The sequence below is a fragment of the Myxococcus sp. AM010 genome, from assembly GCF_013372585.1.
Classification (GTDB): Bacteria; Myxococcota; Myxococcia; order Myxococcales; family Myxococcaceae; genus Myxococcus; species Myxococcus vastator.
Genome location: NZ_JABXEO010000035.1, coordinates 1 through 57073 on the forward strand (window position 1 = coordinate 1; position 57073 = coordinate 57073).

Sequence of the window (57073 nt, forward strand, 5' to 3'; positions counted from 1 at the left end):
GACTCGTTCTCCATTTCCTCCCGCCGTACTGCCCCCAGGGCAATCGCATCGAGCGGGTGTGGCTCGACCTGCATGCCAACGTCACCCGCAATCACCGCTGCCGCACCATGGACCAGCTCATGGTCCGGGTGCATGCCTACCTCTCCGCTCGAAATGTCCAGCGCTCCGCCAGTCCATCCCTGCGACGAGTCGACCTCAGGCGCACATCCTGAGGCCGTTCGAGAATCACGAACCTCGGTTTAGAAAGCTGGAAATCGCATCTGAGCCCCGCCCACAAGTTCTCCACAGTGAAGCGCCGCGCCGCTCAGTGCACCGCGTTCTCATGGTGCCCGTGCCCCGGTCCTCCGAAAGTGCCAGGCCAGGGCGCGTTCGCGGGCAGCAACCCCGGCATGGGGAAGCGCATGAAGCGCGGCTGGCTGGTGGCGAAGGGCGGGTCGCACTCGCCACAACCGAGGGCCCCGTCCATCAAGTAGAGGGCGCCCGGCCCCAGCTCCATCAACTGCGGCACCGTGCGCGGCGCGTAGTCGAGCGGGCACTGGAAGGCCTCCGCCCCATCCCGCGCGCGCACGCCCACCAGCAACCGCTGGTGGTCAGCCGCCACCGCGTGCGTCAGCACCAGCGTCTCGGGCGGAAGACCCGAGCCCCTGGGCCAGGTGGCCAGCCGGAGCTCCTTGGTCGTCAGGCGCTGGCCTTCCTTCAGCGAGTACAGCCACGCCAGCCCCAGGTCCGGAAGCTGGAAGCCCTTGAGCTGCGTCGCGGCCGGCGTGGCGCTCAGGCTGTCCGCGCCCGCGTTCACCGTGGTGCCCGGCGCGCTGGGCACCACCACCTCCCGAGTGGCCACCGCGCGGCCGAGCTGCTGCTCAAGGGACGACCCCGCCGGTGTCCCATCCCGGGTGCTCAACGCCTGGACGCCCCATTCAGGCAGCAGCAGCCCGTCCACCACCGCGAGCTCACCCGCGCGCAGGGGCTCCGTCCTCCGCCAGCGCGGCACCCCCTCCGAGGAGAAGGCCATCAACAACGTGGGCGTCCCCGACGCCAGCGGCGCCCCCCTGTTCAGCGTGGGCGCGAAGGCGACGTAGAGGTCACCCACCGCGTCCGAGGCGAGGCCATACGGGTGCGGGTGGTCGCACTCGGCGAGCAGCGGGTCCGTCAGCTCGCGCGCGGAGACCATGTGGCCGAAGGCATCCAGCACCACCAGGAAGTACAGGCGGCACGCGGTGTCGCGCCGCTGGTCCGTGGGGTAGGCCTCGAAGAGGGCCGCCAGCCGGTCCGGCGCCATCACCGCCAGCCGCGCCAGGAAGAGCGTCTGCGTCCTCTCCCGGAAGTCCGGCCGTGCGTCGGCCAGGGTGAAGGTCCACCGCGGCGCCCCCGTGTCGCGCTCCAGCAGCGACACCGTCCCGTCCATCGGCATGTCCATGCACAGGAGCCGGTCATTCCACAGCATGCAGCGCCGCGCCGGGTGGGAGGCTCGCACCGGAGCCTCGCCCGCCGCGTCCAGCACGGGCGTGCCGTAGAAGCCCGACAACGTCACGTCCCCTTCCGGCCCCACCAGCAGGTCCTGCAGCTGCGCTCCTCCCGCCCGGGCGTCGTGCTCCCAATCCACCTTCAGGGGTCGCGCCGCGGGCCGAGCGCACACGCCGCCGCGGCAGTGCCCCGACGCCTGACACGGACTGGCCGCTTCACACAGGAAGCCCTCCGGCAAATCGCGCTTCACGCAGGCCCCGTCCAGGCACACGTCCGCGTCCTCGCAGGTGCCCTGGGCCGCGCCGCACAGTGTGCCGTCCGGCACGGGGGCCGTGGCGCATCCCATCCGCGGGTCGCACGTCCCCACCTGACACGGCCCCGTCGCTGGACACGGCGGCGCCGGCACGGACTGGCACCCGTCCAGCACGTGGCACACGTCCGTGGTGCAGGCGTCGCCGTCGTCACAGGGGCGCTCCTCGCCCCGGCAGCGGCCCGCCTGACAGGTGGCGCCGGTGATGCAGGCATTGCCCGGCGCACACGCGGTGCCGTCCGGCAACACCGACTCCACACACCGCTCCGTCACCAGGTCGAAGGTGGCCGCCGCGCACGTCACGGGCGTGAAGCACTCCGGCACCGGCTTCGCCTCGCCCGCCAGCACCAGCCGCACCTGGCCACCGTCCGACGTGGTGCCGGTGAGGATGACCTCGTAGCGCCCCTCGGCTTCGGGCGCGAAGCGCAGGCGCACCGGCACCTCTCCCGCCAGCACCCGGACCGGCAGCGCCTCCCCCAACGAGAAGGGCGCCGACACGTCCGTCCACGTGACGTCCAACGGAGCCCGACCGCCATTCACCACGCGGACCTCGGCCTCCCGCCGGGTGCCCGGGTAGGCGGGCGGGAAGTCCACGCGCCGCGCCGACAACCGCAACCGCCCCACCGCCCCCGACAGGGACGGTGTGTCCCGACAAGCCACCGCCCCCAGCCCCAGCATCAGCGCCAATACAACGCCGCTGTACCGGGACGCCCGCGTTGCGTGCGCCATGGCGTCCTCCCCCCGTGCCGTCTGGCTATACCCGCACCGGAGGGCCCCGCGGACGCCCCACCCCTGTCGGCGTCCCACCTCCCAACACTTCAGGGTCGGCGGGGAGAGGGGCAGTGTTTTTTACAGGTCGCTCCACTGCTACAGGCTGCAACCGCGCGAAATGGTTGGGTGCCGGAAGGGTATGGTTCTCGCACGCGGGGTACGTCATGACCTCTGTCGCATCCTCCTCATGCGCCCCTTCGTCATCGCCGGCCTTCACCGTGCTCATCCCACGCGGCCTGCAGGCGACCGTGGAGGGGCTCGCGGCGGAGACCCGCCAGGAGCTGCTCGCCGAACTGTTCCGCCTGGCCGCGCTGGCCCGGCAGGAGGAAAGTCACCTGCCCCCTGAGTTCCCGTACACGCTGAGGCTGGACGTCGCCGGCTGCCAGGTCAGCGTGGAGCTGGACCCGTCCCGCGCGCGCCTCACCCTGGTGGGCCTGCTGCGGCCCCAGCCGCTCGAGTGAGCCCGCCCGGGCCAGGGGTGAGATGTCGCGCCGTGCCGGATATGCAGAATCCTGGGACCTCACGTACCTGGTGGAGCAGCTCCGGGAGCTGATCGGGCACGACCTGCGCCTGGGCGAGGCCCTCAGCGATGAGCTGGAGGACGTCCTGGGCAGCCTGGTGCAGCGCAATCAGCGCCTGAGGGTCCTGCAGCGCATGGTGAACGCGGAACGCGCCCAGGAGGACCTGGCGGCCCTCCGCGGGGCCCTGGAGGACATGGACCGGGAGCTGATGGTGCGGCTGCCCGCGTTGCTCGACCAGCTGCGCCTGGCGCTGCCTTGAGTTTCCACAGGCACTTCGTCCCCAGCGCCGCCTGCTTCTTCTAAAAGTTCATAGAGGTATTGATCTATTGGTAGTAGCGGTAGGGAGCCGGGACTTGGGGACAAGTCAGCAAGCTCATGGGAATACTCACGAATTTCGGAAGTGCTACATGTGGGTAAGATGACGGTTATCCCCGGGAACCCACAGGTGTTGATCCACGCCGGGGTTTCTCCACAGCCGCTCCCCCGCTGTCCACAGGCCATCCACAGCTTCCCAGTGGATGCGGGAGGCACCCCAGGTGGTGGCGCGTTCTCACCCCACGTCCGCCCCGCACAAGGCTGTTATCGTCTGGTGCGGGATGTGCCCCGACAGTGGGGTGCCGGCGGAGGGTTTCCCCATCGACTTCTATCGGGGCGAGCGCATCGGGAAGTACGAGGTCGTCACGCAGCTCTCCGTGGGCGGCATGGCGGAGCTGTTCCTGGGCTTCACTTCGGGTCCGGGCGGCTTCCGCAAGTACGTGGTCATCAAGCGGGTGCTGCCGGACGCGCGGGACAACGCGCAGTTCGAACGCATGTTCCTGGACGAGGCGCGCATCACCGCGGCCTTCAACCACCCGAACATCGCGCAGGTGTTCGACCTGGGGCGCGAGGATGACGGGCTCTACCTGGCCATGGAGTTCATCGCCGGGCAGAACCTGAACCAGATTACCGGCGCGTGCCTGCGCCGCCAGGAGCAGCTCCCGCTGGGCTTCACGCTGTCGGTGGCGCGCGACGTCTGCATGGCGCTGCACTACGCGCACGTCTATACGGCGCCCTCTGGCGCGCCCAGCCCCGTCATCCACCGCGACGTCGCCCAGAAGAACATCATGGTGACGTACGACGGCGTGGTGAAGCTGCTCGACTTCGGCATCGCCAAGGCGAAGGACAGCCTGGAGCGCACCAACGTCGGCACGGTGAAGGGCACCACCGGGTACATGTCCCCGGAGCAGGTGCGGGGCGAGGCGCTGGATGGGCGCAGTGACTTGTTCGCCGTCGGGGTGATGCTGCACGAGCTCATCACCGGCGCGCGCCTGTTCGCGGGCAAGAACGAGCGCGACGAGATGATGAAGATTCTGGAGGAGCCCGTCCCCTGGCCCTCGCACGTCGCGCCGCACGTGCCCGAAGCGGTGTCCAAGGTGGTGATGCGGGCGCTGGAGCGCAGCCGTGAGAAGCGCTTCGCCACCGGCCGGGACATGGCCCGGGCCATTGAGGCGGCGGCGGGCAAGCTGCTGCTGGACGCGCATGACCGGGCCGCGCTGATGCAGGACCTGTTCGCCGAGCGCATGTCCGCCACGCGCGTCATGCTGGAGTCCGCGGACGGCACCACCAACGGCGTCATGCTGGACTCCGCGAAGCGGGCCCTGCGCGGTGATGACGGGCCCTACCTCCCCGAGCGCAAGGACCTCCCGACGCCGTCGAACGGCGTGGCGGGCATGCCGCGCAAGCCCTCGCGCAAGGTGCAAGCGGCGGCGGCGCCCCGGAGGCCCGCGGCGGCGAGCCAGCAGCAGCCACCGGAGAGCAAGACCTCCAATGTGCTGTGGGGACTGGTGCTGCTGGGCATCCTGGTGGGCGGCGGGTATGCCGCCTGGCACCTGTCGAAGGTGCTGAACGAGACGGTGGAGGAAGAGGACGCGAGCGCGCTGCGCACCCTCCCCAGCCATGACCCGAACCTGCCCATCTACCCGGTGCCGGGCTATGACGCCCCCACCCCGGATGCCGGCAACCCGGAGGCCCCTGCCAAGGCGTTGGGCGCCGCGGTGGGCGGCGAGGACGTGGAAGAGCACCGTCCCAAGGAGGCGGCGAGCCCTCGCCCGGCGAAGGGCCGGGGCAAGCTGACCTTGCTGGTGCTGCCGGAGGCGGAGGTCTTCCGAGGCAAGAAGCGGGTGGGCCGCACGCCGATGTTCAACGTGGCCCTGCCCGTGGGGGAGCACGACCTGACCCTCGTGGGCCCGGACGGCAAGAAGCGCATGCTGTCGGTGCCGATTACCGCCGGGGAGACGACCCAGTTCCGGCTGAAGCTGGCGGAAATCCCCGAGCGCTGAAACACAGCACCGGGATTGAGGGGCACGTTCCGGGGCACTTGGTTATCTTCGCGCCCCTCTTCCTCTGATTCCGGATTGTATGGCCTCTCTGAACATTGGCTTCCTGATGGACCCGCTCGAGACGGTGCGGGTGGACCACGACTCCACGTTCGCGCTGATGCTCGAAGCGCAGCAGCGCGGCCACCAGGTGCGCTACTTCGAGCAGGGCTGGTTGCGCTTCAACGGCACGTGCGCGGAGGCGCGCATGCGCCACGTCACCGTGCGCCGCGAGCCGGGACGGCACTTCGACCTCCTCGATGAGGCCTCGCGCCCGGTGTCCTCGCTGGACGTGCTCTTCATGCGCAAGGACCCGCCGGTGGACGCGGAGTTCCTGCACGCCACCCAGCTGGTGGAGCTGTGCGGCACGCAGCGCCCCCCTGTCTTCATCAACGAGCCGGCGGGCATCCGCGACGCGAACGAGAAGCTCTACTCCCTGCGCTACCCGGACCTGATGCCGGACACGCGCGTCACCAGCGAGCTGCCGGTGCTGCTGGACTTCATCGCGCGCAACGCGGCGGGCACCATCCTCAAGCCGGTGGATGGCTTCGCGGGCAAGGGCATCCTCTTCCTGACCGCCACGGACCGGAACGCGCGCTCCGCGGTGGACATGCTCACCCGGGGTGGCCGGGAGGCCGTCGTCGCGCAGGCGTACATCCCGGAGAGCCGCCAGGGCGACAAGCGCATCCTCCTGGTGGACGGCGAGCCGGTGGGCGGCGTGCTGCGCGTCCCGTCCGAGGACGACCACCGCGGCAACATGGCGGCGGGCGGCGTGGCTCGCAAGGCCGTGCTCACCCCGAGGGATTTGGAGATTTGCGAGCGCCTGAAGCCGGAGCTGCGCCGGCGCGGGCTGCGGCTGGTGGGCATCGACGTGCTGGGCAGCTACCTCACCGAGGTCAACGTGACGAGCCCCACCGGCCTGGTGGAGGCGAACCACCTGGACGACGTGTGCGTGGAGGCCCGGGTGCTGGACGTGGCGGAGCGGCTCGTCGCCGAGCGCTGAGCCCCGCCGGTGGACGCCGGGCGACAAACGCTGGCTGCCCGGCGCCCTTCCGTGAGCTGAAGGCTGACTCATGTTTCAGCGCACCACACGACGCGGTGCGTGATTTGAATCCTGGTTCATGTTTCAGCGCGACGCGACGCGACGCGCCTTGAATCAGGGGCTGTCTGGGGAGTCAGGTCTGTCCCCGTGGCCGCCCATTCCCCCCTGGTGGCGGCCTGGGAGACACCATGCACAAGCAGCGTCGCAGCCGTTCCTGGCCGTGGTCGTGGTCCGCCGGAGTGCCTCTTGCCGCGTGCCTGTTCACGGGACTGGCGGGCTGTGGTGGGCCGGCGGAGGACGCGCCGGAGGCCGAGGTGGCGGAGCAGCAGCAGCCGCTGCTCACGCAGGTGACGAACTTCGGCAGCAACCCCGGCAACCTGCAGATGTTCCGCCACGTGCCGTCCGGCATGCCGGCCAACGCGCCGCTGGTGGTGGTGCTGCACGGCTGTACGCAGCGGGCCGCGGCGATGGAGGGCAGCGGCTGGTCCGCGGCGGCGGACGTCTACAAGTTCTACGCCGTGTATCCGCAGCAGCAGAGCGGCAACAACATGAGCAGTTGTTTCAACTGGTTCGAGCCCGGCGACATCGCGCGAGACCGGGGCGAGGCGCTGTCCATCAAGCAGATGGTGGACACGATGAAGGCGACGTACTCCATCGACCCGGCGCGGGTGTACGTGGCGGGGTTCTCGGCGGGTGGATACATGGCGCCCGCGCTGCTGGCGGCCTATCCGGACGTCTTCTCCGCTGGCGCCATCCAGTCCGGAGGCCCGTACCGGTGCGCGGAGTCGATGAATGCGGGCTTCACCTGCATGAGCCCGGGGGTGAACCGCACGCCCGCCGCGTGGGGCGATGTGGTCCGCAACGCGTACCCGGGGTACTCGGGCCCGCGTCCGCGCGTCAGCATCTGGCACGGCACCAGCGACTACACGGTGAACGTGATGAACCTCACCGAGGCGATGGAGCAGTGGACGAACGTGCACGGCATCGACCAGACGCCGGACACGGTGGAGACGGTGTCCGGCTTCCCGCACAAGGTGCACCGGAGCGGCGCGGGCACCGCGCTGGTGGAGACGTGGGAGCTCACCGGCATGGGCCACGCGGTGGCCATGGATGCGCAGTTCCAGTTCCCGGGCGGCACGGGCAGCGCGGCCTGTGGCGCGGTGGGGGCGTACCTGAGCGACGTGAATCTCTGCGCCGTCTACCACCAGGCGCGGTTCTTCGGGATTGTGGGAGGCGGAGGCGAGCCCACCGGTGACACCACGCCGCCCACCGTCAACGTGACGGCGCCGGCGAGCGGGGCCACGGTGAGCGGCACGGTGAATGTCACCGCGAGCGCGGCGGACGCGGTGGGCGTCACCCGGGTGGAGTTCCTGGTGGATGGCGCGGTGGTGTCCACGGACACGCAGGCGCCGTATGCCTTCGCCTGGAACAGCGCGGCCGTGGGCAACGGGCAGCACCGGCTGGGCGCGCGGGCGTTCGACGCGGCGGGGAACCAGGAGACGGACGACGACACGGTGGTGACGGTGAGCAACTCCGGCTCCCCGGCGCCGGTGACGGTGCAGTTCACGAGCCTGTCGGCGGATGACGGCTACCTGAAGGCGAACGCGGATGGCAGCGCGGCGGCGCTGGGGTTCATGACGAACCTGGCGCTCGGCCGGGGGACGGATGGGAAGTACAACCGGTCCTTCCTCTCCTTCGACACGTCGAGCCTCCCGGATGGGGCCACCGTGACGCGGGCGTACCTGACGGTGAGCTACTCGTCGGGCTCGGGAGACCCGTGGTCGACGCCAGCGGGGAACACGCTGGTGGTGGATGTGAAGTCGGGGACGTTCAACGCGGCGAACACGGAGCCGGCGGACTGGGCGGCGGCGGCCACGGCGAGCAGCGTCGCGGGCATCGACCGGTTCAGCGCGGGCGCGAAGAGCTCCGGGGACTTCAGCGGCGCGGGCCTTGGCGCCATCAGCAAGACGGGGAAGACGCAGCTGCGGCTGCGCTTCACCCAGGCGCAGACGGCCACGCAGTACCTGTTCGTCCGGGATGGGGCGAACGCGGTGCTGACGGTCGTCTATACGCCGTAGGGAGACGAGGCGGACGCCGGCTCAGACCGGCGTCCGCTGCATCAGCGCCGCGAGTGCGTCCCGGTTTCGTGCGCAGTGGGCTCGGAGCGCGTCGCTGAGCTCGGAGGTCTGCTCCAGCCGGGTCCAGTACGCCAGCGCGTGACGGGCGGCATCGGACCAGACGTCGAGCGTCTCCGCGGTGGGCGGCCGGGGCTCGAAGGTGCGCTCGACGATGCTGGTGCCCACGGGGGCGAACATCATCGGGAGCATGTCGTAAGCCGGTGCGAGCCGGAACCGCTGGGGTCCGTCCTTGAAGAAGGAGAGGTTGCCGAAGTGCCGGTCGGTGTTGCCGGTGAGCTGCCCGAAGGTGTCGAGCCAGCGAATGCGCCGGGCGTCCTCGTCGCTGATGGACTGGCGCTCCAGGAGATACCGGGCCGCGCTGGTCCAGGTGCTCCCCTTCCCTTCGTGGCCGAGGTACTCGTTGTCGATGGCCATGAGTGAGAGCAGCGCCTTGCGGCCTCGCTCGCCGATTCGGTCGAAGCGCTCGACCTCGAGGAACTGGTAGCCCTCGACGCGGAGGGAGCGTGAGGTCGCGGCCGGAATCCCGGCGGCCTGGACGGCTTCGAGCGCGAGGCCTTCGCAGATGAGCAACTCTCTCCAGCGCTGAGCGGCGGCGCCGTCGTCGTTGGCCGCGAACTTCACCAGGACGTGGCGCCCTGCTGTGTACGCCGTGAACTTGGGCTGCTCGCCACCGGCGGAGGAGCCTGCCTCGCTCGACAGGGATGAGCGGGCGAGCTCCGGGTACTGGGCTTCGGTGACGGGTCGAAGCGGGCTGGCCAGGAAACGGTCCAGGGAGGCCGCGCCGATGATGTGGGCTCCGACGCAGTCCTCGCCTCGGAGCGCGAGCGCGATGAGCTGGTGGTCTTCCGTCCAGTCCGTGATGCGTGGGGGAAGTCCCAACTCGGGGTGGCGACTCGCGAAGCCCTGGCCCAGGTAGCCCTGAGGGCTCATGTCGGCGGCGAAGGGCGGGAGGCCGGCGAACCGTTCCCCTCCCCCATCCTGTCGCGCAAGCCAGCAGCCTCCGTTCCAGAGTGGGTGCAGGATGCCTGCTTCGTGGGGACGGCCTGCCTCGTCGACGCGGTACAGCGGTATCTGTTCCCCCAGGGCGGCGATGAAACGGGTCCGCGCATAGCGCCTGGAGGGCCCCTGCCCCATCCGGCAGACGCTCGGACCCGCCGAGGCGAGCAGCCGCGACACCGTCGGGCGTGAGACGCGGAGCTGGGTGGCCAGCTCGCTCCCCTTCACCTCGACCTGACGTCCGAGGACGGTCAGCAGTTGTTCCAGGGTGGCCATGAACGGATTCCTGAGAGGATCCATGAACAGATATCGCTGACCGATATCTCCGCGCAACCTGCTGAAATAACATCTGAAATTTACGATGTGATCCTGGCTGGTGAGCAGATTTTCCAGCGGGGATGCCGAGACGCAGTGCTGGGTTCTTGGGCCCGAAGCGGACGTTGGGTAGGAAGCCCCGCAGCCCATGCCTGAACCCACCCTGCCCGAGCCCGGCCCGGACGAAACGCTCGACTCCATCGGCACGGCGGGGGTGCGGGTGCTCCAGCGGCGGACGGGTTACCGCTTCACGCTGGACGCGGTGCTGCTGGCCCACTTCGCGGCCACCGAAGGCACTGGCGCGTCCGGGCGGATGCTGGAGCTGGGCGCGGGCAGCGGCGTGGTGTCCTTCCTGCTGGTGAAGCAGTTCGGCCTGGGGCCCGTGGATGCCCTGGAAATCCAGCCCGCCGTACATGCCCGGCTGACACGTTCCGTGGCGCTCAATGCGTGCGAGACGCAGGTCACCCCGCTGCTTGGAGACCTGAGGCGGATCCGCGAACACGTCTCCGGAGGCGAGTACGCCCACGTCGTGTCCAACCCGCCCTTCCGTCTGGCCGACGCGGGGGTCCGCAGCCCGGATGACGAGCGGGCCGTGTCCAAGTCCGAGGTCGCGTGTGACGCGCCAGCCATCATCGCCGCGGCACGGTACGCGTTGATGCCCGGCGGCGGCGTGAGCCTGGTGTACCCCGCGGCGCGAGCGGCCGAGGTGCTGGGCCTGCTGTCCCAGGCGAAGCTCCACCCCACCGTGCTGCGCTTCGTCCACGCGCGCGTGGACGCTCTGGCCACGCGCTTCCTGGTGCATGCCCTGCGAGACAGGGACCGGGGCCTCGCCGTGCGCCCGCCCCTCATCGTTCATGGCGAGGCGCCCGGGGGCTACTCCGCGGAGGTGGCGGCGTTGATGGATCCGCCGCTCGCGCAGAGGCCCTGAGCCCCGCGCCGCCTCTCTACGGCGTGCCCGTGAGCGGCTTCGTGTTCATCACCTGGACGCCGTGCTCCTCGGACGCGGTGACGAACAGCTCGTGCCTCGCGGGCACCTCCAGCGTCAAACGCCGCAGCTTCCCGCCCACCGTGAAGTCCACCTCCAGCGCATGCGTCCCCGGCGGCACGTCGCGCAGGCTCAGGTTCGTCGCGTTGCTCGTGCCCCGGCGCCGTCCGTCCATCGTCACGGTGCACGGCTTCGCGCAGCGCACATGAACCAGAGAGGTCATCGCGGCGCTCGCCTCAGGCTGCTCCGCCGCCTCCAGGTCCTTCTGCTCCGTGAGCGTCACGCGGCCCTTGGAGTCCCCTTGGAGGGTGACCTCCGAGCCACCCGGTATCTCCACGTAACCCACGAACTGCCGCTGGTTGAAGACGCCACCGGTGGCCTCCACGCGCCGCTGGCCGGGCGCCACGTCGCGGAACTCCCAGGTCCGGTTGTCCCGGCGGACGCCTCGCTTCCCGTCGAGCAGCACCGTGCAGTCGTCCTGGCACTTCACCGTGGCCACGCTCGGCGCCTTCGACGTGGAGACCGGCGTGGGAGGTTTCGGCTCGGCCCAGTCCGGTGTGCCGGGCATGGTGGAGCTGCCAGGCTCGATGAGGATGCGCTTGTTGCTGGCCAGGAACACGTCCGCCGTCGCCACGTCCGGGATGACCACGAAGCTGCCGGCGAGCGGACGGTTCAGCACCCCCGTGGCGTCGATGCGCCGGCTGCCCGGCGCGATGCCCTTGAACTCCCAGGTGGAGTCATTCACCCGGAACCCGTGCTTTCCATCCAGCACCACCGTGCACTTCTCCGTGCAGCGGACCTGGACGGCGACGCCATCGGCCGCGAGCGCCGGAGCAGACACCCACAACGACAAGGACAGGAGCGGCCAGCGGAGGGACATGACGGGGTGACTGCCTCGTACCAGTGGGTATTCACGCGGGGCCCGCCCGGGGATGCGAGTCCACTCCCGCCTCATCAGGCAGGCCCCTTGGAGCCGGCAGTATGCCCACCGGGCAAGGGAGGCGGAACCGCCGCGGCGTGCCATGCGCCCACGCCGGACCCAACCTACCCAGGGTTCCGGCAACGGCCCCAGCCCCATCCAAGGAGCGGAAGGTATGAACATGGCGACGCTGACCGAGCAACCGAGCATCCTGAAGGCAGCCGCCCTGCTGCCCCCGCGCCTGTCGCTCGGGTCGACGATGGTGGTGCATGGCGTGTCCAAGCTCCGCCCCGGGGGCACCGCGCAACATGCGGGCTTCTTCGAGCAACTGGGCTTCAAGCCCGGCAAGCCCTGGGTCATCGCCACGGGGGTGGCGGAGCTGCTCGCGGGCGTGAGCTCCATCCTGGGCATCGCCACGCGTCCCGCGGCGCTGGCGGTCCTCGTCACGCAAGCCATCGCCGTGGCCAAGGTCCATGGCTCCAAGGGCTTCGACAACACGAAGGGCGGCTTCGAGTTCAACCTGGCGCTGGGCGCCATCGCGCTCGGCCTGCTGCTGCGGGGGCCGGGGCCGCTCTCCGTCCACAGCGCCATCGAGCACCGGGTGAAGCGCAAGGAGTCTCGGCGGCTGCGGCTCTTGCCGCGCCAGCGCCGTCGCTCGGTGCTGCTCGACGTGCTGGGTTGAACGCGGGCCGCGACGCACATCCCATCACCCTGACCGATGAGGTGTGTGTCGCCTGTCCGGCTGCAAGGCAGACTGAGGTCATCTCCCCTGACACAGAATCCCGAGATGGCCTCTAGAATGGCGGGACATGCCCTCGTCCGTCTTTCTCTTGATGGCGCTCGCCACCACGCCGGGTGCTGCCTCGGCGCGTGAGCCCGCCCCCGCCCAGCACGTCTCTCCTTCGCGAGCGCCCAGCTCCGAGGTGCCCTCCACCGCGCCCGCGCCCGAGACTGTCATCACCGACCTCAACGCGTACCCCCGTGCCGGTGACTCCGGCGCGGTGCTGGACCTGGGCCGCGCCGCCGCGGAGGCCGGCGCCGCCGCCCTGCGCGCCGCGGCCCTGGCCATGGGCAAGAGCGCCACCCCGCTGGCCGACCCGGACACGAGCTACGCCCAAGGAATGGAGGCCCTCCAGGCCAAGGACGCACCCACGGCCATCACCCAGCTGTCCGCCTGCGTGGAGGCCGCGCCCTCGCGCGTGGACTGCCGCTGGGAGCTGGGCTGGGCGCACTCACTGGAGAACCAGTGGACGGAGGCCTACACGCAGTGGACCGAGGTGCAGAAGCTCCAGCCGGACCACCCGGACCTCGAGGGCGCGCTGTCCCAGGCCCGCGGTCAGGCCATGCTCCAGGCGAAGCTGTCGCAGGGGCCACAGCCCGGCAACCGCCCTCCCCCGCCAGCCGACGCGAAGGTGCGCATCCGCGCGGTGGGTGACGTCATGCTGGGCACCACCGTGCCCGAAGGCCACCTGCCTCCCGATGGCGCGGGCAGCGTGATCGCCGGCGTGCGCTCCCTGCTGGAGGACGCGGACCTCACCTTCATCAACCTGGAGGGGCCGCTGTGCGACACGGGCGAGACGAAGAAGTGCCGCTCGTCGAAGAACTGCTACGCGTTCCGCTCGCCCACCGAATACGGCCAGTACCTGAAGGAGGCCGGGGTGGACCTGGCGTCCACGGCCAACAACCACTCGGGTGACTTCGGCGAGGAGTGCCGCCGCGCGACGGAGTCCACCCTGGACGCCCTGGGCATCGCGTGGAGCGGCGCGCCGGGCACGGTGGCCACGGTGGAGCGCAATGGCCTGCGCATCGGCATGGTGGCGTTCCACACGTCGCCGGCCTGCAACCACCTCAACAACCTGACCACGGCGACGGGGCTGGTGCGCGTGGCCGCGGCCGAGCACGACATCGTCATCGTGTCGTTCCACGGCGGCGCGGAGGGCAGCAAGGCGCTGCACGTTCCCCGCGGCCGGGAGAAGTTCTACGGCGAGGACCGAGGCGACCTGCGGGCCTTCTCGCGCGCGGTGGTGGACGCGGGCGCGCACCTGGTCATTGGCCATGGTCCGCACGTGGTGCGCGGCATGGAGTTCTACAAGGGCCGGCTCATCGCCTACTCGCTGGGCAACTTCGCCACCTACGGCCGGTTCAACCTGCGCGGTCCGCAGGGCCTGGGCCTGGTGCTGGAGGTCGAGCTGAACCGCGACGGCGACTTCACGGCGGGCCGCATCCTCCCCACGAAGCAGGTGGACCGGGGCATCGCCGTGCCGGACCCGAGGGGCGCTGTCATCAAGGCCATCCGGGACCTCACCACGGAGGACTTCCCGGAGACGGGCGCGCGCATCTCCGACGACGGCACCGTGAAGGTCCGCGGCAAGGGCCCTGTCTCCATGCTGGACCGCGCGCGGCGCTGACACGCCGGCGCGTGTGCGCGGCGGCGTGTGGGTGCTTCACGGACCTCGAGCCCGGGAAGTCCCGTCATGTCCGCCGTGTTCATGACGTCGCTGTCTCCCTCACCTCCCCGGGCTGAAGCGCGGCTGCTGGATGTGTCCCAGCTTTCGTCATAGCGGCTCAAAGCAACGGACGGCCCGTACAGGCATGTCGCACGGCTCCGGGATACAAAGGTCCCTGCCGTGCGCGCCCTCCGACTGCCACGCCTCTCCTCGCTTCGCGCCTTCGACCACCCCGGCTACTTCGCGGTCTGGGTGGGAGCCCTGGTCTCCACCATCGGCACCTGGATGGAGACGGTGGCCATGGGGGTGTACGTCACCGAGGCCACGGGCCGCGCCGAGTGGACGGGTGGCATCGTCGCCCTGACCTTCCTCCCCGCGGTGGTGCTGTCGCCGGTGGGCGGCGCGCTCGCGGACCGGTTCGACCGGCGCGCCTATGTCGCGCTGGGCACGGTGGTGCAGCTGGTGCTCGCGGGCGTGTTGACGCTGCTGGCCTTCACGCACCAGCTCAGCGTCCCCGTCGTGGCCGTCATCTCCTTCGTCCACGGCTGCGCCAGCACGCTCATCAACCCCGCCTTCGCGGCGATGCTCGCGGAGCTCGTGCCGCCCCGGGACTTGCACAGCGCCATGAGCCTCAACTCGGCGCAGTTCAACCTGGGGCGCATCATCGGTCCGGCGCTGGCCGCGCTGGTGCTGAGCATGGGCGGGACGTCCTGGGCGCTGCTCATCAACACGCTGTCCTTCGTCGCGGTGCTGGTGGCGCTGTCGCAGGTGAAGACGCTGACGCGGATGACGGCGAAGGCCACGCAGGGCCTGTGGCGGCAGATTGCCCACGGCTTCTCCGTGGCGCGCGGGGATTCGGAAATCTCGTTGATGTTGTGGGGCACGCTGCTGGTCGCCGCCCTGGTGGCGCCCTTCATCGGCCTGGTGCCGGTCTTCGCCATCCGCGTGTTCGGCCAGGGCGCGGCGGCCACGTCGCTGCTCGTCACCTGTCAGGGCGCGGGCGCGGTGACGGCCGCGCTGCTGGTGGGCACGCTGGTGGACAAGCTGGGCCAGCGCAAGCTGCTGGGGCTGGCGGCGACGTCCATCGGCGGGGTGTCCACGCTGTACTGGCTGTCACCCACCCTGGAGGTGGCCGCCGCCGTCATCTGCGTGCTCGGCGCCAACTACATGATGCTGATGAGCGGGATGCACGCGTACTGCCAGTCACGCGTGCCCCGCGAGCTGCAGGCGCGCATGAGCAGCCTGTTCAGCATGGTGCTCGGCGGCGCGTATGCGGCGGGCGTGTGGGGCCTGGGCGCGCTGGCCGACCGGATGGGCATCCGCTTCGTCACCGTGAGCGCCAGTGTGCTGTTCCTCGCGCTGGTGCTCACGCTGCGGCTGCTGCGCCCGCGGCGCTTCGACGGCGTGGGCGCGTAGGCGCGCGTCAGGGGATGACCGTCCAGATTGCTCGGGTCCTCGAATTCGCACGTTTGGAGGAGACTTCACTCCCCTGGTCAGGAGTGGCCACGGCGGGTGCGCAGCGCCTGCTCCAGGAACTCCGAGAAGGAACGGGCGACCTGCTTGCAGTACGCCGGGTCCGGCCACGCTTCGTGGTCGCCGTCGAAGAGGGGGTAACGGTCATTCTCCAGTCGGGCCACGTCCACCAGCACGTAGTTGCCATCCTGCACATCGCAGAGCGCGTACACCGAGGCGGGTCCCCACTTGTCGTCATCCTCGCCGTAGATGGCCACCCTCGCCCGGACGATTTTGTGCAGCGGGAGGACGCGGTAGGGGGTCTCCGGTAGCCGCGCAATCAGCTCCGCTCCATTGCAGTGCAAGTAGAAGGCGCGCAGGTCCGGGTCCAACTTCCAGCCTACCCGGCGCTCGAACGCAGCCACCTCTTCGGATGCGGTGGGCGGATACGGGAAGTGCTCGCGAGAAACCTCTTCGAGCAGGCTGCTCATGGGCGTGGCCATCGTCAGTGGTCCGAGTAGGGCAGATTAGGGGGCGAGTCCCGTTCAGGGGAGCTGCGGAACGGACTTGTAGTTGGGTGGCATTGCGCAGGGATATGTCGAGGTAGCGGCGGTCGCTCCAGACGCTGGAGACCTCCCACGCGACGCTGGTGGAGCTGCCCGGCGTGGGCCACATCCCCCACTTCGAGGCGCCGGAGAAGTTCCACGCGGCGTTGCTCGACTTCCTCGGGAAGTGACGCGGCGGCGGGTCGCCCACCTGTGGGCAACTTGGGGATGTCTCCGGGCGGCCGGGCGTGCCCCCGGACCTCCGCGGGGACCTTGGTGCGCAAGGAGCCCGCTCCGACATTCAACTTCGGAGCAGCACCCACTTCGACGAGGAGCGCACCATGCCGAACAGGAAATATGACCCGTACACGGGAGGCAAGGAGGCCGCGACCAAGCCTCCCTATGCGCCAGACCGCGTGGAGCGGGGACTGGAAGCCGACGACACCCTGCCGCTGTACGCTGCGGACTCCATCCGCGACACGCGCGAGCAGAAGTTCGCCCTGGACAGTGACTCCGAGGTGGGCGGCTACGTCCCCGACATCCGCAGCCCCATCGACGAGGCGGACGAGCTGGAGCGCGAGCGCAAGGGCCGCGAGCGAGCCGAGGAGCGCCAGGTCTCCGACGCGGAAGACGAGGCGCGCAACGGCTGAGCCTCGGGGGAGGCCCGGACCGCGTACCCCGTGAAGCACCGGGCCGAGGCCCGCGAGCAATGACTCGCAGACCACGGCCCGGAAGACACCTGCCTGCGTGCTACTTCGCCGCGCGCGGCATCGGCGCTTCATCCGGCTCAATGGGCACCAGCTTGCCCAGGCCGAGCGGCGTCACCTGCTCCTGGATGGTCGCCGGATCCCCCACGAGGACCATCTGCATCGCGGCCGGGTCCAGGTACCGCTCGGCCATGCGCTGCACGTCCGCGGCGCTGGCGTCGCGCAGGCCCTCCACGGTGCGGTTGAACTCGTCCAGCGGGCGGCGGGTGATGAAGAGCGCCGCGGCGCTGGCGCCCAGGCCCTCCACCGACTCGAAGGCGCCCGGGAAGGCGCGGATGAGGCCCTCCCGCGCGGCCTCCAGCTCCTCGGCGGTGATGGGCCGGTTCTTCAGGCCCGTCAGCTCGCTCATCACCTCGCTCAGGGCCGGGCCCGTCACGTCCTGGCGCACGGAGCTGTACGCGGTGAGCGGCCCCACGCCCAGGCGCGGAGAGACGCTGGCGCCCGCGCCGTAGCTGTAGCCCTTGTCCTCCCGCAGGTTCATGTTGAGCCGGCTGCCGAAGAAGCCACCGAACACGGTGGTGGCCAACTCCAGCGGGTACTCGTCCGGGTTCCCCGCGGCGATGCCCGCGCGGCCCACCAGCAGCAGCGTCTGGTCCAGGCCCGGCTTGGGCACCACGTACACCTGTTGCCGCGGCGGCGCCTTCGTGGCCGGCGGCGGCGCGGGCGGCGTGGCCTTGCCCTTCCACCCGCCGAAGTGCTTCTTCGCCAGGGCCACCCCTTCTTCCAGGCTGATGTCCCCGGTGAGGATGACCGCCTGGGCCCTGGGGCCGGTGTGCTTCTGGTAGAAGCCCGTCACGTCCGCCAGGGTGAGCGTCTGCACGGACGCGGGCGTGCCGTCGGGGAGGTGCCCGTAGGGGTGCTCCAGCCCGAACACGGCCTCCAGGTACGCCAGCTGCGCCAGCACGCCGGGCTGCCCCATCGCGCGCACCAGGTCCGCCAGCTGCTGCTTCTTGCGCCGCTCGAAGGCCTTGGGGTTGAAGCTGGGCCGCAGCACCACGTCCGACAGCAGGGCCATGGCCGCGTCCAGGTTGCGCGTCAGCACGCGCACGCCCACCTGCGCGCCGTCCGCCTGCACGTCCATGCCGGGAGACACCCCCAGGTCGGCGAAGGCGTTGTCCAGCAGCACCGTGTCCCGCTTGCCCGCGCCTTCCAGCAGCATGCGGTACGTCAGCTCGGCGAGCCCTTCCTTGCCCTGGGGGTCCTGCGCGCTGCCCGCGGCGAAGGCCACGCCCGCGAACACCAGCGGCAGCTCCCGCCGCGTGCTCACCAGCACGGTGAGGCCGTTGTCCAGCTTCGCGCTCTGGAAGGTGGGCAGCACCAGGTCCGGCGCCTTGCCGGGCTGGGGTGGCGTGGCGCGGAAGGACTCGGCGTTGGCCGTGGCTTCAGCCGGGGCCGCCTTCTCTCCCATCGCGGGCGAGTCCGGACTGGCCGGCGCGGGCTTCGGGTTGCTGGCGCAGGCGGCCAGCGTGGTGACGAGCAGGGCGGAGAGGAGGCGGCGCATCAGTGGCGCTCCTTCGAGTCGAGGGGCGCCTGCCGGCGTGCGGGCGGCACCGCGTGGAGGATGACGCGCGCGCCGGGGCGCAGCGTGTCCTGGGCGAACTGCTTCACGGCTTCGGGCGTCACCGACTCGTAGCGCGCCAGGTCCTGGGCCACGTAGTTGGGCTCGCCGACGAAGTGGTTGTAGCTCTGGAGGACGTCCGCCTTGCCGCCGAAGCCGCCGACGGACTGGAGGCCGGCCAGCGTGCGCGTGTCGTAGCGCGTGCGGGCGCGGGCAATCTCCTCCGGGGTGATGCCCTGCTGGCGGACCTCGTCCAGCACCGCGTCCACCTCCTGGAGCAGCCTGTCCGTGGACACCCCGGGCCGCGCCACCACGTCCACCGAGAAGACGGACTGCGCGCCCTGGCTCTGCTGGCTGGCGCTGACGCTCTGGGCCAGCTCCTTGTCCAGCACCAGCCGGCGGTAGAGGCGGCTGGCCTTGCCGGTGGACAGCGCGGTGGCCAGCACGTCCGCGGTGGCGTCCCCTTCCTCCAGGTACGCCGGCGTGAGCCACTGGATGGTCAAGAGCGGCAGCCGGGCCACGCGCTCCTCCTCGCGCAGCACCACGGGCGCGGTGAGCTTCACCGGCGCGACCTCCGGCCGCTGTGGCCGGGCGTGGCTGGGCAGCGTGCCGAAGTACTTCTCCACCAGCGCCTTCGTCTTCGCCACGTCGAAGTCACCGACGATGGCCAGCGTGGCGTTGGACGGCGCGTACCAGGTGCGGAAGAAGTCCTTCACGTCGTCCACGTTGGCCGCGTTCAGGTCCTTCATCGAGCCGATGACGTCCCCGTGGTACGGGTGCGGCAGCGGGAAGAGCGCGTGCCACGCCTTCTCGCGGGCGGCGCCATACGGCGCGGTTTCAATGGACTCACGCCGCTCGTTCTTCACCACCTCGCGCTGCGTCTCCAGCTTCTCCGGAGTGATGGCGTCGAGCAGGAAGCCCATGCGGTCGCTCTCCAGCCACAGCGCCGTCTCCAGGTGATTGCTGGGGACGGTTTCAAAGTAGTTGGTGCGGTCGAAGCTGGTGGTGCCGTTGAGGTCGGTGGCGCCCAGGTGCTCCAGCCGGGAGATGTGGACGTCGTCGGCCACGTTGCGCGAGCCCTGGAACATCATGTGCTCGAACAGGTGCGCGAAGCCGGTGCGGCCGGGTTGCTCGTGGTACGCGCCGACGTGATACCAGATGTTGACGGCCACCACCGGCAGCTTCCGGTCCACGGAGAGGATGACCTCCAGGCCATTGGGCAGCGCGTATTTCTCATACGAGATGGCGAGCGCTTCGCGGCCGGGCTCCAGCGGCTTCGCCTCCTGGGGTGTCTGGGCAAGCGCCGGCAGCCCGCTGAACACAAGGGCTGCGGCGACGAGGGCCTTCATTCGGAACAAGGTGCCTCCAAGTCTCGATGCCAATGACTCACGCGACGCGCTTAGCACGCACCTCCGGCGCCGTGGGTAGGGAATGGTGGCGGGAGCGGCCGGTGCCCCGGGATGTTGGTTCCTGGTCAGCATGAGAGACTGAACGCATGTCCGCCGAAGTCTCATCCGGTGCCCTGCCCCGCTGCGCCCTCCACCCGGAGGCGCTCGCGGGCGCCACCTGCCAGCGCTGCGGCGGCTTCGTCTGCACCGCGTGCACGACGTGGGTAATGGGCCAGATGTATTGCCCGGACTGCGCCGCGCGTCCGGAGGTGAACTACCTGGAGACCTTCCGGCTGGGGCTCTGGGGACGGAGGGACGCGAGCGCCTGGCTGGTGATCGGTATCGCGGAGCTGCTCTTATTTCTGGCGCTGGGGGCGCTGGTAGGGGGGACATTCCATCTCGCGCTGGCGTTCCTGGCCAGCGCGGGCGTGGGCCTGGCGTTCTTCCTGGGCATGCGCTGGGCCCGCCTGGGCCTGCTGGCCGTCCCGCTGCTGGCCATGCTGCTCACCGCGCCGTCGATGGGCGCGCCCGCGCTGGTGTTCTTCGTTCCGCTGATGGTCGCGGTGAACATCTTCCGCGACACGCGCAGCCGGCTCTTCTTCCGCCTGGACGTTCCGGAGCGCGAGTTGCGCCGACTGTGGGACCTGCGGGTCAACAACCCCCTTGCCCGGCATGCGCTGTCGTTGAGCGTGGGGTCGCTGCTCCTGCACGTGCTCACGCCGTTGCTGTCCTTCATCGGCGTGGGGTTCGTGTTGAGCTTCATCTGCATGGCCATGGCCACGCTGGCCCTCGTCCTGGGCGCGGTGGCGCTGCGGCGGGTGGACCCGGAGGCACGGCCGCCCATTGGACGGCGATGGGAAGCGCTGGGCGCGATGGGCCTGGCGCTGGCCTCGCTGACGTTCGGGTTCATGCTGCATTGGCGGCGGATGGTGGAGCTGTTCGGCGGCGCGGTGGACTGACGACGGCGAGACGGTGCCGCCAGTGCATGGCTCGCTCACCACCCTGCAGTCCCGGCGCGCGGGGGGCGGTAGGTGCCTGGGGGACGTGGGGTGCCCACGCTCACGGAGGAGACCCAAGCCAGACACCGAGGAGGCCACCGTCATGGCGAACATACGTGAGGAGCAGGGCGAGGCAGCGGAGGGCCGGAGCGCGGCCCCCAGCCTCAAGGAGCAGCGCAGCGAGTCACGCGCGGCGCAGACCTATTCGGGCTTCTTGAAGGACCTTGAAGCGAACGCGGGCGTCGTCCGCCCGCTGGCGGAGAAGGCCGCGCAGTCCGTGCTGTGCCTGCTGGAGCAGCGCCTCATGGACACCGAGGCGAAGCACCTGGAGGCCCAGCTCCCGCGGAAGGTGACGGACATGCTGAAGCGCTGTCCCCGTCACGAGGGCAAGGTCGCCAGGAAGTACAAGCTGGAGCAGTTCCTCGCCATGGTGGCCGAGGAGCTCGACACCACGCCCAACGAGGCGGAGCGCCTGGCCCGGGCCGTGTTCCTCACGGTGCGCAATCACATCAGCGAGGGCGAGGCCGACGACGTCATGGGCCAGCTCCCCGCCGACCTGCGCTCGCTGTGGGTGCCCGAGGCCTGAGCGTCGGAATCCAGTGATAGCCTGCCTTCCTTTTAAACATGGGAGGCGGCATCCATGTCAGTCGCGGGACGGAAGTGGAGTGCGCGGGCCAGTCAGGTCCGTGGAAGGACGTTGGCGCTGAGTGTGCTCACGCTGGCCGCGCCAGCCTGGGCGCAGGTGCCTGAATACACACTGGAGCTTCAGGCGCGGACCAACCTGCAGGGGAACGCGTCTGGCGCCTACAACGTGGCGCCGGGCAACCTGCTGGCGGGCAGCTACCAGCTCCCCCTCAGCGCGGACGGGCAGCTCGCCTTCCGTCTGTCGATTACGCCCGAGGGTCGCTCTGGCGTGTGGTGGGGGCAGGACGGCGTGGGGAGCCGCATCTACGTGCTTCCGGACCTGGGCGACGATGCCCGGACGGGCGACCCGGGCGTGAACTCGCGGGGGGACATCGCCTTCGCCGTCACGGGTGCTTCCTCGGCGGCCCAGAACGGCATCTATTTGCTGAATGTCGCGGCGCCGGACCCGGTGCGCATCATCCGCGTCCCCGTGGGCGCTTCCGACTGGAGCAGCCTGTGGCTCAACGAGGCCGGTCAAATGGGCTTCCGCGCCACGTTCGCGGGCGTGGGGCGCGCCTACGCCGTCGTGTCCGAGGCGCCCGACGGCAACTTCCAGGCGACCCTGCTGGCCAGTGAGCGGGCCGTCGACGGGGCGAGCCCCTACGAGTTCCTCTACTCCCCGACGATGAACGACCTGGGGCAGATGGCGGGCGTGGGAGACCTCGCGCCAGCGTCGTCGGAGTACTTCCAGGAGCTTCGCATCTTCCACGCGGATGGGACGCCGTCGCGGCTCATCGCGCAGACGCGGGGGCGGGAGGCGTCATCTCCCGTGTACCGCTTCGCGTCCGTGCAGCCCGCGCTGAACAACCACGGACAGGTGGCGTTTCTGGGAACGGCGCGGAGCGCGCAGGGAAGCAACGTCACCACGCTGTGGCGCTGGGATGGCTCCGAGCTGCGGACGGTTGCGCAGGACGGCCAGGGTGACATCCGGCAGTTGGAGTTCTTTCCGCCCGACATCAACGACAGTGGGCTCGTGGTGTTTCGCGCCTTCGACGCCGCGAACATGCGAGCGGTGTGGGTGAGCGACGGGCAGGAAACGCGGCGCGTGGCGACCGAGCACGACATCGTGTCCTCGGACCTGGGTCCCGCGCGCATCGACCAGGAGACGCCGTCCAACCCGGTGTTCGGTGGGTCGGCCTCCATCAACGCGAGGGGTGACGTCACGCTGGCCGCGGGCCTGGCGCCTCCGGACAACGACCAGGAGGAGTGGGGCACGGCGGTGTTCATCGCGCGGGCGTCGTTCCCGCAGGTGGATGGCGGCACGGGGACGGATCCGGACGCCGGCACGGGTGAGTCGGACGCGGGCACGGATCCGGACGCGGGTACGGAGCAAGACGCGGGCACGGATCCGGACGCGGGTACGGGCGAGGAGCCGGACGCAGGCGAGGAGCCGGACGCGGGCACGGAGCCGGACGCGGGCACGGAGCCGGAGCCGGAGCCCGACGCGGGTTCGCGTCAGGATGCGGGGACGTCTCCGCCCCCACCGCCTCCGGACAGTGGCTGCGGGTGCCAGTCCTCGTCTCCCACCGCGCTGCTCCCGTGGATGCTCGCGGGACTGATGCGGCTCGTCGTGGGCCGCCGTCGCAAGGACGCGTAGCGCTTCGAAGTGGAACGGATGCCGGGCGAGCTCATCCGCCCGGCACCCCGCTCTACTCATCGAGCAGTGACGCCGCCAGCGCGCGCACGTTCGCGGACCCATCGTTCGCGGCCACATCGCGCAGCAGGGCGACGGTGGGGGGCTCCACGGTCCGCAGGTGGCCCAGCAGCCGCACCACTTCGATACGGACGCGCTCACTCCGCTCGGCGCGCAGCACCCGGGCCAGCGCTTCCAGGTGGGCGCCAGCGACCCGCTGAGAGACAGCCTTCACCGCGAGCGCACGAACTCGCGAGCTTGGGTCGTCGAGCATCACCTGGTCCAGCAAGGCATCCACCGCCGCGCCAGGGATGGAACGAAGCGCCTCCGTCGCCGCGCCCCGCACGGCCACCTCCGGATGCGCGAGCGACGACCTCACGTAGGCCAGTCCCGCCGGAGCGCCAGCCCGGGCCAGGGCATCCAGGCAGACCTCGGGCTCCAGCGTACCCATGCGACAGCGCCTCAAGAGCCCCTCGACCAGCACCTGGCTCCGGCCCGGCTCCGGCACCTCCAAGGCCTTTGCCAGCGTCCCCATCGACAGCGCCGCCGCGTTCCTCACCCCCGCGTCCCGTGCCCCATCCAGCACACGCTCCAGCTCATCACCGAGCAGCAGCGAAGGCCGCTCCATGTGCCCATTCGCCCGCGCCCCCTCCACGCCGGCCAACTCCGTGAGCCGCTCCGACCGCAGCGTCGCCCGCGTGGCCTCGAACGGCCTCAGCGATGAGAGCCGGTAGTCCACGCCCACGTTGGTCAGCGCGACCCGCGTCTCCTCGCGGATGCGTGGGAGCTCCGTGCCGCCGCCGCCCAGCTCCACCACCTCCGAGCCCGTCGCCTCCCTCACGTGCCCATCCGCGAACAGGGTGAAGTCCAGGTGCGCTTGCAGCCGTGGAAGCACCGCCGAGCCCGCGCGCAGGTAGCGCCGCTTCGTTTTCACGTAGGTGTTCGCGCTGCCACCCGCGCGGTACACGGCCTCCAGGTCACCGCGCGAGTCCGGCTCCTCGGTGCTCCAGCGGGCGCCCTCCTCCGCCACGAACTGCGTCGACGCGAGCAGCAGCCGCACCAGTCGCCGCGCCGCCGCGTCCTGCGCCGCATCGAAGTGCACGGCCACGATTCGGCCCCGGACGTCTTGGCCCACGTACACCGGCCGCTCGAACTTGCCCCGGAGCGCCCGCAGCGCGGCGTCACCGGGCGGCGGCGCCTCACCGGCGTCCACGACCATCCGCGTCGGCACGAAGCGGCCGGAGAACAGGTGCTGTTCACCCTCCGCGCCCAGGTAGGTGAGCTCGAGCAGGCCGCTCCAGCCCGTGTGCAGCGACTCCCGCGCGCCCGCCTGATGCTCAGTGTGGGTCCGGAGGTCCAAATCGAACGTGTACCGGAGCCGGTGGCCCACGACGAGCACCCGCTCCCGTCCCTTCACGCCCGGACGGCTCTCCAGTGGGGATGCGTCATCATCCAAGAGCTGTGAGACAGCCAGCGGTGTCTCAGGGGGCGTCGGCGTCCAAGGTGCCTGGCCCGCACGCCACAGCGCGGCGGCCGTGAGCACGGCGAGCAGCAGGACCAGGCTCTTCACGCGCGGGCTCACTCCCCCGAATACGCGCCCGAGCCTCAATCCTGGCTACAGCCGCCCGGCATGAAACCAAGGCACGGCTGTTTCAGGGGTTGCCGAGCTTCAACTCCAGCTCCGCCAATTCGCGTTGCACGGTGGCGTCCGTCACGCGGAGGCCCTCCACCTTGCGCACCGCGGAGATGACGGTGGAGTGGTCCTTGCTGAAGCGCGCGGCGATCTCCGGGAAGGAGCTCTTCGTCAGCTTGCGGCTGAGGTACATGGCCACCTGACGCGCATGGGCCAGGGCCTTGTGACGGCGGTCTTCCTTCAGCGACTCCACCGTGACTTTGTAGAAGCGGGCCACCTCGCGCTGGATGGCTTCCACGTCCACCGCGCTGTGGGCGGGGAGGATGTCGCGCAGCACCTGGGCCGCGAAGTCCTCCGTCACCGGCTGGCGCGTCAGGCTGTGCACCGCGGACAGCTTCACCAGCGCGCCTTCCAGCTCGCGCACGTTCTTCTGGATGTGCTTGGCGATGAAGTGCGCCACCGAGTCCGGCAAATCCAACCCTTCGGCCACGGCCTTCTTCTGGAGGATGGCCACCCGCGTCTCGTAGGTGGGCTCGCGGATGTCCGTCATCAGCCCCATGGCGAAGCGGCTGCGCAGCCGGTCCTCCAGGCCCGGAATCTCCGAGGGCACCGTGTCGCTGGTGAGGACGATGGCCTTGTTCATCTCGTACAGCGTGTTGAAGGTGTAGAAGAACTCCTTCTGCGTCTCCTCACGCTTGCCGAGGAACTGGATGTCGTCGATGAGGAGCACGTCGCACTCCTCACGGAACTTCCGGCGGAAGTCCCCCATGCGGTGCTCGCGGACGCTCTCCACGTACTCGTTGGTGAACTGCTCGCTGGAGAGGAACACCACGCGCTGGGACGGGTCTCGCTCCCAGATGAAGTTGCCCACCGCCTGGAGCAGGTGCGTCTTGCCCAGGCCCGTGCCGCCGTAGATGTAGAGCGGGTTGTAGTGGTGGCCCGGCTTGTCCGCCACGGCCTGCGCGGCGGCGGCCGGGAGCTGGTTGCTGTCCGCCACCACGAAGGTGTCGAAGGTGAAGCGCGCGTTCAGCCGCCCCGGGCGCGTGGCGCTCGCCTTGACGGAGGGTATGGGTGGAAAGTGCGGGTCCGGCTCCAGCCCCTCCACCACCTCATAGGCGATGGAGGTCAGCCCCTCCCCCATCCGCCCGAGCTGCACATCCAGCATGGGGCGGTAGTGGTCATCCACCCAGTCACGGAAGAAGCGGTCCGGGACGCCCATCACCAGGGCGCCGTCACGCACCTCCAGGGGCCGCATCCGCTCCAGCCACCTCAGCGCGTAGTCGAACTTCTCCTGGCGGATGGCATCCAGCATCCGAGCCCAGAGAATTCCAGCACTTGGGAGGGGGGTAGCGGCTTGGGCGAGGGCGTTCACGCGTGTCTCAAACGTGCGGATGCAGGGGGAAAACGAGGCGTTCGGCGGTGCTAACAGACGGTCCCTGGTGGATCAAGCAACCGGCCAAAACCGCCGTAACCTCAAGGGGTTTTCCCAACACGGATGATCCGCAACGGGCATGCCAGCCGGGCCCAGTTGTGGATCATCCCCGCCCCTACCCCAAGCGCTGGGGGACCCCGCCGAAGGCTTCACGTTGAGTGAAAACTCCGGCGTTCCCCCCGTCCTCGTCACGTCCCGAGCAGGCCGCGGATGCGCATGTGGAGCTGGGCGTCGGCCGCGTCGTGAGTGAGCAGGTGCTGGAGGAGCTGGCGCACCTCGGGCGTGCGCTGGACGTAGGGCTCCACCACCGACACCAGGGTGTGGTGGTTCTCCAGGGGCACGCTGCCGGCGAGCGCCAGGTCACGCAGTTGCCGCAGGGTGGAGTCGTCCAGGGGGCGGCGGCCCAGCGCCGTCAGCGCGGAGGACTGCACGGGGGCTTGAGGGTCCTCGGCCAGGGTGAGGAGCGAGCGCAGGGCCTGGGGCGTCTGAATCTTCCGCAGCGCGCGGGCTGATGCGCGGCGGACCTGCGCGTCCGGGTCCTGGGTGTACCGGGTGATGACGTCCACCTGCGCCTCCAGGCCCGCGTTGCCCAGCGCGAGCAGCAGGTGGGCCTTTGATTCGGGCGTGCGCGCGGTGTGCAGCTCCGACTCGAGCCGCTGGACGGCGGCCAGCGCCTCCCCGTCCTGCTGCTGCCGGTAGAGGGCGCCAGCGGTGGCGCCCAGGGCGTAGGAGGTGGCCACGCGCGTGTCGTCACGGGCCGTGAGGTGGGCGCGCTCGATGAAGCGCACCGTGTCCGGCGTGGGGCTGGTCAGCAGCGACAGGCGGCTGAGCAACATGCCGTAGGCGGGCTCGGCCAACGCCTGGGGGCTGGACAGGGCGCGCACCAGCGCCGCCTGCGCGTCCGGCGTGCCCGCGCCCGCCAGCAAATCCAACACCAGCGCCCGGCCGCGCGGCTTCAGCGTGGACTGCTGGAAGAAGTCGGCCAGCCGCGCGCACAGCTCGGGCTGCTGCTCCAGCAGGCCCGTGGCCTGGAGGAGGAAGTGGTTGTGCTCCGGGAAGGTGCCGCCGTTGGCGTACTTCTCCATCAGCTCGAAGAAGCGCTCCGGGGTGAGGCCATCCACCTGCTGCGCCAGCATCCGCTCCTGCACGCGGGCGTCCGTCACCAGCTCGCCCGGCGCCAGCCGTTGGAGCGCCACGTCCGCGGGCGCCTGGGCCACGGTGAAGCGTCCTCGCGCGCCGGGCTCCAGGCGGAGCTGGACGTGCGCCGTGGCGGTGGGCTCGCCACCACCGGCCGGGCGGCGCAGCACGCGCTCCTCGCCCACGAGGCGCTCCAGGACGCCGCCGGCGTCCAGCGTCACCTCGAAGCGCGAGTCCACCTCCACGTCGCCGCCCCCGGTGCCCAGGCCCCGAGGCTCCGGGTAGGCCAGGCGCCGCTTGAGGAAGCGCGCGGGCAGGGTGTCTCCCTCCAGCCGCGTGTACTCCGCGCGCGCCACGCCTCGCGACGTCGTCTCATCCACCTGGAAGGTGTCACCGTCGCGCAGCGCCCACTGGAGCTCCCCCGCCAGCGCCTGCACGGTGTTCTTGAAAAGGGACGGGTCTGCCTCCTGGAAGGCGACGGCGCGCAGGGTGCCGTCGGCGTCCAGCTCCAGCAGGGCCTCGCGGCCGGCGAAGGTGGCCTCCACGGCCGCGGCGTCCGGCAGCAGCGCGTGGCCGAACAGCTCCAGCGAGTGGGTGCGGAGGTTCTCCAGGCTCAGCCCCACCCGCAGGGCGGTGCCCTGCGCGGGGTGGCTGCGCAGGACCAGGTCCCCTATGAAGTGGGCCTGGCCCGCCATGGCGGCGCCGTCCCGAGGTGCGCCAGCGAGGCGCACCTCGGTCCGGGCCGTGTAGTCCAGGTGATACGTCCGGCGCTCCCCCACCGGGAAGCGGAGGTGGAGGGGCGTCGTCGCGGGAGACGCCCCGGTGACAGGGGCCTGGGCCAGGTGGAGCCAGGTGGCCCCCAGGAGCAGCAGTGCCAGCAGGGCACCGCCAGTGATGACCTTGCGTGCGTTGTTCATGGGGCGTCTCCAGCGGGTGGGTTACAGCAGCGAGCGGATGTCCACGAGGTCGACGTTGAAGGCGTGGTCGAACAGCTTCACGTCCTCCTTGATGCCGTTCCAGCTCACCAGCGTCTGCTCGAACTCCGCCTCGAAGGGCCAGATGCCCACCTCCACGTAGGCGGAGATGCGGCCGGCCAGGAAGGTGAAGCGCAGGTGGGAGTTACCCTCCATGCGCAGCTTCAGCCTGCCGCCGGAGGACGTCAGATATGCGCTGGCGTCCAGCGGGACGGCGGCGTGGACCAGCTGGAGGCGGCCCTTCACGCCGGCCTCGATGATGAAGAGGTCGACGGCCGCGTACAGCTCCCCGTCCACCCGGGCGAAGGGCTCCAGGTGTCCGGCGACGCCCAGGCTCGTCACGCTGCACTGGGTGGTGCCCGTCACCTGGTGCTCGGCCGTCAGCCGGTAGTCGAGCCCCACCACGCCGGCCACCTTGGCCCCGAGCGTCACGGGGACCACGACGATGACGAAGGTGGCGTGGGCGTTCACCAGCGTGGCGGACTTCTCCTGCTTGCCGGACACGATGTTGAACTGGCCCAGCGCCAGGTCGCGGTGCACGTCCACCAGCGGCACGGTGTTGTCGAGCACGTCCAAATCAATGTCCGCGCGCTTCTGCGTCACCTGCGTCTGGGCGTGGATGAGGTTGGCGCTGATGCCCAGGGTGCTGCCGGTGGCGTCGAAGCTGCCCGTCACCTCCGGGGAGAGGCCGCAGTCGGGCGTGTGCTTCACGTTGTTGACGGCGACGGCCACCTGGTAGTTCGCGGTGGCGCCGAAGGTGTCATTGCCCAGGCTGTAGCTGTCACCGGACTCCCACCGCAGGCGGGGCTGCGCCGTCTTCGGGTCCAGCATGGTGCCCACCGTGGCGGACAGGGCGCGCAGGTACTGGTCGCGGCGGATGAAGTACGTCTCCAGGCGCAAGGGGCTCGTCGTGTAGTTCTGCGCGGGGAAGTTGACGCCGCCGTGCACCAGGGCCTTCGCCTTGAGGTCGGCGAAGTCGTCGCGGGTGTAGCGCGCGCACTTCTGGAAGTCCTGCTCGCGGGCGCCCTGGTAGAGGTTCATCACGCGCCGGGCGAAGCGCTTGGGGGACCAGTCACAGGGGGCGGGCATCTTGCCCGTCTGGAAGGCGAGGCAGCCGCGCGCCTGGGCCTGCTGGAGCGCCGCCTCGATGACGTCATCCAGGGCGGCGAGCTCGTAGGCGCGGGTGATGATGGGGTCCTGGGGCTCGTCGCCCGACAGGTTGCTGGACGTGTCCGTGGGCGGGGCCTGGAGCATCCCCGGAATCGGGCGGAAGCGCAGGGCCAGCTCCGACTGGATGGCGGCCACCCGGTCCTTGCGCTGCTGGATGAGCGCGGCGAAGTCCTCCTGGAGCTGGTCCAGCGAGTACAGCTGTTCGTCCAGCACCGCGGCGTTGCGCGTGCTCATGGAGCGGTGCCACGACCAGCTCTCGTTGTAGTAGCTGGCGCCCTGGGACAGGGTGGTCCGCAGCGCCGAGGGCAGGACGGTGCCGTAGAGGTTCAGGTCGCGGTGCAGGTCCTTGAGCTCGATGATGGCCCCGCCCATGACGCCGGGCAGCGGCACCACGCGGTCCCGGGTGCTGGCGCCGATGAGGACCTTGCCCTGGGCTGGGGCGGGCACGGTGAAGAACTCGTTCTTCGGCGCGCCCGAGGGGAACTGGATGGCGGGCTGGATGGGCGTGCCGTCCTTGCCGCGCTGCACCGGGTCCTGAATCGCGCGCGTGCCAATGGCGGTGGCGGGGACGGTGCCGCCGCTGGGCGCCGCGGCGAAGGCGAGGCCATGGATGCGGCGGTAGTCGGTGCCGAGGGAGGCGGTGGCGAACTCGAAGACGCTGTAGTCGTAGTACTTCTCGTGCACGTACTCCTGGCAGGAGTCGATGGTGGTGCCGCTGTTGTCCCACCCGGCGAGCTGGAGCGCGCGCAGGAACTTGATCCACCCGGCGGACTGGGACGTGGCCGGGAAGTAGGTCTGGTCGCGGTGCGAGGCGCCCAGCAGGAAGCCGGCGAGCCCGTTCATGCTGCGCCCGTTCGCGTCCTCTTCGATGAAGGCCACCGGCTTGGTGGCGACGTCCGGCTCCACCGTCTGGCCGCTCGCGTTGCGCGTGACGGGCACCAGCACGGTGCGCTCGGGCAGGCTGGCCACTGCGTCCAGCGCGGCGTCGCGCACCAGGACGTTGCAGGTGGCGTTCGGGTTCGTCCTCGCCGCCTGCCGCGCCAATTGGGCGCAGAGGGTGGTGCCGGTCTGGCAGTCCTGCAGCGTGGGGACATAGGCCACGCAGAGGTTGTAGATGGGCGACGTGGGGATGGTGGGAATCGGCGTGAAGGCCAGGGCGGGCGCCGCGGACATGACGAGTCCGAGCACGGCGACCTGGGGTCGCGTGAGTGACATGGTGTGGACACCTTCTGTGTGGGTTTCCCGGAGAACGGTGCTCTCAGATTTCCTTCGCCGGAAAAAAGCGGTGTCGCTGGACGGGTGCGGGAGGCCCCAGGGCGCTCTCAGGTGTTGCGAGCTTGAGGCGGGCCTGAGGTGCCTGCCCGGGTGTTGCCGTGCACGTCGCTTGAGTCGACTGGTGGATGGCCGCGGGACGGCGGTTCCCCAGTCACGTCAAGGCCTTGGCCACGCTTCGGCGATGCCCTTCGGGCAGCCTTGACCCGACCGGAGAACCTTGGGATGGGCGCAATAGTCCATCCATCCATCAACGTGCGCGGCAACAGCTGGAGCCGGTCGGCACCGTAGAGAGTGGGTCGGCTCGCGTAGGCGGCCGTTCGAGAATCACAATCCTTGATTCAGGCGCGCCGCTTCAGTGGCTTGAAGAGGCGAACCACATCGACCTCAAAGCCTTCGCAAACGCGGGCAAGCGACGTGAAGGTGAGGTTGGCTTCTTCTCCCTCCACGCGCTGGTAGAGGCGCGTCGTCATGCCGCAGCGGTGGGCCGCTTCTTCCTGCGTCCAGCCCTTCTGTTCGCGGAGGCGCCGGACCGCCGCGGCCAAACGCTGCTGGAGCGCGCGGTAGGCGTCGCTCTCGTACTGCTCCGCCCGCTCAGGCCGGCGTTTTCTGTCGACCCGGGGCCCCATCTTGCGGCGGGACCGTAGGAGCGTCTACAAGAGCTTCACCACGTCTCTAAAGACGTGTCGCTAGCGTCGTTTATCGACGCTGGGTCCAGCTGACGAGGCCGCGAATGGCTCCGGTGAAGTGCGGGAAGTGCGGCAGTCGGGTCGAAGGCTTGATGATGAACGTGCTGATGAGGCGCTGCGAGTTCAGCGGGCTCTGACCACGTGCTCGGTTCCTTGAACCCGTTGCCGTTGATGCTGTTGCTGCTGGCATGCGCGGCGGCCGCCCAGTCGCAGCCTGGCGGCGAGCGCAAGCTGCGGCAGCGGACCCTCTCCTTGCCCGCTGCAGGTGAGGACGTGACGGTGCGGGTCGCGCGAGGAACGCTCACCACCCTCACCTTCGATTCGAACCTCGGCATGAAGGGCGTGCAGCTCGGGGGACGTGAGTCGCACTTCGAGCGAGTTGATGAGCACGAGAGATTGGTCTCCTTCAAGCCGAAGGTCGACCTGGTGCCCGGCGAGCGCCTGCTGCTCACCGTGCGTTTCGCGGACGGCGCTGCGCCGGCAGAGGCGACGTTCGAGCTCATCGCCGCCGGGGATGAAGTGGACGCATCCGTGGAGGTGATTCGCCGCACGCGTTCCGTCGAGGCGCTCCAGGTGGAGCTGCGCGAGCTGAGGGCCAAGTACGCGGCGCTGCGGGACGGCAGTGGCGATGGGGGACCGGAGGGGATGGTCCTCTCCGGCTGGCTCACTCAGGACATTCGAGTTCGACGATTCGACGCTCGCGTGCCACCTGACAATTCGAGCGGGCTCAAGGTGGAGGATGGCGTGGGCTACCGCACCGGCAAGTGGGCGCTGGTGGCTGTTCGACTCCGCAGCCAGCCAGGAACACGTCGCTGGACGTTGGGTGAGGTGAAGCTGTCGTCCGTCCGCGGAGCCCCTGTGAAGGTGCTCTCCGTGCGCATGGACAGGCCGCAGTTGGCTCCCGGAGAGGAAGGGCTCCTCCTCGTACGCACCGAAGCCCCCTGGTGGGAACTGGGCGAGGAGCTGCGCCTCGAGCTGAAGGACAAGGAAGGCAGCGGTTCGCTGCCCTTGAGCGGAGTGGTTTTCTGACCGCGCCGCAGGCGGCGCAGGGGCATTGGCCATGGCGATGATTCCGATTCACCCCGACCAACTCGTGCCCGGAAGCCGCGTTGGCCCCTGGCGCGTGCTCGCGCCATTGGGAGCTGGCGGCTTCGGCCGCGTCTTCAAGGTGGAGCGCGAAGAGCAGCCAGGGAGGACCTACACGTTGAAGGTCGCGCTTCGACCTTCCAGCGCCCATCTCCCGGAAGAGGAGAACGTGGAGGAGCGCATGTCCCGCGAGGTGGCCATCCACATGGCCTACGACACGGGGCTGAAGGTTCATGCTGTCGACCACTGGCCCATCCTCAGTGGCTTCCTCTACTTCGTCACGGACTACGTCGAGGGAGAGACGCTCCACGAGTGGCGCTGGCGCACCGAGCCTTCTGCCGCGCGGCTGCTCACCGTCTTCACGGAAGTGGTGCGCCAGGTCAGCGCTCTGCACCAGCGTGGGGTGTGTCACCGCGACCTGAAGAGCGACAACATCCTCATTCGCACGGAGGACGAGAAGCCGCTCGTCTTCGACTATGGCGTGGCCCGCCTTCCGGGCATGACGACGTTGACGGTGGGGGTGCCGCCAACCTCGCCGTACCTGCTCCCTCCTGAGTGCGTGACCTTCTTGGGAAAGGAGACCTGGAAGCAGGGCGCTCACTTCGACCCGGGCGTACCTGGGGACCTCTATGCGCTCGGGATGCTGCTCTTCGAGGCGCTCACCGATGGCTATGCCTTCCATCCGAAGTTGCCGTACGACCTGCTGGTGGTGGCCATCGCAACGCGGGTGCCGGCCGCGCCGCACATGCTCAACCCGAAGGTGCCGCGCGTGTTGAGCGACATCACCCTGCGCTTGCTGGAGAAGCGGCCCGAGGCGCGCTACCCCAGCGCCGAGGCGCTGCTTCAGGCCCTCTGGGATGCCGCCAAGGAGCGGAAGCAGCCCGAGTGGCAGACCTCCCTGGCGCTGCCTCCGCCGGAGGAAGAAGCGCTCGAAAGCCCTACCCCGGCCGCGCACCTTCATGCCGCCGAGGAATCGTCTGCGGTCGAAGGCGTGGAACGGGCAGCAGCGGCGGATGAACTGGCGCAGGTGAAGGCGGAAACGCCCGGAGCCCCGATGCTGGAGGGGACCGACGGCGTCTCCGTGGAAGCGCCGGTCCTCCCACGGTGGCGTTCTGTGCTGTGGTCCTTGTGCTCCCTGCTGGTGCTTTCTCTGGCCCTCTGACTGCTCTTCGCTCTGGCCCATCCAAGTTCCTGACAGCCACGCTCTGCGCTGTGGCAGGGCTGGCTTGCTCCGCGGCCGAGGTGCGGCCTGAGCCCGCGGAGTGTCCCGAGGAGGCCCGTGAGGCCATGTCCCGAGTCCTGGCGGTGGACACCACGAAGGGGCTCAAGGCCGTCATCGACATCAACCAGCCCGGAGATCAGAGCCAGCTCGGCACGTACCGCAACGGCGCCGTGGTCGGCCGAATCGCGGGCTACTCCTGGGCGGATCCTTCATTGCCTGATGGGACCTTGCTGTACGGACGACTCTGGACAGGCCTCGTTGATGAGTACGGTCGACCGGCGGCGATGGCCCGCTACTCCGAGGCGAAGCTTCCGGATGGGCGCACTTTCCCGGTGTGCATCGTCGTTGGGAACCCGGATGGCCGCGTCAGGACGCAGCCAGGCTCCAACCCGGATACCGCAGTGTTGCCTCGGGAGTTGCCGGTGAGCGCCGTGGAGCGGTGGCCATGACGGCCGTGCGGGTGAGAATGCCCGCTCGGGGGGGCTTGTGAGTGTAGGTAGGGCACGAGGCCGCCCGGCAGTCAGGCCGCTGCTGGAAAAAACCACCCGGGAAACAGACGTCCGCGCCGGTCGCGATTAAACTCCCGCCGCCGTGCGTTGGGCGGTGGTCAGCACCGTCAGTCTCACCCCAGCCTTCATCGCCCTACCTCGGGCCGGCCCATGGGGCCTCCCGGGGCGGGTTCCAGAGTGGGCCGGGGTGATCCAACGTTGACTTACCCTGGAAATGGGGGTACGGACCCGCCCCTTTCCCTAGTTCAGGTCGCGCCGGAGCGGTAGGAGGCGCCGCCGTCATCACCAAGGAGTTAGAGCCGTGTCCAAGCGCACGTACCAGCCGTCGAAGGTCCGCCGCAATCGCGCCCACGGGTTCCGCAAGCGGAACGCCACGAAGGGCGGCCGGGATGTCCTCAAGCGTCGTCGTGCGAAGGGTCGCAAGCGGCTCGTCGTGTCCGCTCCCAAGAAGTAGGCGAGTTCGCGTGTGAGGGCCGAGGGTGCGACGCCGGGCCAGTCCCGCCCGGCAGACCAGCGCTTCCCCAAGGCCCTGCGCCTGCTTCAACGGCGCGAGTTCCTCGAGGTCCAGGAAGGCGGGCAGAAAGTCCCTTCGGACTGCCTCCTGGCCCTCGTGAAGCGCAATGGCCGGCCGTACTCACGTGTTGGCCTGACCGTGTCGAGCAAGGTAGGCAACGCCGTCGTCCGAGCGCGCTTGAGGCGCGTGCTGCGGGAGCTCTTTCGCAAGCGCCGCATGCAATGGCCGCCGGGCCTGGACGTCGTCCTGGTGGCACGCTCCTCCGCGAAGGACGCCTCCTCTCCGGCGCTGGCGCGGGCCTTCGACGGTGTCACCCGTAAGCTGCAGCGGCTGCCCCGCGCGGAGACGAAGCCGAAGGAGCCGCCCAGATGAGCCCCCTGGCCTTCGTCATCTCGCTGCCCATCCGCTTCTACCGGAAGTTCCTCGGACCGCTGCTCCCTCGGGTGTGTCGGTTCCATCCTTCGTGCTCCACGTACGCCATGGAGGCGCTGGAGAAGCACGGCGGCCTCAAGGGGTCGTGGCTCACTCTCTGGCGGCTCATGCGCTGCCAGCCCTTCCACCCCGGCGGTATCGACCCGGTGCCGTGACGAGGGGTTCCACCCATTGCCGCCCTCTCCCCCGTGGAGGGGGGAGTCTATGAACGATCCGCTCTCGCCCCAGTCGAACGATTCGCAGAAGCGACTGCTGGCGGCCCTGGCCCTCTCGTTCGCGGCCACTGCCGTCTACACCTTCTTCTTCGCGCCCACGCCGCCGCCCGACTCGGAAGTCCCCGACGCGGGCGTGGTGGCCACGGCGCCCGCCGATGCCGGCACCCCCCCGGCCGTCCAGCCTCCCGAAGGCGGCGCCGGGACGGGCACCACCGCGGAGGCCCCGCCGCCTCCGGCGCGCAAGGCGGAGCTGCTCCGCGACGAGTCCGTCTACACCTTCTCCTCCGAGGGCGCCGGCCTCACCGCCGCCGTGCTCAAGGGCGCGAAGATGCGGGAGCAGCAGGAGCTCACCGTCGCCCAGGGCTTCCAGAAGCTGGTCGGCAAGGAGATTCCTCCCGCGCCGCAGATGGACCTGGCGCGCCCCACCCCGGGGCAGCCGCTGCCCCTGGCCGTGTCCATCACCGGCGCCAGCCCGCTGCCCGCGGACCTGAACTACGCCATGGATGAAGGCGCCCCGGGCAGCGCAGACGGCGTCACCTTCACCGGCCGCCGCGGCCCGTGGGAGGTCGTGAAGACGGTGAAGTGGCCCCAGGACGGCTTCGAGCTGTCCTACACCCTCCAGGTGCGCAACACCTCCGGCCAGCCGCAGAGCGGCGAGCTGCAGGTGCACCACAACCGCGCCATCGACCCCAACTTCGAGCACGCGCCGTCCTTCTTCGGCGGCGTGGGCAACCTGAGCCGCTCCGCCTGCTGGGTGGGTGACGCGCTCCAGAAGATGAGCCCGGGGGATGACGCCCCGGACGCCGAGGACGTCCGCGGCCAGGTGCAGTTCTTCGGCATCGACCAGCAGTACTTCCTGTCCGCGCTCTACCCGCTGGAGGGGCCGCGCGCCGGCTCGTGCGCCTTCGAGGCCACGCCCACCCTGCGCAAGGTGACGGCGTCCTTCCCGATTACGGCGGCCCCGGGCGAGACGGTGACGCTGCGCTTCGGCGGCTACTTCGGCCCCAAGGACCCGGACATCCTGTCCCTGGTGCCCGGCGCCTCGCTGCGCGCGTCCACCGGCCTGGGCGAGGCCGCCTTCCACCCGCCGCTGGCGGAGACGGTGGACTTCGGCATCTGGGCCGTCATCTGCAAGGTCCTGCTGACCGTCATGAAGTTCTTCTACGGCCTCACCGGCAACTGGGGCGTGGCCATCATCCTGCTCACGGTGGTGGTGAAGCTCGTGCTGCTGCCCCTCACCTACCGCTCCATGGTCAGCATGGAAGAGGTGAAGAAGCTCCAGCCGCGCATGGAGGAGATCCGCAAGAAGCACGCGGACAACCGCGAGCAGCAGAACCTCGAAATCATGAAGCTGTACCAGGAGGCCAAGGTGAACCCGCTGGGCGGGTGTCTCCCCCTCCTCATCCAGATGCCGGTGTGGATTGCGCTGTTCACCGCGCTGCGCAACAGCTTCGACATCTACGGCGAGCCCTTCGTCGGACCCATCTGGCGTGACCTGACCTACAAGGACCCCACGTACCTGTTGCCGCTGGCGCTGGGCGTGTCCATGGTCATCACCCAGAAGATGCAGCCGCAGATGATGGATGCGGCCCAGGCCAAGATCATGACCTGGTTCCTGCCCATCATCTTCACGCTGACGCTGCTGCAGTACCCGGCCGGCCTGTCGCTCTACATCTTCACGAACAACATCCTCTCCATCGCGCAGCAGTACGGCCTGCGGAAGTGGCTGGACCGGAACAAGCCCCAGACGGGCGGTGGGACGCCGGCGGTGGCCGGTGCGGGAGGCAGGCGCAAGTGAGCGAGCAGGTTCCCCAGCAGACGCCGTCCACCCCGGACTCCGGCGCTTCGTCCGCGGAGTTCCGGGGCCGTGTGGAGAAGCTCCTCGGCGACATCCTCGGGCTGATGGGCTTCCCGGCGCGCCTGGACATGAAGGACGGCGCCGACGGCAGCCTGTCGGTGGCGCTCCACTTCGAGCCCGCACCGCCTCCCGGTGTGGAGGTGGGGCGGCGCAGTCAGGTGGTGGACTCGCTCCAGTTCCTGCTGAACAAGATGCTGCACCGCCCCGGCGCTGACCGGCGCTGGGTGATGCTGGGCGCGGGGATGCACCCGGAGCCCCGTCAGCGCCGTGAGCCCCAGGCCGCGGCAGCTCAAGCCGCGGCTCCGGCAGCCCCCGCCGCGCCCCGTGCCGCGGCGGCCCAGGCGCCTGCTCCGGCGAAGGGGGGCCAGCGGGGGGCGCAGACGTCCGCCGCCAAGGCCGCTCCCGCCAGCAAGGGCGACGGGGATGAGCGCTCGGTGACGGTGGAGGAGGATGCCGAGTTGAAGGCGGCCGTCCGCACGCTGGCGGAGAAGTCGGCCAGCCTGGGCCGCTTCTACGCGGTTGCCGCCATGAAGCTTGAAGACCGCGCGCGCGTCCTCACGTCAGTAGAAGGAGTGGGTGGCGTGAAGGTGTCGGCGGAGGGCGAGGGCCGCAACCGCCGCGTGGTGTTCACTCCGGACAAGCCCGCCCCGCTTCCCAAGCGGAGCATGCTGCCGGACGACGAGGACGACTTCGACGCGTGAGCCGCTGAGCGCGCCGCGCGCGCCGGGGCTCCCGAAGCGAGACCAGGGATGGGCAAGGCGAAAGCTCTCAAGGACAAGCTGTACGGCGCGGCGGTGCTCAAGATGAGCTTCCGCCTCCGCGGGGACGAGGAGTCCCCCGCGTTCCGCTTCGTCTACCCGGGCGTCCTGCGGGATTTGGAGCTCGAGGACGAGGCGGTGGAGCGGTACATCGAGGAGCACCGCGAGGCCGTGGAGAAGGCCGCTCGCGGCTCCACGCCGCCCATGGGCACCCGCTGACGCAGCGGGGCCCGCGCTGCGTCAGGTTCCAGGTGGCTTCGCTCCACTGGCCGCGTATGACGTCTTCCCCGTATGACGTCTTCCTCCATGACCATCGCCGCCCTGGCCACCGCGCCCGCCGCGGGCGCCGTGGGCATCCTCCGGCTGTCCGGCCCTGACGCGCTGGACGTGGGCCGGCTGCTGGCCCCCGGTGCGCCCGCCCAGCCCACGCCGCGCCATGCGTACCTCGCGTCCTTCGTGGACGCGGAGGGACGCGCGCTGGACGAGGGGCTGTTCCTCTACTTCCGCGGACCCCAGTCCTTCACGGGCGAGGACGTGGTGGAGCTGCAGGCGCACGGCAGTCCACGGCTCTTGAGCCTGCTCCTGGCGCGGGCGCTGGAGGACGCGCGCGTGCGCCACGCCGCGCCCGGTGAGTTCACGCGTCGCGCGTTCCTCAACGGGCGGTTGGACCTGACGCGCGCGGAGGCCGTGGCGGACCTGGTGGCGGCGGACTCGGAGGCCGCGGTGCGCGCCGCCGCCGCGGGGCTCTCCGGGGTGCTCGCCTCGCGAGTGCAGGCGCTGGAGGAGCCGCTGCGCGCGCTGCACGCGGACATGGAGGGCGTGCTCAGCTTCCCCGACGAGGCAGAGGGCGCGGACGAGGACGTGGGCGCGCGTGTCACCGCGCTGCGTGCCCAGGCGGAGGCGCTGTTGTCCGAGGCGGGCCGGGGCCGGCTGGTGCGCCGGGGCGCGCGGGTGGCGCTGTTCGGTCCCGTCAACGCGGGCAAGTCCACGCTGTTCAACCGGCTGGTGGGCGAGTCGCGCGCGCTGGTGGACGACGAGCCCGGCACCACGCGCGATGCGCTGGAGGCCCGCGTCGAATGGGACGGGCTGGCGGTGACGCTCTTCGACACCGCGGGGCTGCGGGAGACGCCGGGACGCGTGGAGGCGCTGGGCATCGCTCGCACGCGCGAGCTGCTCGCGGGCGTGGACCTGGCCGTGCTCGTGCTTCCGCCGGGTGTCACGCAGCCAGAGGCCGACGCGTGGACGCGTGACGCGGGTGGCACGCCCGTGCTGGTGGTGGACGGCAAGTGCGACGTGGTGGCAGCGCCCGGCTCGCCGCGCCAGCGCGTGAGCGGCCTCACCGGTGAAGGTGTAGACGCGCTTCGCGACGACATGCTCGGGCGGCTGTGGGGGGGTGGCACGCCCTCCGCGGTGGCGCTCGTCTCCGAGCGTCACGCCGATGCCTTGCGTCGCGCGTCCGAGGCGCTGGGCCGCGCGGAGCGCGCCTCGCGCGTGTCCACCCTGGAGGTCGTCTCCGGTGAAGTGGGGCTCGCGCTGGAGGCGCTCGGCGAAGTGTCCGGTACCGTGGTTTCGGAGGCCCTGTTGGACGCAATCTTCCAGCGCTTCTGCATCGGGAAATGACGCCTTCCGTCGAGCGGAGGACGTGTCAGACGGCTCCCTAGAATGCCCGCCTCAACCGGTGATTCTCGGAGGCGCTGTGATTGAAGGAACCATCCCCCTGGCGAACCATTCGATGCTCTCGGCCCTGCCCTCGGGCTGGGTGGGGGAGATTCTGGACGAGGAACTGGTCGCCTCGCCTCGTCCCACCGCCGCGCAGACGCGCGCGGCCTTCATGCTGGGCGTGGAGCTGGGAGAGCAGCTCGACAAGCGCCGTGGCGGCAGCGGCCGCTGGTGCTTCCTGCGCGCGCCCGAGCTGCACCTCGGCCACGACATGCTCGTGCCGGACATGGCCGGCTGGCGCCGCGAGCGCCTGGACGTGCCCTTCGAGCCGGACGTCCCCTTCCTCACGCTGGTGCCGGACTGGGTCTGCGAGGTGCTGACGCCCTCCACCGCCGCGCTGGACCGCGCGCGCAAGCTGCCGCTCTACGCGCGCGCGGGCGTGTCACACGTGTGGCTGGTGGACCCCGCCGCGCGCACGCTGGAGGTGTACCAGCGCGTCAAGCGGGGCTGGCTGCTGACGGGGAGCTACGAGGACGACTCGCTGGTGCGGGCCGACCCCTTCCCGTCGTCGACGTTGGAGCTGGGCTCGCTGTGGCTGCCCGAGGGCTCCGAGAAGCCCTCCCTGCTGGCGGCTGTTCCGTGAGGCGCGTGGGCGCCCGCCAGCGCCGTCACGCGGCGGCTGCCACCACCGGCTTGAGGATGTAGCGGCCGTACGTCACGAAGGCGAGCAGCACACCCATCACGAGCGACCAGAGCATCGGGTTCTCGGGCGTCAGCTTCGTCGAATGACGCGCATACAGCACCGCGAGCGCGAACGTCTCGAACGTGAGCACCGCGGCCGCGTGCGCGGTGAGGCTGGGCATCCACTTGAACGCCGCCGGGACGATGAGCAGCACGCCACCGGCCATCTCAAGGAAGCCGAGTGCCTGCCAGGCCCCGAGGGGGACCTCGCTGAACTGGCTCGCGAGCTGCTGAAACGAGAACGCCTTGTATGACCCGCCCGCGAGGAACAGCAGCGCGAGGACGGCCTGAAGAATCCAGATGACGATGTTCATGGGGGGTGGCTCGGTGTTCAGGCCTTGAGGGCCGGGTTGTTGGATTCCTTCTCGAGTGTCTTGGCGAGCTTTCCGTGCATCAGCTTCCAGCCGAACTCGGCGCCGTGGAACGCCTGGTCCTCCTTGAAGCCGGAGTGCTCGAAGAGCACGCGCGTCCCATCGCCATCGGCTTCGAGGCGGTAGCGGACGCGGGTATCCAGCCAGCCCTCGCCAACGACCCAGGTGAACTCGAGCTCGGACGGAGGCGCGCACCGGAGCACCTCGCAGTGCACGGTGAGGCCGTCGAATCTGGCCCGAGCGTCTGGAGGCACGCGGAACGTGAAGCGATGCCCCACGCGCGGCTCGAAGTCGTTCGGGTACATCCAGTCGGCGAGCGCCTCCGGGGTTGCGAGCGCGCGCCACACGACGGCGGGCGGCTGGGTGAACTTCAGCTCCCGTCGGATGGTCTTGGTCGTCATTGCTGCTTGTCGCCTTTCTCAAGGTGTCGCCGCAGGCGGGCGAAGTTGTCGTCCCAGAACCGCTCGTAGTGGGCAATCCAGTCGCGCACCGGCTCCAGCTGCTCCGGCACGAGTCGGTACCGCCGCTCCCTGCCATGCCGTTGCTCGGTGACGAGGCCCGCGTCGAGCAGCACGCGCAGGTGCTGAGACACCGCTGGGCGGCTCATCTCGAAGTTCTCGGCGATGGCGTTCACCGGGCGGTCGCCGTCGACCAGCAGGTCGAGCATGCGGCGCCGCGCCGGATGGCTGATCGCTCCGAACACCCCTGGCTCGGTGTGCATCATCGTACGGCCATAATGCGTAAGTAAGTGCTTACGTGTCAAGGGAAGTGAAGGAGCGGCGCGGCCCGAGGGCGTGTCCACTCAGCGCCCGCCAGCTCGGACGCGGCGCAGCCGGGCCGCTGGCGGGGGCCTCCCGCCGCAACGCGCGCGCGCCGTCTCCACCGCCGAGGCGTCGCGGCAATCGCTGCGCGCTGGCTGGAAGGAGTGAAGCGGCTCGCTGGGGCTCAGGGCCTTGACGCACCTGGAGCCGCCCGGCCGCGGAAGCCAGCCCGTCACGGCCCCGCGGGTTTGCTGTGGTGCGCTCGCCGAGGCGCTTCACCGCGAGGCGCTCTACCGATGAGGGAGCGCCACCCGGCTACCGCCTGGCTCCTGCTGGAAGGTCATGGCGACCAGGTTGAAGCTCCCGTCGCCATCCCTGGATGGGCCGTGTGACGGTTCAGCTGGCCCGCTTGAGGTCCGCGTCACCCGGGGCCCGCGCCAACCGCCGCACGGCGCGCAGGAGCAGGTCTGGATCCACGGGAGCGGCGAGGAAGCCCCGGGCGCCCACCGCCTGGGCACGCGGCAGGTCCTGCTCCGGCGTCTTGCCCGCCACCAGCACCCGCGCGTGCGTCTGCTGGCGCAGCGCCTCCATGGACGGCAGCGGCGCCACCACCACCTGCGCCTCATTCGCCGCGAGCAGCTCCGCCGTGCTGGCGACGCGCGCGCTCAAGCCGGCCTCCGACAACACCCGGACGATTCCCGCGCTGGCCTCCGCGCCCCACCCGTACACGAGCACCTGCGCCATGGGCACCGGCTGCGCGGCCGTGAGCACGGGCACCGCGGGCGCACGCTTCCTCGCGGCGAGGTGCACGGCCTGGGCGGAGAATGGGGCCTTCGGGGACAGCGGCCGAGCCGCGCGGACGACGTGCGCCCCTTCCTGGAGCGAAGACGACGCGGCGCTCAGCGGCAGTGACTGCGCGGGGTGCGCTCCCACCGTCGAGCCCGCGGGCACGGCCCGCGAGTCCCGCGGCTGCTGCACCTGCGGCGAGGGCTGCGCCACCTCCGCGGGCATGGCGCGGATGGCCTGCACCAGCCGCTCCATCCGTGACGGCACCGCCTGCGGCTGCGCGACGACCTCCTCCAGCGAGGACAGCAGCGGCAGCCCGTCATCGCCGCCAGGGTCCTCCATGTTCGTCAGCTCCGCCATGCTGCCGCCGAGCACCATGGGCATGCGCTCGTCGGCCTCGGGCAGTGAGAAGCTCTCCAGTCCGGACCGCCGGGGCACCGCCTCACCGGTTTCGCCCCGGTAGAGCCGGCCAATGGCCCGGCGGATGGCCGCGTCCGACGCCAGCTTCGCCACCACGCGCGGCTTGCCGGACACGCTCTTCACCGCGTCCAGGGACGCCAGACTGGCGGGGGCGGCGATGGCCACCACCAGCACCGAGTCCCGGCTCCCCTGCCCTTCCAGCTTCAGCGGCACCACCCGGTGCGCCTCCGCCACGCGCTCCGGAATCAGCCACGTCAGGCTCGCGTCCGGCGGCTGGACGTCCAGGTCCACCGTCTGCATCCCCGCCTGGAGCGCCAGGGCCTCCAGGACCTGCTGCGGGGTGCTGAAGCGCTGGTCCACCACCACCTGCCCCAACGGCACGCCCCACTTGCGCTGGTACGCCAGCGCCGAGTGGAGCTGCAACGCGTCCACCACACCCCGCTCCATCAGGATGTCACCCAGTCGCTTCTTCATCTCGTCCCCCTCACGCCTTCCGCCCTGGCCGCCAGCCCCATGGGGCAGCCCGAGTCCGGGAAGGTCACAATGTCTTCTACGCTTCCATTCGCCCGGGAGCTTCCCGGCAGGCGACAGACGCTTCCGTCGCCGCGCCACTTGCAAGGTGGGGACCGACCCCTCCCTCGTCGCGGGCGCGGGCGGCGTGGCACCAGGGCGTCCCGGCGCCACGCGTCCGCGTCCTGGGAGGACGCGCTACCAGCTCGCCTCGGGCAGGGGGGCGTAGAGCTCGCCGCGCGTGCCCTCGAAGAGGCCCACCCGCGCGCCCACGGCGTACACCTTGCGCACGCCCGCCACCAGGCTCGTCCACGGGGACAGGACGCTGATGGAGGCGGCGTCGTCCTCGCTGTTGTCGCCCGTCTGGCCCAGCAGCTCGGAGAGGATGGCGGACGCGGGCTTCTTGCGCGGATACACCTCCACGTTGACGCGGGCGTCGGCCGGCAGCTTCGCGGCCTCCTTCGCCAGCTCGAGCGCCTTGGGGTAGCCGCCCAGCGCGTCCACCAGCCCGTGCGCCAGGGCGTCCTCACCCGTCCACACGCGGCCCTTGGCCAGCGACTGCAGCTTCTCCAGCGGGAGCTTCCGGCTGGCCGCCGCGCGCGTCGTGAAGTCCGCGTAGATGCGGTCCAGCGACGCGTCCATGCGGGCCTGCTGCTCCGGCGTGTAGTCCGCGTCCGTGCCGAACATCTCCGCGTTCTTCCCCACGGCGACGCTGTCGAAGTTCACCCCCAGCTTCTCCCAGAAGCCCGCCGTGACGAACTTGCCCGCGTACACGCCGATGCTGCCGGTGAACGTGCCCGGCTGCGCGACGATGCGGTCCGCCTCCATGGCGACGAAGTAGCCACCGCTGGCGGCGTAGCTGCCCATGGTGACGATGACGGGCTTGCCCGCCTCCTTCGCGCGCTGCACCTCGCGGCGCACGGTGTCGCTGGCCACGTAGCTGCCGCCCGGGCTGTCCACGCGGAAGACAATGGCCTTCACCCGCGAGTCCTCGGTGGCCTTGCGCAGCGCCGCGGCGACGCTCTCCGCGCCCATGGACTGTCCGCCCGACAGCGGGTTGGACTGGTTCTTCCCGCGCATCACCTCGCCCACGCCGTACACCAGGGCGATGGTGTCCCCGGACACGTTCGGCCTGCCGGCGCGCTCCAGGTACTTCTTCACGTAGAGGAAGCGCGCGCCCTCGCCGGCCTGCGCCTCCAGCCCGCCGAGCACCTCGTCCCGGTAGCGCAGCCCCGTCACCAGCTTCGCCTCCATCGCCTCCTGCGCCATCAACGGCGCCTTGTCGATGAGGCTCCGCACGACGTCCTCCGTCAGCCCGCGGTCCTCGGCGATGCCGCGCACAATCTGGCCGAAGAGGCTGTTCGTGAAGCGCTCGGTGGCCTCGCGGTGCGGCGCCGTGTAGTCCTGCTCCGTGTAGGAGTTGATGGCGTTCTTGTACTCGTAGCGGGCGAAGTAGCGCGGCGTCACGCCCAGCTTGGAGAAGGCCTCGCGGGCGAAGGGCAGCTCGAAGGCGAGCCCGTTGATGTTCACGTCCCCCGACGGCTGGATGTAGATTTCGTCGAAGGCGGACGCCAGGTAGTAGCCCAGCGTGCTGTTGCCCAGCTCGCCGAAGGTGTCGGAGTACGCCACCGCCTTCTTGCCCTTGGCGCGGAAGGCCTTCACCGCGTCGCGCAGCTCCTGCGTGGCGGCTGGCGTCCCCGGATGGCCGATGCGCACCAGCAGGGACTTCACGCGGGTGTCGTCTCCGGCCTTCTCCAGCGCCTCCACCACGTCGCGCACCGTGGTGGGCGCCTCGCCAAAGGCCCCCATCAGCGAGTCCCCTCCCCCGTGCTCCGACAGCGGCTCTTCCAAATCCAGCTCCAGCACGAGGTTGGAGGGCACCCCGGGCTTGCTCGCGGACGCGAGCAGCATCAATCCCACGAGGCCCACCACGAAGAGGACAGACAGCGCGCCCACGAAGGCCAGCGCGCCGATGAAGAATCGTTTCATCCGAAGGGACTCCTGATGCCCGGGAGAGACAGGGTACGGTCCTGGCAAGGGGTGCTTACTACTAACGCGCGCGGGCGACGATGCTTGCACGTCCCCACGGCGGTCGCTTCAGCGACGCCGGGTTGCTCGGAGTGCCACCGTTCGGGATGGCCCGGGGGCCAACTCGGGTTAGAAGCCGGTGCATTCCAAAAAGACCCGCGAGGACCGCATGAAGCGTCGTACCCCGCTCGCCCTGGTGGCGGCCCTGCTGATGGTGGCCGGCACGCCAGTGTGGGCCCAGACTCCCGCCGTCGCCAACAAGGCCCCCGCCACCCCGTCCGCTGTCACGAAGAGCAAGGCGAAGGGCCGCGCGCTCGCCCCCGTGACGAGCGTGGAAGGCATCTCCGAGTACCGCCTGCCCAACGGGCTGAAGGTGCTCCTCTTCCCCGACCCCACCAAGCCCACGGTGACGGTCAACGTGACGTACTTCGTGGGCAGCAAGCATGAAGGCTACGGCGAGACGGGCATGGCCCATCTGCTGGAGCACCTGATGTTCAAGGGCACGCCCACCACGCGCAACGTGCCCCAGGCGCTCACCGAGCGCGGCGCCCGGCCCAACGGCACCACCTGGCTGGACCGCACCAACTACTACGAGACGCTGCCCGCCTCCGACGCCAACCTCCGCTGGGCCCTGTCCTTTGAAGCCGACCGCATGGTCAACAGCTTCATCGCGAAGAAGGACCTCGACAGCGAGATGACCGTCGTCCGCAACGAGTTCGAGTCCGGCGAGAACGACCCGCGCGGCATCCTCTTCGAGCGCGTGATGAGCGCCGCGTACATCTGGCACAGCTACGGCAAGGCCACCATCGGCGCGCGCTCCGACTTGGAGAACGTGCCCATCGACCGGCTCCAGGCCTTCTACCGGAAGTACTACCGGCCGGATAACGCCGTGCTGGTGGTGGCGGGCCGCTTCGAGGAAGCCAAGGCCCTGTCGATGATTCAGGACACCTTCGGCAAGCTGAAGAAGCCCAACATCCCCCTGCCCGCCACGTACACCGCCGAGCCCACGCAGGACGGCGAGCGCGAGGTGCAATTGCGCCGCGTGGGTGACACCGCGCTGCTCACCAGCCTGTACCACGTGCCTGAAGGCGCGCACCCCGACTTCGCCGCCATCGACGTGCTGACGCTGGTCATGGGCAACAACCCCTCCGGGCGCCTCTACAAGTCGATGGTGGAGACGAAGAAGGCCTCGCGCGTGAGCGCGTCGAACCTCCAGCTCCGCGACCCGGGCATCATCGTCTTCAGCGCGGAGATGCGCGACGACCAGCCGGTGGCCGCGGCCCGCGAGGCGCTGCTGAAGACGGTGGAGGCCGCGGCCCGCACGCCCTTCACCGAGGAGGAGGTCAACCGGGCCAAGGCCACGCTGTCCAAGTACATCGACCTCACCATCAACAACTCCGAGCGCGTCGCCATCAACCTGTCGGAGTGGGAGGCCACCGGTGACTGGCGCCTGCTCTTCCTGCACCGCGACCGCATCGAGGCGGTGACGCCCGCGGACGTGACGCGCGTGGCGTCCGCCTACCTCAAGTCCTCCAACCGGACGCTGGGCACCTTCATCCCCACGCCGAAGCCAGACCGCGCGGAGCTGCCGGCGCCAGTCAACGTGGCGAAGATGATGGACGGCTTCAAGGGCCGCGAGGCCGTGGCGCAGGGCGAGGCGTTCGACCCGTCACCGGCCAACATCGAGTCGCGCGTGCAGCGCGGTGAGCTGCCGGGCGGCGTGAAGTACGCGGTGCTGCCGAAGAAGACGCGCGGCAACATGGTGAACGTGTCCCTCACCCTGCGCTGGGGCACGGAGGAGGCGCTGCGCGGCAAGGCGGACGCGGCGCAGTACGCCGGGCGCATGCTGATGCGCGGCACGAAGCAGCACACGCGCCAGCAGCTCCAGGACGCGTTCGACAAGCTGAAGGCGCGCGTTGGCGTGGATGGCGGCAGCACCGGCGCCTCCGCCTCCATCGAGTGCCCGCGGGAGAGCCTGCCGGAGGTGCTCAAGCTGGTGGCCGAGGTGCTGCGCGAGCCCGCCTTCGACGAGAAGGAGTTCGCCCTGCTGAAGCAGGAGCGGCTGGCGTCGCTGGAGTCCGAGCGCAGCGAGCCGCAGACGCTGGGCAACATCGCCTTCTGGCGTTCGCTGTCGGGCCACTACCCGAAGGGCCACCCCTACTACGTGGCCACGCTGGACGAGCGCATCGCCGGGGTGAAGGACACCACGCTGGAGCAGGCGCGCGCCTTCCACAAGGCCTTCTACGGCGCGTCGAATGGCGAGCTGGCCGTGGTGGGTGACTTCGAGCCCAAGGACGTGACGGCGCTCGCGGGCACCCTGCTGGGTGGCTGGAAGAGCCCCGCGCCGTACCAGCGCGTGCAGCAGGTGTTCGGCGGCGGTGAGGCCGCGTCCGTCGCGCTGGAGACGCCGGACAAGGCCAACGCGTACTACATGGCCGGCCAGTCGCTGAAGCTCCGCAAGGATGACAAGGATTGGCCGGCGCTGATGCTGGGCAACTTCGTGCTGGGCGGCGGCTTCCTCAACTCGCGGCTGGCCACGCGCATCCGTCAGCAGGACGGCCTCTCCTACGGCGTGGCCAGCAGCCTGGACGCGAGCGACGTGGACGAGGTGGGCACCTTCTTCACCTACGCCATCTACGCCCCGGAGAACGCGGCCCGGCTGGAGACGGCCATGCGCGAAGAGGTGACGCGCGCGGTGCGGAAGGGCTACTCGGCGGAGGAGCTGAACAAGGCGCGCTCGGGCATCCTGGAGTACCGGCAGTCGGCGCGGGCGCAGGACGGGAGCCTCGCGCGGCAGCTCGCCAGCTACCTGTTCCTGGGCCGCACGCTGGCCTTCGATGCGGCGCTGGAGCAGAGGCTGACGCAGCTCAAGCCGGAGGACGTGCGCAAGGCCATGGCGCGGCACCTGGACTGGACGAAGGTGACGCAGGTGCGCGCGGGCGACTTCGCCACCGCGCAGAAGAAGGCCGCGCCCGCGGTGAAGGCCCCCGCCGCGCCGTGACGCGGTAGTCCGTCATCCTTGTGAGGGATTGGAAGCCCCGCGGTGCCTCAGTGGCGCCGCGGGGCTTTTGCCTACCGGGAGCCCCACTGGAAGTCGTGGTACCAACTGGCCACGTTCACGCTGAGCCCCACTACCGTGCTGTGCCGCTCATGGGGAAGCGGCTCGCCGCCCAGCTTGAGCGCCCACGCGCGCTGCACGTAGACCTTTACCCACTTGTAGCCGCCCTTCACCGTCACGGCGGGCTCGGCGAAGAGCCACACGGGGCGTGTCACGTCGTCGGCCACGAGGAACTCGCGGGTGCGCTCCGCGTCGGTGTAGCCAGTTGCGTCGAGCGAGACATACTTCACCGCGGACAGGCGCACCGAGCCCGCGAGCTCGAAGTAGGGCGTGACGTAGCCCAGGTTCGGTTGAATGAAGGCACGCACGGCGCGGGCCGTGAAGCCGACGTCGCGGGGCATGGCGCCGTTCACCTCCAGCCGGTCGCTCGCGGTGGATTGGCCGTAGCCCAGACCGCCGTAGGCCTCCCACACGCCGTTGCCCAGGAAGGTGCCGTAAAGGCCGCCTCCCACTTCACCGAGCGCGCCGTTCGCGCGGCGCTCCCCTTCCGCATACCGCTCGTAATAACCCTGGGCCAGCAGGCCAACGCCCTCGCGTGGGGACCAGGCCACCTGGAGGTTGTTGTTGCCGAGCGTCCCCTTCAGCTCACCCTCCTCTCGCAAGAGCGGCGCGCTGACTTGATTGGGTTTGTACAGCGTGGTGGTGCATCCGGTGACGGCAAAGGAAATCCCCAGCGCGAAGCAGGTGCGGCGGAGTCGTCTCATGGCAGCCTCCTGCACCTGAAACACAGCAATGGCTGTGCCTGCTTTCCTGACGCAGCGGGCCACGCCGCTCCGTCGAGGAGCGGGTGCTGGGAATTACCTGACACGTCACGATTCGCGTGGATGTCAATCCGCGAAACCCAGGACGCGGTGCGCAGCGTGTGACGCGCCCTCCCCTCCCCTTCAGCGCGGCGGCAGCGTGGCGAGGAAGGCGTCCAGCGCGGCGTTGAAGCGCTCCGGTGCATCCATCATCAACCAATGGCTGACACCTGAGAACACGGTGTGCGGCGTGCCTGGGTACAGCAGGTGGTAGGCATGGGGCTGGATGAAGGCGTCCACGACGAGCGTGTGGAATGGGCCCTTGTAGCGCTCCAGCACGCGGTCCGAGTTGAACGTGAGCATGCTCTCCAGCGCGCCGACCACCACCTCGCGCGGCGTGGCGTGCAGCCAGCGCATCACCGACTCGTGCGTGTGCGGCTTCGCGTTCTGGAGGATGGGCGTGAACCACGCGTCCATGAAGGCGCGGTAGGAATCAGGACGTGTGCCTTCGTGGAAGCCTTGGAGCTGCTCGGGCGGGAGCGGCGGCATCGTCCCCGCGGCGTCCGCGATGACGAGCCCGGCGAGCCGCTCGGGCCAGCCACGGGCGTACTCCGCCGCGACGTAGCCGCCGAAGCTGTGGCCCACCAGGACGAAGCGCTCCAGGTCCAGGGCCGTGGCCACCGCATGAAGGTCATGGGCCATTTCCTCGGCGCCGTAGCGGCCCTGGGCGTCGAGCTCCGAGTCGCCCATGCCGCGCAGGTCGAACGACACGGTGCGCTGCTTCAGGTGTGCCTGCTGCGCGGCCCACTGCTCACGCTGGGAGGCGTTGCTGTGGACGAAGACGACGGGAAGGCCGCCGCTGCCAGCGTCGGTGACAGCGAGCTGGCCCGCGGGTCCCTGGACGGTACGCGAGGTAGAGGTCATGGCGCGCGGGACGATGACACGATTCGCGGCCCGCGCGCTGGGGGCACCCTCCCCTGCCCCTCGCGAGTGTCGGGTTCAGGCCGCGCCCTGCCGTGACGCCACGTCGCCCAGCGCCACTGCCCCCTGCTGGCGCGTGCGTGCCCGGAGCCCGACGAACGCGGCGAGCCACGCGAGCAGCGCCATGGCGGCCATGACCCCGGCCATGGGCAGCGCGGTGCCATTGTTGAACGTGCTCACGGCCCACGACGCACCGGCCGCCGCGGTGAACTGGAGCGCGCCCAGCGCGGCCGACGCCATGCCCGCGCGCGCGGCGTGCCGCTCCAGCGCAATCGCAGTCGCGTTGGGTCCCACCAGGCCCATGAGCGACACGAAGAAGAACAGCGTGACGGCGATGCCCCATAGGCCCATGAAGCCGGTCCACGCCACCACCAGCACGGCCGCCGCCGCGACGACACACAGGCTCAATGCCAGACGCAGCAGCCGGTGCAGCGGCAGGTGCGTCACCAGCTTGCGGTTGAGCTGCGCCACCGCAATCAAGCCCAGCGCGTTGACGCCGAAGAACCAGCCGAAGTGCTCCTCCGGAATGCCATACAGCGAGATGAACACGAACGGCGAGCCCGCGATGTACGCGAACATGCCCGCCTGCGCGAAGCCTCCGGCCAGCGCCGGGCCCACGAAGTCCGGGTCCTTCATCAATGCGCCCAGCCGGGAGCGCATCGTCTGCGAGCCCTCGTGCGGCGGCGCCGTCTCCGGCAGCGACTTCAGCACGAAGGCCAGCGCCACCGCGCCCACCGCCGCCAGCGCCACGAAGATGGCCCGCCACCCCGAGTACCGGAGCACCAGGCCGCCCAGCAGCGGCGCGAGGATGGGCGCCACGCCCATGACCAGCATCAGCCGCGACATCGTCCGCGCGGCGTCAACGCCGGACCACAAGTCACGCACCACGGCGCGCGGAACGACCAGGGCCACCGAGCCACCCAGCGCCTGCACGAAGCGCAGGGCCACCAGCATGGGAGCCGACGGCGCCAGCGCGCAGCCCAGCGAGCCCAGGACGTACAGCGCCAGGCCCGCGTAGAGCGGACGCGTGCGCCCGAAGCGGTCGATGAGCGGGCCCGTGAAGAGCTGGCCCAGCGCCAGCCCCGCGAAGCACGACGCGAGCGTGAGCTGGATGGCCGGCGCGGTGGATTGCAGGTCCTCCGCGATGCGCGGCAGCGCCGGCAGGTACATGTCGATGGAGAGCGGCGCGAACGCGGTCAGTGTCCCCAGCAGCAGCTCGAGCCCGAGCGTGCCCTGCACGGCGGGCCTGTTCGAAGACGTGGTCATGGACTCCCTGGGCCAAGGGCCGAGCCCCGGCGGATAACCGGCCCTCCGCCTCCGCGCCGTGGATGTGCCGCGCGCCCAGAAGCACGATTGCTGGAAGGGAACGCCGTGGCTGTACCCACCGTCCCCCCACCCGCCGAGCAGCCGCGTGGGCCGCCACCGGCATGTCAGACCCCCGGGTTATTCCTTTTCCCGTCGCGCACACGAAGGTGTCGGGCCCTGGCGGCCCGAGCTCGATTTCGCCACTGCGCCCTCACCGCACGGAGCGAGTCCACCCATCCGTGTACGCGACACCCGATTCCCCCGCGCGCGGCATCAGCGCTGACGTCGCGCGCGGGGGAAAAGCGTGGTGCCCTGGCCATGGGGGCCGGGGGCCGCGCCAGCGTGGGGCGGACCTTCAGGTCCGTTGAGCGGGGAGGTGCCGTCATCCCGGGGGGGCGGGCGGCGCCATTCCTTTCTCCCCACGCGATGACCTGGTTTTTGCCGCCCGGGACGGGGGGCGCGGTCAGGCTTGATGGCCTGGCCCGACCTTCCGCCGGGTGGCCGGTGCGCGCGAGGCAGACAGCGCCTCATCCCCTCCCACTGGCTGCCTCGCGCGCTTCCGTAAATTCTCGAACGAGGGCGGGGCAGGGCGCTCGCTCCACCGGGCGCCCTGCCTCGCTCGGGGCCTTTGCTTGCCAAGGGCCCGGGTTGGGCGCCATACGAAGGCGCGAAACGGCGGCGAGGCAGGTCAGCCTGCCCGCGTCGCCCGCGACCTTCGTGAGACATGGGACTCCGGTACGACGTCATCGTGGTGGGGCTGGGCCATGCGGGCAGTGAGGCGGCGCTCGCCTGCGCGCGGATGGGCTTGGCCACGTTGGGCCTGACGCTGAAGCGCGAGCGCTCGGCGGTGATGAGCTGCAACCCGGCGGTGGGGGGCACGGCCAAGGGGCACCTGGTGCGAGAGCTGGATGCGCTCGGCGGAGAGATGGGGCGCGCCGCCGACCAGGCCGGCACGCACTTCAAGACGCTGAATGCCTCCAAGGGGCCCGCGGTGCAGGCCTCGCGCCTGCTCTGCGACCGGGACGCCTACGCGGCCGGCATGCAGGCGGTGCTCTTCTCCCAGCCGAACCTCACGGTGCGCGAAGGCGAGGTCGCCGCGCTGGTGGCCGGTGGTGGCCGCATCGAGGGTGTGGTGCTGAAGGACGGCGCGCAGGTGGCGGCCTCCGCGGTGCTGCTCACCACGGGCACCTTCCTCCAGGCGCTGATGCACGTGGGCGAGCAGAAGGAGGTCGGCGGCCGGCTGGGTGACGAGGCGGCGCGCGGGCTGTCGGAGTCGCTGCGCGCGCTGGGCTTCACCCTGGGCCGCTTCAAGACGGGCACGCCGGCGCGGCTGGCGCGCGCGAGCATCGACTGGGACGCGCTGGAGCCGCAGCCGGGGGACACCCGCGCGCGGCCCTTCTCCTGGCGCACGAAAATGGAAGGGGAGGGCGGCATGCCGTTTCCCCGTCAGCCCTCGGTGACGTGCGCGCTCACGGCGACGACGCCGCGCACGCACGCGGTGCTGCGCGACAACCTGCACCGCTCGCCGCTGTACCAGGGCGACATCGTCGGCCGGGGGCCGCGCTACTGCCCGTCGCTGGAGGACAAGGTGGTGCGCTTCGCCTCGCGCGAGAAGCACCAGGTGTTCCTGGAGCCGGAGGGGCCCACGTCGCCGCTGGTGTACCCGGCGGGCCTGTCCACCAGCCTGCCGGCGGACGTGCAGCTCACCTTCCTGCGCACCATTCCGGGCCTGGAGCAGGTGGAGGTGGTCCGCTTCGGCTACGCGGTGGAGTACGACTACGCGCCGCCCACGCAGCTCAAGGCCACGCTGGAGACGAAGGCCATCGCCGGCCTGTACTTCGCGGGGCAGCTCAACGGCACCTCGGGCTACGAGGAGGCGGCCTTCCAGGGCCTGTGGGCCGGCGTCAACGCGGCGCTCCAGGTGAAGGGCGAGCCGCCGCTCCTGCCGGGCCGCGACGAGGCCCACGGCGCGGTGCTGGTGGATGACCTGGTGACCAAGGGCGTGGACGAGCCGTTCCGCATGTTCACCAGCCGCTCCGAGCACCGGCTGAAGCTGCGCGAGGGCAACGCGGACCTGCGGCTGGCCCGTCACGGGCACCGGGTGGGGCTGCTGCCGCGCGAGGCCCTGGAGCGGGCGGAGGCGCGAGGCCGCGCGGTGACGGAGGAGGTGGCGCGGCTGAAGCGCACCGGGCTGGCGGCGCGGCTGCGGCGGCCGGAGCTGACGTACGCGCAGCTGGGCGAGGGCCGCGAGGACTGGCCGGCGCTGTCACCCGACGTCGCCGAGGAGGTGGAGGTCGAGGTGAAGTACGAGGGCTACGTGGCCCAGGCCGCGAGGGCGGCGGCGCGCGAGGCCGAGTCCACGGACCGGTGGCGGATTCCGGAGGGCTACCGCTTCAACGAGGTGCGGGGGCTGAGCGCGGAGGCGGTGGAGAAGCTGACCGCGCATCGGCCCGGGACGGTGGGGCAGGCGCGCCGGATTCCGGGGCTGACGCCCGCCGCGGTGTCGCTGCTGCTGGTGGCGCTCAAGCGCGGAGCCGGGGCACCCACAGTCTGCTCGCGGCCCGAGGACTGATCAAATAAGAGGCTGTGGACAACGTGTGGGAAACTTTTCGGGTGGCTATCTCCTGAATGATTCCAGTGGGTTGTAGGTAGGTTTGACGCGGAGGGCTTGTGGATAACGCGCGGTTCGAGGATCAGCTCGCGGCGGGGTGCCGGGCGCTGGGAGTGACGGTGGCGGCGGACCTGGGGCCGCGGCTCCAGCGGTTGATGAGCGAGCTGCTCAAGTGGAACGCGAAGGTGAACCTCACGGCGATTACGGCGCCGGAGGAGGTGCTGGAGAAGCACTTCCTGGATTCGCTCGCGGTGTTGCCGGAGGTGACGGGCGCGGCGACGTTGCTGGATTTGGGCGCGGGCGCGGGCTTCCCGGGGCTGCCGTTGAAGCTGGCGCTGCCCTCGCTGGGCGTCACGCTGGTGGACACGGTGGGCAAGAAGGCCGCGTTCATCAAGGCCGCGGCGGCGAGCCTGGGGTTGCAAGGCGTGCGCGGTCTGCACGCGCGCGCGGAAGGTGCGCCGGAGACGGAGGGGATTCCGCGCGCCGAGGTGCTGATCGCGCGCGCCTTCATGGACCTGCCGGATTGGCTCGCGCTGGCGCCCGCGTATGTGGAGCCGGGCGGGCGCGTGGTGGCGATGCTCGGCAAGGCGCAGCCGGACGCGGAGCTGGCGGCGCGCGCGGCGGAGCGGCAACTGCGCGTCGTGTCCGCGCGCTCGTACCGGCTGCCGTTCTCCAGCGCCGAGCGCCAGGTGGCGGTGTTCGCGAAGGAGTAGGGGAGGGGAGCGCAGGCCCGTGAGTCATGCCGGGCCTGCGACGGGTGAAGTGCCGGGTGTGAGTTCGCTGGACATCCCGGGGAGGGGATGAAACTTCCAGGCGAGCACCACCCCGAGCGCCTCGAACATGCGATTGCCTTTTGCCCCGTCCCACCGTGTTCGCATGCCAGCGCCCTGGAAGATTCTCCTCGGACTCGGTGTGCTCGTGTCGTGCCTGGCCGCCTTCCTGGTGACGCGCACCGCGCTGTTCTTGAGTGAGGCCGTGCGCACCGAAGGCACCGTGAAGATGGTCGTGGTGACGGAGCCCCTGCGTCGGCACTCGAATCGCGACCGCGAAATCACGACGTACCAACCCCATGTCCGCTTCGTCACCCCGAGCGGTGACGAGGCGTGGATCACCGGCATGGCCGGTGACCCGCCCGAGTACGAGCACGGGGAGCTTGTCGCCGTGCTCTATCTGGCGGAGTCACCCGAGGACGGCCGCATCGACTCGTTCATGGAGCTGTGGCTGGGCGCTGTTGGCGCGGGGGGCGTGGCTGCGCTGCTGCTCATGTTCAGCTTCGCGGCGTGGCGCTTCGGACTCTGAGCGCATTGGGAGGGCTCGCGCTGCGCCAGATGGGGTGGGCGCGAGCCGGGGCCCTCGTTAGGTTTCACGGCGGAGGTGCCACGCATGAAGCCGCTGCCGACGGACCGCCCGCGCGTCTGGTTGTTCGAGCGTCACGCGCACGCTGCCACGTTGAAGGCCTCGCGCTCCCGCTTCGAGCGCCAGTGGGGCCCGCCGCACCGGGTGGTGCCTCACGATGAGGGCCGCTTCCAGGAGGCGCACTGGAATTGGCGCAGTGAGTGTGGGCTCGAGCTGGTGGTCGTCTCGATGCGAGAGGCCGACCGGTTCCATGTGTTCATCGAGCCCATGGAGGTCGACCACGCCCTGGCCCACCTGGGATTGAAGGACGAGGTCGTGGAGTGGAGAGCGGACGAGGGGCTGCGCATTCCGCGTGAAGGCTGGGTTCTCACGCGCATGGATGAGACGGGCAATCGCTACGACGTCGCGCAGTCGCCCGAGCGCGCGCATGTGGCGTGCTTCGCGCGCATCCTCGAAGCGCGTGGGCACAAGCAGTCGTACTCCGTGGAGCTCCGCGGACCGCCGGCCCATGAGGACGCCGCTTTGAAGGTCTGGGCCGTCATCCGTCAGGATGAATACGGCAATCGCGCGGAGGTGGCCCGGCTTGAGTGTGAGCAGGGGGCTCGCGCCTTCGCTGAGGTCTACGAGGCGGACCCCCGGCACAAGCAGACGTACTTCGTGGAGCCCGTGGCTCCGCGTTCCTGAGTTGGTTCCGCGGGTGCGTGGTGGGCGTGTCGAACGGGATGCGCGCACCTCGCGCCATGCAGGCTGGCGAGCGGTTGGAGGGTGTCTCGGGAGCATCGTTGAGGACCTGCGGCGCACGGTGACCGCGGCATGCGGGAGGACGAGCGGTTGGATGATGCGCCAGCACGGCCGCGTCACGGGTTGCCGAGGTCCCTGTCGAGGCGCGGGCTGGTGGTTGAGTGCTGCGTGAGCAGGGGCTGCGCTCGTCCTCCGGCCAGGCATCACAACGCTCGTGCTGTCGGATGTACGGAGTCCGTGCGGCAGTGGGGCTGCTTGCTGAACGCTGCATCCGTGCTCCCTCCCGGTGCTCGGGACAGTCGCGCAGCGGGCGCGAGCGAACGTCGCAACACGGCGCCTCGGGCTGCTTGAGGCACGTCGGGATGGGGTGACGACGAAGTGCATCCTCGACGGGTTTCGTTCACACGTGGCTGCGCGTCCGTCCTGTGTGGAGCGGTCCGCCTCCGAGCGCTTTCGAGGCATTCGGATGAATGGGGATGCAGCGCATGGCCGGCTCGGCGATGCCGTCTCGTTGGGGCGCGAGGTCGCCCCGGCCGCGCGCAGTTGGAGGCGCGAGAGCGACCGGGATGGAGCTTCGCGTCCGGCCTCTTCGTGCGCGGTGCTGCGCGAGGGTCAGTCACCTTTGGGTTCGGTGGGCGCCACGGTTCGTGTTCCTGAGGCCCTCCAAGTCGGGCTGCGTGTTGGTGCCTGACGTCGCTGTTCGCGGGACCTTTGGCTCAGGCAGATGCGAGCGGTGATTCGTGATGGCCGCACCGCT

Annotated in this window: 49 protein-coding genes; 30 read left to right on the forward strand and 19 right to left on the reverse strand. The window is 70.2% G+C overall.

All coding sequences use genetic code 11. The annotated features are described in order from the left end of the window. A partial coding sequence (locus HV826_RS17585) for a transposase (RefSeq protein ID WP_176418186.1) occupies nucleotides 1-212 on the forward strand: 212 nt, incomplete at its 5' end. 92 nt (nucleotides 213-304) lie between these two features. Here the strand turns inward: HV826_RS17585 and HV826_RS17590 are convergent. After that, nucleotides 305-2503, reverse strand: a complete 2199-nt coding sequence (locus tag HV826_RS17590; RefSeq protein ID WP_176418187.1) for a tenascin-X — start codon at nucleotides 2501-2503, stop codon at nucleotides 305-307. 206 nt (nucleotides 2504-2709) lie between these two features. Here HV826_RS17590 and HV826_RS17595 point away from each other — a divergent pair, with 206 nt between their 5' ends. The 5 genes from HV826_RS17595 to HV826_RS17615 all read left to right on the forward strand — a co-directional run bounded on the left by HV826_RS17595 (nucleotide 2710) and on the right by HV826_RS17615 (nucleotide 8540). Further along, nucleotides 2710-3006 carry a hypothetical protein gene (locus HV826_RS17595; protein ID WP_176418188.1) on the forward strand — a complete coding sequence of 99 codons (297 nt, stop codon included), beginning with the start codon at nucleotides 2710-2712 and terminating at the stop codon, nucleotides 3004-3006. A gap of 22 nt (nucleotides 3007-3028) precedes the next feature. Beyond that, nucleotides 3029-3325: a hypothetical protein gene (locus tag HV826_RS17600; protein WP_176418189.1), complete on the forward strand. Its 297-nt coding sequence runs from the start codon at nucleotides 3029-3031 to the stop codon at nucleotides 3323-3325. Between the two features lie 337 nt (nucleotides 3326-3662). Continuing rightward, on the forward strand, nucleotides 3663-5384 hold the full coding sequence (locus HV826_RS17605; RefSeq protein WP_217917407.1) for a serine/threonine-protein kinase: 1722 nt from the start codon (nucleotides 3663-3665) through the stop codon (nucleotides 5382-5384). A gap of 79 nt (nucleotides 5385-5463) precedes the next feature. After that, complete coding sequence (gshB, locus tag HV826_RS17610) at nucleotides 5464-6423, forward strand: glutathione synthase (RefSeq protein WP_176418190.1); 960 nt, start codon at nucleotides 5464-5466, stop codon at nucleotides 6421-6423. A 227-nt stretch (nucleotides 6424-6650) separates the two neighbouring features. Then, entirely contained in the window at nucleotides 6651-8540 is a 1890-nt protein-coding gene (locus tag HV826_RS17615) for a PHB depolymerase family esterase (protein WP_176418191.1), read from the forward strand. A gap of 21 nt (nucleotides 8541-8561) precedes the next feature. Here the strand turns inward: HV826_RS17615 and yjjJ are convergent, their stop codons facing one another. Further along, nucleotides 8562-9872, reverse strand: a complete 1311-nt coding sequence (yjjJ, locus tag HV826_RS17620; protein WP_176418192.1) for a type II toxin-antitoxin system HipA family toxin YjjJ — start codon at nucleotides 9870-9872, stop codon at nucleotides 8562-8564. Nucleotides 9873-10059: 187 nt separating this feature from the next. Between yjjJ and HV826_RS17625 the strand changes: the two genes are divergently transcribed. Next, complete coding sequence (locus tag HV826_RS17625) at nucleotides 10060-10839, forward strand: tRNA1(Val) (adenine(37)-N6)-methyltransferase (RefSeq protein ID WP_176418193.1); 780 nt, start codon at nucleotides 10060-10062, stop codon at nucleotides 10837-10839. A 16-nt stretch (nucleotides 10840-10855) separates the two neighbouring features. Here HV826_RS17625 and HV826_RS17630 read toward each other — a convergent pair whose 3' ends face one another. Then, complete coding sequence (locus tag HV826_RS17630) at nucleotides 10856-11776, reverse strand: hypothetical protein (protein ID WP_255208050.1); 921 nt, start codon at nucleotides 11774-11776, stop codon at nucleotides 10856-10858. Between the two features lie 214 nt (nucleotides 11777-11990). On the opposite strand from HV826_RS17630, the gene HV826_RS17635 reads away from it, so the two are divergent. The 3 genes from HV826_RS17635 (at nucleotide 11991) to HV826_RS17645 (ending at nucleotide 15678) form a co-directional block, all read left to right on the forward strand. Beyond that, nucleotides 11991-12497: a DoxX family protein gene (locus HV826_RS17635; protein WP_176418195.1), complete on the forward strand. Its 507-nt coding sequence runs from the start codon at nucleotides 11991-11993 to the stop codon at nucleotides 12495-12497. A gap of 127 nt (nucleotides 12498-12624) precedes the next feature. After that, a complete protein-coding gene (locus tag HV826_RS17640) occupies nucleotides 12625-14223 on the forward strand; it encodes a CapA family protein (RefSeq protein WP_176418196.1) in 1599 nt (532 codons plus the stop codon). Between the two features lie 219 nt (nucleotides 14224-14442). After that, nucleotides 14443-15678: an MFS transporter gene (locus HV826_RS17645; RefSeq protein WP_176418197.1), complete on the forward strand. Its 1236-nt coding sequence runs from the start codon at nucleotides 14443-14445 to the stop codon at nucleotides 15676-15678. Between the two features lie 77 nt (nucleotides 15679-15755). On the opposite strand, the gene HV826_RS17650 is transcribed toward HV826_RS17645, so the two are convergent. Then, nucleotides 15756-16217: an SMI1/KNR4 family protein gene (locus HV826_RS17650; protein WP_176418198.1), complete on the reverse strand. Its 462-nt coding sequence runs from the start codon at nucleotides 16215-16217 to the stop codon at nucleotides 15756-15758. Nucleotides 16218-16600: 383 nt separating this feature from the next. Here HV826_RS17650 and HV826_RS17655 point away from each other — a divergent pair, with 383 nt between their 5' ends. Next, nucleotides 16601-16909, forward strand: a complete 309-nt coding sequence (locus HV826_RS17655; protein WP_176418199.1) for a hypothetical protein — start codon at nucleotides 16601-16603, stop codon at nucleotides 16907-16909. 100 nt (nucleotides 16910-17009) lie between these two features. Here HV826_RS17655 and HV826_RS17660 read toward each other — a convergent pair whose 3' ends face one another. Then, entirely contained in the window at nucleotides 17010-18527 is a 1518-nt protein-coding gene (locus HV826_RS17660) for a pitrilysin family protein (RefSeq protein WP_176418200.1), read from the reverse strand. Further along, nucleotides 18527-19933: a pitrilysin family protein gene (locus tag HV826_RS17665; protein ID WP_176418201.1), complete on the reverse strand. Its 1407-nt coding sequence runs from the start codon at nucleotides 19931-19933 to the stop codon at nucleotides 18527-18529. The genes HV826_RS17660 and HV826_RS17665 overlap by 1 nt, the downstream gene beginning before the upstream one ends. Nucleotides 19934-20079: 146 nt before the next feature. Here HV826_RS17665 and HV826_RS17670 point away from each other — a divergent pair, with 146 nt between their 5' ends. The 3 genes from HV826_RS17670 to HV826_RS17680 all read left to right on the forward strand — a co-directional run bounded on the left by HV826_RS17670 (nucleotide 20080) and on the right by HV826_RS17680 (nucleotide 23251). Beyond that, nucleotides 20080-20931 carry a hypothetical protein gene (locus tag HV826_RS17670; RefSeq protein WP_176418202.1) on the forward strand — a complete coding sequence of 284 codons (852 nt, stop codon included), beginning with the start codon at nucleotides 20080-20082 and terminating at the stop codon, nucleotides 20929-20931. Between the two features lie 142 nt (nucleotides 20932-21073). Continuing rightward, complete coding sequence (locus tag HV826_RS17675; RefSeq protein WP_176418203.1) at nucleotides 21074-21556, forward strand: DUF2267 domain-containing protein; 483 nt, start codon at nucleotides 21074-21076, stop codon at nucleotides 21554-21556. A 111-nt stretch (nucleotides 21557-21667) separates the two neighbouring features. Beyond that, nucleotides 21668-23251 carry an MXAN_5453 family MXYO-CTERM-anchored protein gene (locus HV826_RS17680; RefSeq protein WP_255217272.1) on the forward strand — a complete coding sequence of 528 codons (1584 nt, stop codon included), beginning with the start codon at nucleotides 21668-21670 and terminating at the stop codon, nucleotides 23249-23251. Between the two features lie 52 nt (nucleotides 23252-23303). Here HV826_RS17680 and HV826_RS17685 read toward each other — a convergent pair whose 3' ends face one another. The 5 genes from HV826_RS17685 to HV826_RS17705 all read right to left on the reverse strand — a co-directional run bounded on the left by HV826_RS17685 (nucleotide 23304) and on the right by HV826_RS17705 (nucleotide 31534). Continuing rightward, nucleotides 23304-24857 carry a HEAT repeat domain-containing protein gene (locus HV826_RS17685; RefSeq protein WP_368670945.1) on the reverse strand — a complete coding sequence of 518 codons (1554 nt, stop codon included), beginning with the start codon at nucleotides 24855-24857 and terminating at the stop codon, nucleotides 23304-23306. 82 nt (nucleotides 24858-24939) lie between these two features. Beyond that, nucleotides 24940-26292, reverse strand: coding sequence for a chromosomal replication initiator protein DnaA (gene dnaA, locus HV826_RS17690; RefSeq protein WP_176418206.1), 1353 nt, complete (start codon nucleotides 26290-26292; stop codon nucleotides 24940-24942). A gap of 248 nt (nucleotides 26293-26540) precedes the next feature. Then, entirely contained in the window at nucleotides 26541-28406 is a 1866-nt protein-coding gene (locus HV826_RS17695) for a HEAT repeat domain-containing protein (RefSeq protein ID WP_176418207.1), read from the reverse strand. A 21-nt stretch (nucleotides 28407-28427) separates the two neighbouring features. Further along, entirely contained in the window at nucleotides 28428-30848 is a 2421-nt protein-coding gene (locus tag HV826_RS17700; RefSeq protein WP_176418208.1) for a hypothetical protein, read from the reverse strand. A gap of 398 nt (nucleotides 30849-31246) precedes the next feature. Beyond that, the gene (locus tag HV826_RS17705) at nucleotides 31247-31534 is read right to left on the reverse strand and encodes a helix-turn-helix domain-containing protein (RefSeq protein ID WP_176418209.1); all 288 of its coding nucleotides are present in this window, start codon (nucleotides 31532-31534) and stop codon (nucleotides 31247-31249) included. Nucleotides 31535-31735: 201 nt separating this feature from the next. Between HV826_RS17705 and HV826_RS17710 the strand changes: the two genes are divergently transcribed. The 11 genes from HV826_RS17710 to HV826_RS17760 all read left to right on the forward strand — a co-directional run bounded on the left by HV826_RS17710 (nucleotide 31736) and on the right by HV826_RS17760 (nucleotide 40490). Then, entirely contained in the window at nucleotides 31736-32623 is an 888-nt protein-coding gene (locus HV826_RS17710; RefSeq protein WP_176418210.1) for a DUF2381 family protein, read from the forward strand. Nucleotides 32624-32654: 31 nt separating this feature from the next. Next, on the forward strand, nucleotides 32655-33842 hold the full coding sequence (locus HV826_RS17715; RefSeq protein WP_176418211.1) for a serine/threonine-protein kinase: 1188 nt from the start codon (nucleotides 32655-32657) through the stop codon (nucleotides 33840-33842). Nucleotides 33843-33967: 125 nt separating this feature from the next. Further along, nucleotides 33968-34351, forward strand: coding sequence for a hypothetical protein (locus HV826_RS17720; RefSeq protein WP_176418212.1), 384 nt, complete (start codon nucleotides 33968-33970; stop codon nucleotides 34349-34351). Between the two features lie 361 nt (nucleotides 34352-34712). After that, nucleotides 34713-34865, forward strand: a complete 153-nt coding sequence (gene rpmH, locus HV826_RS17725) for a 50S ribosomal protein L34 (RefSeq protein WP_002637840.1) — start codon at nucleotides 34713-34715, stop codon at nucleotides 34863-34865. Nucleotides 34866-34877: 12 nt separating this feature from the next. Then, nucleotides 34878-35297: a ribonuclease P protein component gene (rnpA, locus tag HV826_RS17730; RefSeq protein ID WP_176418213.1), complete on the forward strand. Its 420-nt coding sequence runs from the start codon at nucleotides 34878-34880 to the stop codon at nucleotides 35295-35297. Next, nucleotides 35294-35512 (forward strand): membrane protein insertion efficiency factor YidD, encoded by a 219-nt coding sequence (gene yidD / locus HV826_RS17735; protein ID WP_176418214.1) that lies wholly within the window; start codon nucleotides 35294-35296, stop codon nucleotides 35510-35512. Before rnpA ends, yidD begins: the two co-directional genes overlap by 4 nt. Before the next feature lie 49 nt (nucleotides 35513-35561). Beyond that, nucleotides 35562-37370 carry a membrane protein insertase YidC gene (gene yidC / locus HV826_RS17740; protein ID WP_176418215.1) on the forward strand — a complete coding sequence of 603 codons (1809 nt, stop codon included), beginning with the start codon at nucleotides 35562-35564 and terminating at the stop codon, nucleotides 37368-37370. After that, a complete protein-coding gene (locus tag HV826_RS17745; protein WP_176418216.1) occupies nucleotides 37367-38131 on the forward strand; it encodes a hypothetical protein in 765 nt (254 codons plus the stop codon). Before yidC ends, HV826_RS17745 begins: the two co-directional genes overlap by 4 nt. 48 nt (nucleotides 38132-38179) lie before the next feature. Then, entirely contained in the window at nucleotides 38180-38407 is a 228-nt protein-coding gene (locus HV826_RS17750; RefSeq protein ID WP_163786312.1) for a hypothetical protein, read from the forward strand. 72 nt (nucleotides 38408-38479) lie between these two features. Beyond that, nucleotides 38480-39808, forward strand: coding sequence for a tRNA uridine-5-carboxymethylaminomethyl(34) synthesis GTPase MnmE (gene mnmE, locus HV826_RS17755; protein WP_176418217.1), 1329 nt, complete (start codon nucleotides 38480-38482; stop codon nucleotides 39806-39808). Nucleotides 39809-39884: 76 nt separating this feature from the next. Continuing rightward, nucleotides 39885-40490, forward strand: coding sequence for a Uma2 family endonuclease (locus HV826_RS17760; RefSeq protein ID WP_176418218.1), 606 nt, complete (start codon nucleotides 39885-39887; stop codon nucleotides 40488-40490). Between the two features lie 25 nt (nucleotides 40491-40515). On the opposite strand, the gene HV826_RS17765 is transcribed toward HV826_RS17760, so the two are convergent. The 5 genes from HV826_RS17765 to sppA form a co-directional block, all read right to left on the reverse strand. Next, entirely contained in the window at nucleotides 40516-40902 is a 387-nt protein-coding gene (locus HV826_RS17765) for a DoxX family protein (RefSeq protein ID WP_176418219.1), read from the reverse strand. 17 nt (nucleotides 40903-40919) lie between these two features. After that, nucleotides 40920-41360, reverse strand: a complete 441-nt coding sequence (locus HV826_RS17770) for an SRPBCC domain-containing protein (protein WP_176418220.1) — start codon at nucleotides 41358-41360, stop codon at nucleotides 40920-40922. Beyond that, nucleotides 41357-41683, reverse strand: a complete 327-nt coding sequence (locus HV826_RS17775) for a helix-turn-helix transcriptional regulator (RefSeq protein WP_176418221.1) — start codon at nucleotides 41681-41683, stop codon at nucleotides 41357-41359. The genes HV826_RS17770 and HV826_RS17775 overlap by 4 nt, the downstream gene beginning before the upstream one ends. Nucleotides 41684-42116: 433 nt before the next feature. Beyond that, entirely contained in the window at nucleotides 42117-43400 is a 1284-nt protein-coding gene (locus HV826_RS17780) for a general secretion pathway protein GspE (protein ID WP_176418222.1), read from the reverse strand. 234 nt (nucleotides 43401-43634) lie between these two features. Then, nucleotides 43635-45425 carry a signal peptide peptidase SppA gene (sppA, locus tag HV826_RS17785; protein WP_176418223.1) on the reverse strand — a complete coding sequence of 597 codons (1791 nt, stop codon included), beginning with the start codon at nucleotides 45423-45425 and terminating at the stop codon, nucleotides 43635-43637. Between the two features lie 208 nt (nucleotides 45426-45633). Between sppA and HV826_RS17790 the strand changes: the two genes are divergently transcribed. Further along, nucleotides 45634-48465, forward strand: coding sequence for a pitrilysin family protein (locus tag HV826_RS17790; protein ID WP_217918670.1), 2832 nt, complete (start codon nucleotides 45634-45636; stop codon nucleotides 48463-48465). A gap of 71 nt (nucleotides 48466-48536) precedes the next feature. On the opposite strand, the gene HV826_RS17795 is transcribed toward HV826_RS17790, so the two are convergent. The 3 genes from HV826_RS17795 to HV826_RS17805 form a co-directional block, all read right to left on the reverse strand. Then, nucleotides 48537-49286 (reverse strand): hypothetical protein, encoded by a 750-nt coding sequence (locus tag HV826_RS17795; protein WP_176418225.1) that lies wholly within the window; start codon nucleotides 49284-49286, stop codon nucleotides 48537-48539. Nucleotides 49287-49466: 180 nt separating this feature from the next. Next, nucleotides 49467-50246 (reverse strand): alpha/beta fold hydrolase, encoded by a 780-nt coding sequence (locus tag HV826_RS17800; protein ID WP_176418226.1) that lies wholly within the window; start codon nucleotides 50244-50246, stop codon nucleotides 49467-49469. 75 nt (nucleotides 50247-50321) lie between these two features. After that, nucleotides 50322-51569: a multidrug effflux MFS transporter gene (locus HV826_RS17805; RefSeq protein ID WP_176418227.1), complete on the reverse strand. Its 1248-nt coding sequence runs from the start codon at nucleotides 51567-51569 to the stop codon at nucleotides 50322-50324. Nucleotides 51570-52332: 763 nt separating this feature from the next. Between HV826_RS17805 and mnmG the strand changes: the two genes are divergently transcribed. The 4 genes from mnmG to HV826_RS17825 all read left to right on the forward strand — a co-directional run bounded on the left by mnmG (nucleotide 52333) and on the right by HV826_RS17825 (nucleotide 56259). Beyond that, entirely contained in the window at nucleotides 52333-54180 is a 1848-nt protein-coding gene (gene mnmG / locus HV826_RS17810) for a tRNA uridine-5-carboxymethylaminomethyl(34) synthesis enzyme MnmG (RefSeq protein ID WP_176418228.1), read from the forward strand. Between the two features lie 98 nt (nucleotides 54181-54278). After that, on the forward strand, nucleotides 54279-54932 hold the full coding sequence (gene rsmG / locus HV826_RS17815) for a 16S rRNA (guanine(527)-N(7))-methyltransferase RsmG (protein WP_176418229.1): 654 nt from the start codon (nucleotides 54279-54281) through the stop codon (nucleotides 54930-54932). A gap of 163 nt (nucleotides 54933-55095) precedes the next feature. Beyond that, nucleotides 55096-55518, forward strand: a complete 423-nt coding sequence (locus HV826_RS17820; RefSeq protein ID WP_176418230.1) for a DUF3592 domain-containing protein — start codon at nucleotides 55096-55098, stop codon at nucleotides 55516-55518. An 84-nt stretch (nucleotides 55519-55602) separates the two neighbouring features. Next, complete coding sequence (locus tag HV826_RS17825) at nucleotides 55603-56259, forward strand: hypothetical protein (protein ID WP_176418231.1); 657 nt, start codon at nucleotides 55603-55605, stop codon at nucleotides 56257-56259. Nucleotides 56260-57073 lie beyond the last annotated feature (814 nt).

Coding starts and splice junctions, on each gene's coding strand:
- HV826_RS17635 (WP_176418195.1), top strand. CDS start 11,991: ATGAACATGGCGACGCTGACCGAGCAACCGAGCATCCTGAAGGCAGCC.
- HV826_RS17700 (WP_176418208.1), bottom strand. CDS start 30,848: ATGTCACTCACGCGACCCCAGGTCGCCGTGCTCGGACTCGTCATGTCC.
- yidD (WP_176418214.1), top strand. CDS start 35,294: ATGAGCCCCCTGGCCTTCGTCATCTCGCTGCCCATCCGCTTCTACCGG.
- HV826_RS17795 (WP_176418225.1), bottom strand. CDS start 49,286: ATGAGACGACTCCGCCGCACCTGCTTCGCGCTGGGGATTTCCTTTGCC.
- HV826_RS17780 (WP_176418222.1), bottom strand. CDS start 43,400: ATGAAGAAGCGACTGGGTGACATCCTGATGGAGCGGGGTGTGGTGGAC.
- HV826_RS17825 (WP_176418231.1), top strand. CDS start 55,603: ATGAAGCCGCTGCCGACGGACCGCCCGCGCGTCTGGTTGTTCGAGCGT.
- HV826_RS17715 (WP_176418211.1), top strand. CDS start 32,655: ATGGCGATGATTCCGATTCACCCCGACCAACTCGTGCCCGGAAGCCGC.
- HV826_RS17720 (WP_176418212.1), top strand. CDS start 33,968: ATGTCCCGAGTCCTGGCGGTGGACACCACGAAGGGGCTCAAGGCCGTC.
- HV826_RS17600 (WP_176418189.1), top strand. CDS start 3,029: ATGTCGCGCCGTGCCGGATATGCAGAATCCTGGGACCTCACGTACCTG.
- HV826_RS17590 (WP_176418187.1), bottom strand. CDS start 2,503: ATGGCGCACGCAACGCGGGCGTCCCGGTACAGCGGCGTTGTATTGGCG.
- HV826_RS17655 (WP_176418199.1), top strand. CDS start 16,601: ATGCCGAACAGGAAATATGACCCGTACACGGGAGGCAAGGAGGCCGCG.
- yjjJ (WP_176418192.1), bottom strand. CDS start 9,872: ATGGCCACCCTGGAACAACTGCTGACCGTCCTCGGACGTCAGGTCGAG.
- gshB (WP_176418190.1), top strand. CDS start 5,464: ATGGCCTCTCTGAACATTGGCTTCCTGATGGACCCGCTCGAGACGGTG.
- HV826_RS17605 (WP_217917407.1), top strand. CDS start 3,663: ATGTGCCCCGACAGTGGGGTGCCGGCGGAGGGTTTCCCCATCGACTTC.
- HV826_RS17630 (WP_255208050.1), bottom strand. CDS start 11,776: ATGTCCCTCCGCTGGCCGCTCCTGTCCTTGTCGTTGTGGGTGTCTGCT.
- mnmG (WP_176418228.1), top strand. CDS start 52,333: ATGGGACTCCGGTACGACGTCATCGTGGTGGGGCTGGGCCATGCGGGC.
- sppA (WP_176418223.1), bottom strand. CDS start 45,425: ATGAAACGATTCTTCATCGGCGCGCTGGCCTTCGTGGGCGCGCTGTCT.
- HV826_RS17770 (WP_176418220.1), bottom strand. CDS start 41,360: ATGACGACCAAGACCATCCGACGGGAGCTGAAGTTCACCCAGCCGCCC.
- HV826_RS17650 (WP_176418198.1), bottom strand. CDS start 16,217: ATGGCCACGCCCATGAGCAGCCTGCTCGAAGAGGTTTCTCGCGAGCAC.
- HV826_RS17790 (WP_217918670.1), top strand. CDS start 45,634: ATGAAGCGTCGTACCCCGCTCGCCCTGGTGGCGGCCCTGCTGATGGTG.
- HV826_RS17775 (WP_176418221.1), bottom strand. CDS start 41,683: ATGATGCACACCGAGCCAGGGGTGTTCGGAGCGATCAGCCATCCGGCG.
- HV826_RS17820 (WP_176418230.1), top strand. CDS start 55,096: ATGCCAGCGCCCTGGAAGATTCTCCTCGGACTCGGTGTGCTCGTGTCG.
- HV826_RS17665 (WP_176418201.1), bottom strand. CDS start 19,933: ATGAAGGCCCTCGTCGCCGCAGCCCTTGTGTTCAGCGGGCTGCCGGCG.
- HV826_RS17660 (WP_176418200.1), bottom strand. CDS start 18,527: ATGCGCCGCCTCCTCTCCGCCCTGCTCGTCACCACGCTGGCCGCCTGC.
- HV826_RS17765 (WP_176418219.1), bottom strand. CDS start 40,902: ATGAACATCGTCATCTGGATTCTTCAGGCCGTCCTCGCGCTGCTGTTC.
- HV826_RS17625 (WP_176418193.1), top strand. CDS start 10,060: ATGCCTGAACCCACCCTGCCCGAGCCCGGCCCGGACGAAACGCTCGAC.
- HV826_RS17595 (WP_176418188.1), top strand. CDS start 2,710: ATGACCTCTGTCGCATCCTCCTCATGCGCCCCTTCGTCATCGCCGGCC.
- HV826_RS17670 (WP_176418202.1), top strand. CDS start 20,080: ATGTCCGCCGAAGTCTCATCCGGTGCCCTGCCCCGCTGCGCCCTCCAC.
- HV826_RS17750 (WP_163786312.1), top strand. CDS start 38,180: ATGGGCAAGGCGAAAGCTCTCAAGGACAAGCTGTACGGCGCGGCGGTG.
- HV826_RS17805 (WP_176418227.1), bottom strand. CDS start 51,569: ATGACCACGTCTTCGAACAGGCCCGCCGTGCAGGGCACGCTCGGGCTC.
- HV826_RS17705 (WP_176418209.1), bottom strand. CDS start 31,534: ATGGGGCCCCGGGTCGACAGAAAACGCCGGCCTGAGCGGGCGGAGCAG.
- HV826_RS17800 (WP_176418226.1), bottom strand. CDS start 50,246: ATGACCTCTACCTCGCGTACCGTCCAGGGACCCGCGGGCCAGCTCGCT.
- HV826_RS17615 (WP_176418191.1), top strand. CDS start 6,651: ATGCACAAGCAGCGTCGCAGCCGTTCCTGGCCGTGGTCGTGGTCCGCC.
- mnmE (WP_176418217.1), top strand. CDS start 38,480: ATGACGTCTTCCTCCATGACCATCGCCGCCCTGGCCACCGCGCCCGCC.
- HV826_RS17675 (WP_176418203.1), top strand. CDS start 21,074: ATGGCGAACATACGTGAGGAGCAGGGCGAGGCAGCGGAGGGCCGGAGC.
- yidC (WP_176418215.1), top strand. CDS start 35,562: ATGAACGATCCGCTCTCGCCCCAGTCGAACGATTCGCAGAAGCGACTG.
- HV826_RS17695 (WP_176418207.1), bottom strand. CDS start 28,406: ATGAACAACGCACGCAAGGTCATCACTGGCGGTGCCCTGCTGGCACTG.
- HV826_RS17640 (WP_176418196.1), top strand. CDS start 12,625: ATGCCCTCGTCCGTCTTTCTCTTGATGGCGCTCGCCACCACGCCGGGT.